General features: G+C 64.0%; 45 protein-coding genes. 22 read left to right on the top strand and 23 right to left on the bottom strand.

Features of this window, described 5'->3' with window-relative positions; genetic code table 11:
* From AC0L3I_RS07605 to AC0L3I_RS07660, 12 genes are all read right to left on the bottom strand, one after another.
* On the bottom strand, positions 1 to 430 hold a 430-nt coding region (locus tag AC0L3I_RS07605; RefSeq protein WP_473526517.1), incomplete at its 3' end, for a helix-turn-helix domain-containing protein.
* Positions 431 to 534: 104 nt separating this feature from the next.
* Entirely contained in the window at positions 535 to 1425 is an 891-nt protein-coding gene (locus AC0L3I_RS07610; protein WP_473485148.1) for an amidohydrolase family protein, read from the bottom strand.
* Positions 1422 to 2558 (bottom strand): vWA domain-containing protein, encoded by a 1137-nt coding sequence (locus AC0L3I_RS07615; protein ID WP_473526671.1) that lies wholly within the window; start codon positions 2556 to 2558, stop codon positions 1422 to 1424. Before AC0L3I_RS07615 ends, AC0L3I_RS07610 begins: the two co-directional genes overlap by 4 nt.
* A gap of 92 nt (positions 2559 to 2650) precedes the next feature.
* Positions 2651 to 3532, bottom strand: a complete 882-nt coding sequence (locus tag AC0L3I_RS07620; protein ID WP_473526518.1) for an AAA family ATPase — start codon at positions 3530 to 3532, stop codon at positions 2651 to 2653.
* Positions 3533 to 3541: 9 nt separating this feature from the next.
* Positions 3542 to 4546, bottom strand: coding sequence for a xanthine dehydrogenase family protein molybdopterin-binding subunit (locus AC0L3I_RS07625; RefSeq protein ID WP_473526519.1), 1005 nt, complete (start codon positions 4544 to 4546; stop codon positions 3542 to 3544).
* A gap of 1 nt (position 4547) precedes the next feature.
* The gene (locus AC0L3I_RS07630; RefSeq protein ID WP_473526520.1) at positions 4548 to 5915 is read right to left on the bottom strand and encodes a xanthine dehydrogenase family protein molybdopterin-binding subunit; all 1368 of its coding nucleotides are present in this window, start codon (positions 5913 to 5915) and stop codon (positions 4548 to 4550) included.
* 14 nt (positions 5916 to 5929) lie between these two features.
* On the bottom strand, positions 5930 to 6412 hold the full coding sequence (locus AC0L3I_RS07635) for a (2Fe-2S)-binding protein (RefSeq protein ID WP_192359772.1): 483 nt from the start codon (positions 6410 to 6412) through the stop codon (positions 5930 to 5932).
* Positions 6413 to 6462: 50 nt separating this feature from the next.
* On the bottom strand, positions 6463 to 7257 hold the full coding sequence (locus AC0L3I_RS07640; protein WP_473526521.1) for an FAD binding domain-containing protein: 795 nt from the start codon (positions 7255 to 7257) through the stop codon (positions 6463 to 6465).
* A gap of 31 nt (positions 7258 to 7288) precedes the next feature.
* The gene (locus AC0L3I_RS07645; protein ID WP_473526522.1) at positions 7289 to 7732 is read right to left on the bottom strand and encodes an SRPBCC family protein; all 444 of its coding nucleotides are present in this window, start codon (positions 7730 to 7732) and stop codon (positions 7289 to 7291) included.
* Positions 7733 to 7853: 121 nt separating this feature from the next.
* Positions 7854 to 8681: an AraC family transcriptional regulator gene (locus AC0L3I_RS07650; RefSeq protein WP_473485154.1), complete on the bottom strand. Its 828-nt coding sequence runs from the start codon at positions 8679 to 8681 to the stop codon at positions 7854 to 7856.
* Positions 8682 to 8856: 175 nt separating this feature from the next.
* Entirely contained in the window at positions 8857 to 9855 is a 999-nt protein-coding gene (locus AC0L3I_RS07655; RefSeq protein ID WP_473485155.1) for an ABC transporter permease, read from the bottom strand.
* A gap of 40 nt (positions 9856 to 9895) precedes the next feature.
* Entirely contained in the window at positions 9896 to 10636 is a 741-nt protein-coding gene (locus tag AC0L3I_RS07660) for an ATP-binding cassette domain-containing protein (protein WP_029351636.1), read from the bottom strand.
* 426 nt (positions 10637 to 11062) lie between these two features.
* On the opposite strand from AC0L3I_RS07660, the gene AC0L3I_RS07665 reads away from it, so the two are divergent.
* The 4 genes from AC0L3I_RS07665 to AC0L3I_RS07680 all read left to right on the top strand — a co-directional run bounded on the left by AC0L3I_RS07665 (position 11063) and on the right by AC0L3I_RS07680 (position 16995).
* The gene (locus tag AC0L3I_RS07665) at positions 11063 to 12052 is read left to right on the top strand and encodes a sugar-binding protein (protein WP_473485156.1); all 990 of its coding nucleotides are present in this window, start codon (positions 11063 to 11065) and stop codon (positions 12050 to 12052) included.
* A gap of 134 nt (positions 12053 to 12186) precedes the next feature.
* The gene (locus AC0L3I_RS07670; RefSeq protein WP_473485157.1) at positions 12187 to 12984 is read left to right on the top strand and encodes a FadR/GntR family transcriptional regulator; all 798 of its coding nucleotides are present in this window, start codon (positions 12187 to 12189) and stop codon (positions 12982 to 12984) included.
* 366 nt (positions 12985 to 13350) lie between these two features.
* Positions 13351 to 14448 carry a branched-chain amino acid ABC transporter substrate-binding protein gene (locus tag AC0L3I_RS07675; protein WP_473485158.1) on the top strand — a complete coding sequence of 366 codons (1098 nt, stop codon included), beginning with the start codon at positions 13351 to 13353 and terminating at the stop codon, positions 14446 to 14448.
* Positions 14449 to 14529: 81 nt separating this feature from the next.
* A complete protein-coding gene (locus AC0L3I_RS07680) occupies positions 14530 to 16995 on the top strand; it encodes a PAS-domain containing protein (protein ID WP_473526523.1) in 2466 nt (821 codons plus the stop codon).
* Between the two features lie 357 nt (positions 16996 to 17352).
* On the opposite strand, the gene AC0L3I_RS07685 is transcribed toward AC0L3I_RS07680, so the two are convergent.
* On the bottom strand, positions 17353 to 18285 hold the full coding sequence (locus tag AC0L3I_RS07685) for an NAD(P)-dependent oxidoreductase (RefSeq protein ID WP_473526524.1): 933 nt from the start codon (positions 18283 to 18285) through the stop codon (positions 17353 to 17355).
* 155 nt (positions 18286 to 18440) lie between these two features.
* Between AC0L3I_RS07685 and AC0L3I_RS07690 the strand changes: the two genes are divergently transcribed.
* A complete protein-coding gene (locus AC0L3I_RS07690) occupies positions 18441 to 19337 on the top strand; it encodes an NAD-dependent epimerase/dehydratase family protein (protein WP_473485161.1) in 897 nt (298 codons plus the stop codon).
* Positions 19338 to 19439: 102 nt separating this feature from the next.
* The gene (locus tag AC0L3I_RS07695) at positions 19440 to 20216 is read left to right on the top strand and encodes a FadR/GntR family transcriptional regulator (protein WP_473485162.1); all 777 of its coding nucleotides are present in this window, start codon (positions 19440 to 19442) and stop codon (positions 20214 to 20216) included.
* A gap of 10 nt (positions 20217 to 20226) precedes the next feature.
* On the opposite strand, the gene AC0L3I_RS07700 is transcribed toward AC0L3I_RS07695, so the two are convergent.
* The gene (locus AC0L3I_RS07700) at positions 20227 to 20514 is read right to left on the bottom strand and encodes a DUF3175 domain-containing protein (RefSeq protein ID WP_473485385.1); all 288 of its coding nucleotides are present in this window, start codon (positions 20512 to 20514) and stop codon (positions 20227 to 20229) included.
* Between the two features lie 235 nt (positions 20515 to 20749).
* Here AC0L3I_RS07700 and AC0L3I_RS07705 point away from each other — a divergent pair, with 235 nt between their 5' ends.
* The 10 genes from AC0L3I_RS07705 to AC0L3I_RS07750 all read left to right on the top strand — a co-directional run bounded on the left by AC0L3I_RS07705 (position 20750) and on the right by AC0L3I_RS07750 (position 30028).
* Positions 20750 to 21922, top strand: a complete 1173-nt coding sequence (locus AC0L3I_RS07705) for an MFS transporter (RefSeq protein ID WP_473526672.1) — start codon at positions 20750 to 20752, stop codon at positions 21920 to 21922.
* Between the two features lie 193 nt (positions 21923 to 22115).
* The gene (locus AC0L3I_RS07710; protein WP_473485163.1) at positions 22116 to 22439 is read left to right on the top strand and encodes an ArsR/SmtB family transcription factor; all 324 of its coding nucleotides are present in this window, start codon (positions 22116 to 22118) and stop codon (positions 22437 to 22439) included.
* A complete protein-coding gene (locus tag AC0L3I_RS07715) occupies positions 22436 to 22846 on the top strand; it encodes an SRPBCC family protein (protein WP_473485164.1) in 411 nt (136 codons plus the stop codon). Before AC0L3I_RS07710 ends, AC0L3I_RS07715 begins: the two co-directional genes overlap by 4 nt.
* A 121-nt stretch (positions 22847 to 22967) precedes the next feature.
* Positions 22968 to 23189: a hypothetical protein gene (locus tag AC0L3I_RS07720; protein WP_027154326.1), complete on the top strand. Its 222-nt coding sequence runs from the start codon at positions 22968 to 22970 to the stop codon at positions 23187 to 23189.
* Between the two features lie 235 nt (positions 23190 to 23424).
* On the top strand, positions 23425 to 24453 hold the full coding sequence (gene gntR / locus AC0L3I_RS07725; protein WP_473485165.1) for an HTH-type transcriptional regulator GntR: 1029 nt from the start codon (positions 23425 to 23427) through the stop codon (positions 24451 to 24453).
* Positions 24454 to 24751: 298 nt separating this feature from the next.
* The gene (locus AC0L3I_RS07730; RefSeq protein WP_123152034.1) at positions 24752 to 25876 is read left to right on the top strand and encodes a sugar ABC transporter substrate-binding protein; all 1125 of its coding nucleotides are present in this window, start codon (positions 24752 to 24754) and stop codon (positions 25874 to 25876) included.
* Positions 25877 to 25945: 69 nt separating this feature from the next.
* Positions 25946 to 27514 (top strand): sugar ABC transporter ATP-binding protein, encoded by a 1569-nt coding sequence (locus AC0L3I_RS07735; protein WP_473485166.1) that lies wholly within the window; start codon positions 25946 to 25948, stop codon positions 27512 to 27514.
* Positions 27511 to 28491 (top strand): ABC transporter permease, encoded by a 981-nt coding sequence (locus AC0L3I_RS07740; RefSeq protein ID WP_352960493.1) that lies wholly within the window; start codon positions 27511 to 27513, stop codon positions 28489 to 28491. Before AC0L3I_RS07735 ends, AC0L3I_RS07740 begins: the two co-directional genes overlap by 4 nt.
* Positions 28488 to 29474, top strand: coding sequence for an ABC transporter permease (locus tag AC0L3I_RS07745; RefSeq protein WP_095493095.1), 987 nt, complete (start codon positions 28488 to 28490; stop codon positions 29472 to 29474). Before AC0L3I_RS07740 ends, AC0L3I_RS07745 begins: the two co-directional genes overlap by 4 nt.
* 26 nt (positions 29475 to 29500) lie before the next feature.
* Positions 29501 to 30028 (top strand): gluconokinase, encoded by a 528-nt coding sequence (locus tag AC0L3I_RS07750; RefSeq protein WP_473485167.1) that lies wholly within the window; start codon positions 29501 to 29503, stop codon positions 30026 to 30028.
* Positions 30029 to 30069: 41 nt separating this feature from the next.
* On the opposite strand, the gene AC0L3I_RS07755 is transcribed toward AC0L3I_RS07750, so the two are convergent.
* Positions 30070 to 30519, bottom strand: coding sequence for an RrF2 family transcriptional regulator (locus AC0L3I_RS07755; RefSeq protein ID WP_029351604.1), 450 nt, complete (start codon positions 30517 to 30519; stop codon positions 30070 to 30072).
* Positions 30520 to 30774: 255 nt separating this feature from the next.
* Entirely contained in the window at positions 30775 to 31761 is a 987-nt protein-coding gene (locus AC0L3I_RS07760) for a sulfate ABC transporter substrate-binding protein (RefSeq protein WP_473485168.1), read from the bottom strand.
* Positions 31762 to 32036: 275 nt separating this feature from the next.
* Between AC0L3I_RS07760 and AC0L3I_RS07765 the strand changes: the two genes are divergently transcribed.
* Genes AC0L3I_RS07765 through AC0L3I_RS07775 form a run of 3 tightly spaced genes read left to right on the top strand, consistent with a single transcriptional unit; the run spans position 32037 to position 32751 of the window.
* Positions 32037 to 32198, top strand: a complete 162-nt coding sequence (locus AC0L3I_RS07765; protein ID WP_473526673.1) for a hypothetical protein — start codon at positions 32037 to 32039, stop codon at positions 32196 to 32198.
* Positions 32126 to 32353, top strand: coding sequence for an antitoxin (locus tag AC0L3I_RS07770; RefSeq protein WP_473526674.1), 228 nt, complete (start codon positions 32126 to 32128; stop codon positions 32351 to 32353). Before AC0L3I_RS07765 ends, AC0L3I_RS07770 begins: the two co-directional genes overlap by 73 nt.
* Complete coding sequence (locus AC0L3I_RS07775; RefSeq protein ID WP_473526525.1) at positions 32353 to 32751, top strand: PIN domain-containing protein; 399 nt, start codon at positions 32353 to 32355, stop codon at positions 32749 to 32751. Before AC0L3I_RS07770 ends, AC0L3I_RS07775 begins: the two co-directional genes overlap by 1 nt.
* Before the next feature lie 2 nt (positions 32752 to 32753).
* Here the strand turns inward: AC0L3I_RS07775 and AC0L3I_RS07780 are convergent, their stop codons facing one another.
* The 7 genes from AC0L3I_RS07780 to AC0L3I_RS07810 form a co-directional block, all read right to left on the bottom strand.
* Positions 32754 to 33794, bottom strand: a complete 1041-nt coding sequence (locus AC0L3I_RS07780) for a sulfate/molybdate ABC transporter ATP-binding protein (RefSeq protein ID WP_473526526.1) — start codon at positions 33792 to 33794, stop codon at positions 32754 to 32756.
* A 69-nt stretch (positions 33795 to 33863) separates the two neighbouring features.
* Positions 33864 to 34748 (bottom strand): sulfate ABC transporter permease subunit CysW, encoded by an 885-nt coding sequence (gene cysW, locus AC0L3I_RS07785; RefSeq protein ID WP_095493089.1) that lies wholly within the window; start codon positions 34746 to 34748, stop codon positions 33864 to 33866.
* The gene (cysT, locus tag AC0L3I_RS07790; protein ID WP_123152024.1) at positions 34741 to 35592 is read right to left on the bottom strand and encodes a sulfate ABC transporter permease subunit CysT; all 852 of its coding nucleotides are present in this window, start codon (positions 35590 to 35592) and stop codon (positions 34741 to 34743) included. The genes cysW and cysT overlap by 8 nt, the downstream gene beginning before the upstream one ends.
* 32 nt (positions 35593 to 35624) lie before the next feature.
* Positions 35625 to 36653 (bottom strand): sulfate ABC transporter substrate-binding protein, encoded by a 1029-nt coding sequence (locus tag AC0L3I_RS07795; protein WP_473526527.1) that lies wholly within the window; start codon positions 36651 to 36653, stop codon positions 35625 to 35627.
* Positions 36654 to 36895: 242 nt separating this feature from the next.
* Positions 36896 to 37552 carry a M15 family metallopeptidase gene (locus AC0L3I_RS07800; RefSeq protein WP_473526528.1) on the bottom strand — a complete coding sequence of 219 codons (657 nt, stop codon included), beginning with the start codon at positions 37550 to 37552 and terminating at the stop codon, positions 36896 to 36898.
* A gap of 67 nt (positions 37553 to 37619) precedes the next feature.
* On the bottom strand, positions 37620 to 39725 hold the full coding sequence (pbpC, locus tag AC0L3I_RS07805) for a penicillin-binding protein 1C (protein WP_473526529.1): 2106 nt from the start codon (positions 39723 to 39725) through the stop codon (positions 37620 to 37622).
* A gap of 198 nt (positions 39726 to 39923) precedes the next feature.
* Entirely contained in the window at positions 39924 to 45404 is a 5481-nt protein-coding gene (locus tag AC0L3I_RS07810; protein ID WP_473526530.1) for an alpha-2-macroglobulin family protein, read from the bottom strand.
* Between the two features lie 287 nt (positions 45405 to 45691).
* Here AC0L3I_RS07810 and AC0L3I_RS07815 point away from each other — a divergent pair, with 287 nt between their 5' ends.
* The 3 genes from AC0L3I_RS07815 (at position 45692) to AC0L3I_RS07825 (ending at position 57589) form a co-directional block, all read left to right on the top strand.
* Positions 45692 to 47620, top strand: a complete 1929-nt coding sequence (locus tag AC0L3I_RS07815) for an autotransporter assembly complex protein TamA (protein ID WP_473526531.1) — start codon at positions 45692 to 45694, stop codon at positions 47618 to 47620.
* Positions 47620 to 55536 carry a translocation/assembly module TamB domain-containing protein gene (locus AC0L3I_RS07820; protein ID WP_473526532.1) on the top strand — a complete coding sequence of 2639 codons (7917 nt, stop codon included), beginning with the start codon at positions 47620 to 47622 and terminating at the stop codon, positions 55534 to 55536. The genes AC0L3I_RS07815 and AC0L3I_RS07820 overlap by 1 nt, the downstream gene beginning before the upstream one ends.
* A gap of 397 nt (positions 55537 to 55933) precedes the next feature.
* Positions 55934 to 57589 carry an ABC transporter substrate-binding protein gene (locus AC0L3I_RS07825; protein ID WP_473526533.1) on the top strand — a complete coding sequence of 552 codons (1656 nt, stop codon included), beginning with the start codon at positions 55934 to 55936 and terminating at the stop codon, positions 57587 to 57589.
* Positions 57590 to 57671 lie beyond the last annotated feature (82 nt).

Raw genomic sequence — 57671 nt, forward strand, 5'->3', positions numbered from 1 at the left:
TGAAATCCATCTGCCACAGATCGTTGGGAGCTTCGTGCTCGAAGCGGATGAAGGGCTGCGCCCCGCCGCCCAGCGCGATGCCGTTGCGGCGCAGGATGCCGGTCACCGTCGAGGCCGCGGGCGTGCCGATGCCATCGCGGGCGATGACGCGCGCGATCTTGCGTCCACCCCAAGCCGGATGCGCTGCGCGCACCGAAAGCGCAGCCGTTTCCACCTCCGGCGCGCACTGCGCCGGGCTCGATCGCGGCCGCCGCGACTGCTCGGCCAGTCCTGCCTCGCCCTCGCTCCGGTAGCGCGAAAGCAGCTTGTGGCCGCACGTCCGTCCGATGCCGAAGCGCCGACACAACGCGCTCACATTCGACCCCTCCGCCGAGGCCAGCCTCACGAACTCCAACTTCTGCTTCATCGCGCTTCTGTCCTTGAACGGCATCCCGAACCCCCTCGCGCACAATGCGCAAAACTGTTCGCGATGTCCTCGCACACCTGTTCGCGATCTCCCCAGTCCAAACAAAGGGGAGAAGGGAGGTCAGCGCGTCACACCGGCCGATACACGCGCTCCGCCGTGTTCCAAAAAATGCCCGCCTCGGCGGCCGCGCCATGCTTCGCCACCGCGTCGCGGTGCGCCTTGATCAGCTCGGCGTGGCTGGTCCACAGTTTCTCGATCGGGAAGTTCGAGCCGAATATCAGACGGTCGCTGCCGAGGATGTCGATGGCGTTGTCGACGATGTAGGCGATCAGCGCCGGGTCGTTGCGGTGGGTGAAGGTGCCGAGGCCGGACAGCTTGGCATAGAGGTTGGGCGCCTCCGAAAGCGTGCGCAGGCCGGCTTTCCAGGCTTGCGTAGTTTCCTCCGACATGTCGGTCAGCATGCCGGCATGCGTGAGGATGAAATTGGTCTCAGGATTCTCGCCGACAAGCGTCAGCCCGTCCTTCATCTGAGCCGGGAAAAGCTGCAGGTCGAAAGACAGGCCGTAGTCCTTCAGCCGCGCCACATTAGCCCGCACCTTCGAGTCGATGACCTGATCGGGCGCGGCGGCGAAGCGAAACGCCGGCGTTTCGTGCCAGTGGAGCTGCATGCGCACGCCGCGCAGCAGCTTGTATTTTACCAGCCGGTCGATCTGCGGCCTGATATCGTCCACCGTCATGTCGGCATAGCCGACGATGGCATGCGGCCAGCCGGTTTCGTTAGCCGTCTTCTGCAGGAAGGCGACCTCGGTCTCGAAATCCTCCTTCGCCCAGTTGGTCTGCACATAGACCGCCTTCTCGACGCCAGAGCCTTGCTGGTCGGCGAGGAATTCCTCGATCGGATAGTCGCGGCGGATCGGCTCGTAGGGTCCGAAGATGCGCGGCACCATCGGCCCGCGCAACCAGGGTTGATCTTCTCGGCGCCAGATGTGGAAATGCGCGTCGATCGCCTTTTGGGTCATGAAACCCTCTTCCAGATTGCTGCAGCCGCGGGGGCGGGGCGGGCGAGCGACAGGATGAAATCGGTGAGGCCCGAGATCGACGAGCCATCGACGAGATCGTCGAGCACCGGCAGGATGGCGCGAAGAGCTGCCGTCGCCGGCAGAAAGCGCGGGTCGCCGGCCAGAGGCGTCGCCAGCGAAAGCCGGAAGGCGCGTGCGCTCAGCCGGCGCATCGCCATTTCCAGCTCGGCATGGTCGCCGCGCTCCAACGCATCCGACAGGATGACGACCGCAGCGCCGCGCGCGAAAGCGGAGAAGCGCGGCACTGACAGGAGGGCGAGCAGCGTCGGTCCCATGCGGGTGCCGCCGTCCCAGTCGTCGACCAGTGCTGCCACGCGGGCCAGCGCCTGGTCGCGGTCGCGAATGCGCAGCGCCGCGGTGATGCGGGTCAGCCGCGTGCCGAAGGTGAAAATTTCGGCCCGGTCCGCGCCTTGCACCGCCGCATGCGCCAGTTTGAGGTAGTCCGACGTGTGCAGCTTCATCGAGCCTGACACATCGATCAGGATCAGCAGCTTGCGCGGCACGGTCTGCCTGCGGCGCAGCAGCGGCGACGGCACATCGCCATCGGCGCTGACGATTTCGCGCAGCGAACGGCGCAGATCGAGCTTGCCGCGCGCGTGCGTTCGCACGGTGCGGAAGGAGCGGCGGATGGGCAAGGCGGCAGCGAGCTTGCGGCGGAAGGCGGCAAGCCGGTCGCCGTCGCGCTGAAAGTCGCGGGCGCTCAACCATTCGGCGCCGGACGATAGCTCGCCGCCTTCCTCCTGGCGCGTCACCTCGATTTCTTCTTGGCTGGTGCCGCCATCGTCCTTGATGCGGGTTTCCTCGTCGGCCTCGCCCTCGACGAGGGCAGCCGTGTTGCCGCAGAAATGGCTTTGGAAATGCGCCTCGAACTCGTCGCGGCGGTCGGGCGGCGGCGCCAGCGTGGCAAGCGCTGCCTCGTGGATGTCAATCATCGAGCGCGGTCCAAGTAGCGTCACCGCCTGCATGAAGCCCGATACCTGCTCGGGCGCCACCGGGAAGCCATAGCGGCGCAGCAGCCGGCCAAAGCCGAGCAAGGGCGCAGCCGCCCGGGGCAAGCTTTCTCCCCGCATCATTCCTTCGCGGGTGCCGTCCCGCCAGCGGTGAGGTCGATCCGTATTCGGCCGCCCCGCTGTGAACGGGGCGAAGGGGTCGTTGACGTCGCGTGTCACACCAATGCCTCCTCGACGATCCGACCAAGCTCGGGGGCGATATAGGACAGGTCCTCTTCGTCCTTGATCAGCACGCCGATGGCGCGGCGAAAAGCTTCCGGCCACGGGCTGCCGCCCTTTTCGAGGATCGTCGCGGCATTGGCCCATTCGACCGCCTCGGCAATGCCGGGCGGCTTCGCCAGCGGCCGGGCGCGGATGTCGCGCACGGCAGATGCCACGGCGCGTGCGGTCGCCTCGGCGACGTCACCGGCGCGCAGCATGATGATGGCGGCCTCGCGCTCGGCGTCGGGGTAGGTAATCCAGTGGTAGACGCAGCGGCGCCGCAGCGCCTCGGCCAGTTCGCGGGTGCGGTTCGAGGTCAGGATGACGATCGGCTGCGATTTGGTGCGAATAGTGCCGCGCTCGGGAATGCTGATCTGGAAATCGGACAGGAATTCTAGGAGCAGCGCTTCGAACTCATGATCCGAACGGTCGATCTCGTCGACCAGCAGCACGCGCTTTTCCGGCGCCTTCAGCACCTGCAGCAGCGGCCGCGCGATCAGGAAACGGTCGTCATAGATGTCGACCACATGCTCGCCGGCATGGCGGATGGCGAGCAACTGGCGCTGGTAGTTCCATTCGTAGAGCGCATGCGCGGCGTCGATGCCCTCATAGCATTGCAGCCGCACCAGGTCGCGCCCGAGCACTTCGGCGATTGCTTTTGCGGCCTCCGTCTTGCCGACGCCGGGCGCGCCTTCGAGCAGCAGCGGCTTGCCCAGCCGGATCGCCAGGAAGATGGCGGTGGCGAGGCTCTCATCGGCCAGATAGCGCGAAGCGGCGAGGCGGGACGCCACCGCCTCGGGCGAGATCGCGACAGTGCCGGCGCTTCTCTTGGGCATTTCCAGCACTCAGTTCGAGGCTTGCGCCTTCAGCGCGCGCAGGATGCGTTCCGGCGTGATCGGCAGCGTGTCGATGCGCACGCCGACGGCGTCGAAGACGGCATTGGCGACCGCAGGGATTTGCGGGTTGGCGCACATTTCGCCCGGCCCCTTGGCGCCATAGGGTCCGTCGGCAGAGGGCCTCTCCAGTACGATGATCTCGGTTTCGGGCAGATCGCCAGGACCCGGCATCAGATACTGGTTGAAGTCGGTGCCGCCATGGTCGCGATTGGGGTAATAGGGTTCCGTCGTCTCGTAGAGCGCATGGCTGATGCCCATCCACGAGCCGCCGACGAGCTGCTGCTCGACCATTTTCGGGTTCAGCGCGCGGCCGATCTCGAAGACGTTCTTCACCGTCAGCACGGTGACCTCGCCGGTCTCGTCGTCGACCTCGACCTCGGCCACGGTGCAGGCGTGCGCATAGCAGGTCGACGGTTTCATCGCGCCGGTTTCTTTCTCGGGATATGAGCGCGGGATCAAAAACATGCCGCGGCCGGAAATCGAGCGGCCGCGCTTGAAATGCGCCGACAGCGCGACATCGAAGATCGAGATCGATTTTTGCGGGGCGCCCTTGACCAGGATGTTGCCCTGGCCGTCGGTCTCGAGGTCCGAGGCATTCACCTCCAGCTCCTCGGCCGCCACTTCCAGCATCACCTGGCGGGCTTCCCTGGCCGCCTGGATGACCGCGTTGCCGGCGCGGTGCGTGCCGCGCGAGGCGAAGGTGCCCATGCAGTGCGGGCCAGTGTCGGTGTCGGCGGTGTCGACGACGACGCGGTCGGTCGGCACGCCGATCGTCTCGGCGCAGATCTGCGCCATGATCTGCTTCATGCCCTGGCCGAGATCGACGCTCGACAGCGTCACCATGAAATTGCCGGTCGGCGTCGAATGGACCAACGCCTGGGTCGGGTCGCCGCCGAGATTCATGCCGGTCGGATAATTGATCGCGGCGACGCCGCGTCCGCGCCTGATCGCCATCTCAAGCTCCCTTCGCGTAGGACGACATCGCCATGAACTTCTCCGCCACCGGCCAGTTGGCGGCGCGCGAAGCTTCCTGCATGCACTCGATCAGCGCGGCTCCTTCGGTCGGCTGGCGGTGCGCCTTCATGTCGCCGTCGCGGTAGGCGTTGATGAAGCGGAATTCGAGCGGGTCCATGCCGATCAGCCGGGCGAGCTTGTCCATCTGCACTTCCAGCGCGAAATCGCCGATGGTGACACCGAAGCCGCGCATGGCGGAGGAGGGGGTGCGGTTGGTGTAGACGCAGTAGGTGTCGATCCAGACATTCGGGATCGTGTAGGGGCCGGGATAGTGGCCGGCGCCCTTCTGCGCGCCGTAGGGCGAGTGGCGCGAATAGGCGCCGGCATCGGTGTAGCCGGTGACTTTTCTGGCGACGATGCGGCCGTCCTTCATGACGCCGTCCTTGATGACGACCTTTTCCGCCGCGCGCGGCGAGGAGATCTGCATCTCCTCCGCGCGGCTGTAGATGAAGGAGACAGGACGACCGGTCAGCTTGGCGCCGAGGATCGCAATCGGCTCGACAATGACGTCGACCTTGCCGCCAAAACCGCCGCCGACGGTACCGCCGACGAAATGCAGTCTGTTGCCGGGCATCTGCAGGATGATCGAGGCATTATCGAGCGTGAAGAACATCGCCTGCGTGTTGGTGTAGCAGGTGAAGCGATCGTTGCCCTCGGGGGCGACGATGCAGCCGGTCGTCTCGGTCGGCGCATGCTCGATCGGCGACGATTGGTAGGTCTGTTCGAGCACGTGATCGGCGCTGGCGAAGCCGGCCTCGACATCGCCGAAGCGCACCTTGCGGCATTCACCGCTGTCATAGAGATAGTAGTTCCGGCCGTGATATTCGTTGACTATCGGCGCGCCGGGCTTCAGCGCTTCCTCCATGTCGAAGACCGCCGGCAGCACCTCGTAATCGACCTTGACCTTGGCCGCCGCCTCCTGCGCGGCACGCTCGGTCTCGGCCAGCACCGCCACCACCGCCTCGCCCTTCCAGCGCACCTTGCCGTCGGCCAGCACCGTCTCGTCCTCCGGCCCGATCTGGATCAGGATCAGGATGGTGTAGACATTGTGCGGCACGTCCTTGGCGGTCAGGATTTTCACCACGCCCGGATGCTTCTCGGCCTCTGAAATGTCGATGCCGCGGATGCGGGCGTGATGATGCGGGCTGCGCACCATCTTCAGATGCAGCATGCCGGGGAAATTGCGGTCGGCGAAATAAGCGGTCTTGCCGGTGACGTGACCGGGTGAATCCGAACGCGGCCGCGGTTGGCCGATCTCGTGCAGATCGTCCTTGCGCTGGTCGGCGAAATAGCTCTTGCGGAGTTCCATCTTTTTGACTCCCGTCAGGCCGCATTCTGCGAATTGGACCGCGCGGCGGTCAGCACCGCCTGGATGATCGGCTCGTAGCCGGTGCAGCGGCAGATATTGCCCGACAGCGCCTCGACCACCTCGTCGCGGCTGGGGTTCGGCGTGTGGTCGAGCAGCACCTTGGCGGCCATGATCATGCCCGGCGTGCAGAAGCCGCATTGGGTGGCGAAGGCGTCGAGGAAGGCGCGCTGCAAAGGGTGCAGCACGCCGCCTTCCGAGAGACCTGACGTCGTGGTGATGGCGGCGCCGCTGCAGGTCTCGGCCAGCGTCAGGCAGGAAAGCCGCAGCTCGCCGTCGATGATGACCGAGCAGGCGCCGCATGTGCCCTGATGGCAGCCGCCCTTCGGCGAGGTGTCGCCGATCTTGTCGCGCAGCGCATGAAGCAGCGTCGTGCCGCTGTCGATGAATTCGGCCTTCTCCGCGCCGTTGAGCGTGAACTGAACCGGGACCTTTGCCATCTTTTCTACTCCTTGCGCCGCAGCCAGGCGGACTTACCCGCCATTGGCTTTCAGGCGAGCAAAAGCCGGCCGAGATGGACCGGCAGGACTTCGTTGCGATACCAGGCACTGGCGATCGGATCGGTGATCGGCGCGGTGCCGTCGCTCGCAACGGCCAGCGCCGGCGCGATGCCGTCGCTGCTGAGTATTCTGCCGAGCAGCGCCTTCTCCGCCGCCGTCGCGCGCATCGGACGGTCGGCCATGCAGCCAAGCGCGATCCGCGCCGAAGACACGGTGCCGTCCGGCGCCTGTTCCAGCACGGCGGCGATGCTCAGCACCGAGACGCCCTTCGGCTTGATCCGCGACACTTTCAGGAAGCGAAAGCCGCCTTCCACTGGCAAGCTGAAGCCGACCGAAGTGACGATGGCGTGATTGCTTTCGCGCTTTGCCAGGAAGGTTTCGATCGGCATCTCGCCGCCATCGATGCTGACTGTTGCGTCCAGCGCCAGCAGCGCCACGGTGAAATCGCCATAGGGCGCCGGGGCGAAGAGATTGCCGCCGATCGTCGCCATGTTGCGGATCGCCGGGCCGCCGACGGCGCGCGCGGCGCCGGCAAGCGGAGCGAGATCCAGGTGACGGGTGATCGCCGCCATGGTCACCGAGGCGCCGATGCGAACCTCACTGCCGGAAACAGTGATGGCCGACAGCGCCGGTTCGGTCGACCTGATAAGACTGGAGACCGAGACATCGCCTTCATTGGCGGCGCGCACGGCCAGCGTGCCGCCGCCGAGATAGCGGGTGCCGGCGGCTTTCAGCGCCGCGGTCGCGTCCTTCACCGTCGAGAAAGTCTGCAATGCAAGCGCCATGGAACGCTCCTGTTTGTCAGCCCCATTCAGTTCAACCTTGGTCGGCGAAATGACTTTTCAAAGCGTTGAAGCCGCCCTGGAAGACGTTGGCGCCCATGCCTTCGGCCAGCTTGTCGGCTTCCTCGGGAGCAGCGTCGAAGCTGGCGGTCCATTCGGCATAGGTGCGGTCGCCATCGGTCACCCGCCGCAGCTGCAGCGTCGCCTTGTGGTTGGTGAGCGGTTGCGGCGTCTCCAGGATGGAGTAGCTGACGAGGAAATTGTCGTCGGAGAAGTCGAGCAGCTTTTCGCGGATGCGGGCGCCGCTGGCGAGCTCGAAATTGCGCACGCAGCCGATCGTGCCGGCATCCTTGCCGTCCTCGATATGGCTTTCGACCATGCGCGGGTGCCAGCTCGGCAGACCGTTGAAGTCGCGTATGCGCGCCCAGACCTTTTCGATCGGTGCGTCGATGACGCTGGAGATGGTGACTTTCGCCATATGATCGTTCCCTTGCAAATATCTGTGTCGCGAGGGTAGGGCGGCGAGCCCGACGGCGCTTATCAATGCGTCTTGAATGCCTATCAATAAGTCTGAAAAAACGGGCAGTCTGAAAATGGCTTCAGGAGATGGCCCGCGCCGCCTCGCGATAGAGTGTCGGCGGAACGCCGACATGGTCGCGGAAGAAGCGCGAGAAATTGCCCTGCGTGGTGAAGCCGAGATTGCAGGCGACCGAGATCAGCGGCTCCTGTGACCATTGCAACTGCCGCACTGCTTCCTCCATGCGCAGCGTGTTCCAGTAGACGTTGGGCGTCAGATTGGTCTGCTCCTTGAACAGCGCGAAGAAATGCGGCCGCGACAGGCCGACGCTGCGCGCCACATCATCGAAGCAGATGCGTTCGCAGACATTAGCCTTCATCAGCTGGATCGCCTTGCGGACACGGAAGTCCTGCATGGTGTGGACGCGGGCGCGTGCCACTTGCGGTGCCGAGGCGTCGGCGGCGTCGAGCACGCTGTCGATGAAGCGCTCGATCTCGTAATTGGCGATGTCGTCGATGCTCTCATTGTCGCTGAGATGATCGAGAAGGTTGGCCGCCGCCTTGTGCAGCCACGGCTCCAGCACGATCGCTGGTGTCGAGAACAGTGGTGCAGCGGACGGCAGATCTCGGCGCCGTCGCGCCCAGTCCGGATCGATGTAGAAGGCGAGGAACAGGCCGGGGCGGCCGTCGCGGGACAAAGCGTGGCTGTGCGGCTGGAAGGAATTGATGCCGGCGGCGGTGCCGGGTCCAAGCCGCACCGTCTCGCGGCCGATGGTCATCTCGCCGGCCGTGCCTTCCAGCCAGATGATGATATGCGCCTCGACATGGGCATGGGTGACGAAGTCGCTGGCGACGTTCAGGACAGAAACATGTCCGAACCGGCCCCAGTAGAGCCTGATCGCTTCCGTCATGGGTATATCCTCCCGCAGGCGACTGGCCTCCCTTCGCCTGCAATGGGGATAGTGCGGCTCGTTCCGGGCCTGCGTCAAGGTACATGCGCACGCCTGGCGCCCGCTATGGACCGTGCCGACCGATTTTCAGACTGAGCGATTGCAAGGGAAACGAATAGCGCTTGTGACCTGCGGTCTATTCGTTGCGCCTGAAATTGCGGAGCCGATCGAACAGAACGGCCAGCAGAATGGCGCCGCCGATGAACACTCCCTGCCAGAAGGCGTTGATGCCGAGCAGGCCGAGGCTGTTGCGGATCACTTCGATCAGCGCCGCGCCGACGACGGCGCCAAAGGCTGTGCCCATGCCGCCGGCGAGGTTGGCGCCGCCGATGACGGTGGCGGCGATGACCTGGAGCTCCATGCCGTTGCCGAGATTGGTGGTGACGGCGCCCAGCCAGCCGGTCTGGATGATGCCGGCAAGGCCCGCCGCCAGCGCCGAGATCATGTAGACAACGACCTTGATCTGGCGCACCGGAACGCCGGTCAGCGTCGCCGCATGCTCGTTGCCGCCGATGGCGAAGATGTGCCGGCCGAATTTCGTCCAGCGCAGGACGAAGCCGGTGATCAGCGCCAGCACGATCATGTAGAGCACCGGATTGGCGATGCCGAACACAAAGGCGCCGCCACCCAGCGCCAGAAGCTTGTCGTGGTCGGGCCCGAACTGGAAGACGACGGTGTTGTTGGAGGCGACCATGGCCAGGCTGCGCGCGATCGATAGCATGCCGAGCGTCACCACGAACGGCGGAAAGCCGAGATAGGCGATCAGGATGCCGTTGAAGGCGCCGATGATCAGCGCCGTCGCGATCGCAGCGGCAATGCCGACCTCGATGCCGTAGCCGGCATGCATGGTCACGGCCAGCACCATCGAACACAGGCAAAGCACCGAGCCGACCGAAAGGTCGATGCCGCCGGTGATGATGACGAAGGTCATGCCGAGCGCGACGATCGCGACGAAGGTGACATTGCGCGTGATGTTATAGAGGTTCTTCGACGTGGCGAAGGAATCGGTTGCCACGGACAAGAACAGGCAGGCGAGGATGACGGCGATCACCACCCAGAAGGTCTGGCTGGCAAACACCCTGGTCAGCAAAGTGTGCTGTTTCTGCGCGATCGTCTGGTCAAGAGTTACTGCCATCGTCGACCTTTATCTGCTTGCGTGGTGAAACCGGCTGGCATCAAACCTGTTCGATGGCGCCAGTGATAAGCCCGGTGACTTCCTCGGGCGAACTCGACGCGATCGTCTTATCGGCGACCTTGCGGCCGCGTCGCATGACGATGACGCGGTCGGCAACGTCAAAAACGTCGGGCATGCGGTGACTGATCAGCACGACCGCTATGCCCTGGTCGCGCAGATGGCGGATCAGGTTCAGCACCTCGGCGACCTGCCGGACCGAGATCGCCGCCGTCGGCTCGTCCATCAGCACGATCTTGGCTTGCGAAAGCATGGTGCGGGCGATCGCCACCGCCTGCCGCTGGCCGCCCGACATCTGCTTGACCAGATCGCGCGGGCGGGTTTCGGATTTCAGCACGGCAAAAATCTGGCCGGCGCGCTTGTACATCGCGGCGTAGTCGAGGATGCGAAACGGCCCGACGCCGCGGCGCAGCTCGCGGCCGAGATAGACATTGGCGGCAGCCGTCAGATTGTTGCAAAGCGCCAGATCCTGATGGACGATCTCGATGCCGTGCTGGCGCGCCTCCACCGGCTTGTGCAGGATCAGCTCCTTGCCGTCCATTTGCATCGTGCCATGGCTCGGGCGGAAATTGCCGGCGATCATCTTGACCAGCGTCGACTTGCCGGCGCCGTTGTCGCCCATCAGCCCGACCACCTGTCCGGCCTCGATCGACAGCGAAACGTCGTTGACGGCCTGGATGGCGCCGAAATGTTTTGAGATGTTGGCGAGTTCGAGAACCGACACCAGACTGCTTCCTCCGTGCTTTCGGCCTGTGGTCCTGCCGCGGCCTCGCTCTTCCCAGCTCCTCCCGGGAACCGCGCTTTCGCCCATTTACGCATATGCCCCCTTGCCGTCAACAGCGGCTTCTTTCGAAAAATCCGTTTTGTAGGACAAATAGCAATTGACGTCCGTAGCAAGCCGATATTAGCTAAGCGTCGGAGGAGATTATGCCGATCTCCTGCCCCGGCGCGCCGGGGCGAAGTAGGCGGAGGTTTATCGGTCGAGGATCTGGCAGCGTCCATATCGCGCTGGTCTGTGATCGCATCTGGAAATACTTATCGGCCCGGCTTGGCGACACGAGCGCTCGCGAAACGAACCTCTGTCATCGCGCATCCGGGCTGGTCTGTGTGGCGGGCACGCCGTGTCCGTCTGTTTCAAGGGAGGACTGAAATGAGGAAATCACTATTGCTCGCTGCCGTCGCCATGCTGGCGTTGGGCGCCGGGCCGGCTATGGCCAAGAAACAGCTCGTCATCGTGGTGAAGGGGCTCGACAATCCGTTCTTCGAGGCCATTAACCAGGGTTGCCAGAAATGGAACTCGGAAAACGCCAACTCGGAATATGAATGCTTCTACACCGGTCCGGCGTCGACTTCGGACGAGGCCGGCGAAGCCCAGATCGTTCAGGACATGCTGAGCAAGCCAGACACGGTGGCGATGGCCATTTCGCCGTCCAACGCGCCGCTGATCGCGCAGACGATCAAAAGCGCCAATCCGTCGATCCCGATCATGACGCTCGACGCCGACCTCAGCAAGGAAGATGCGGCGCTGCGCAAGACCTATCTCGGCACCGACAACTATCTGATGGGCTACAAGATCGGCGAGTATATCAAGAAGGCCAAGCCGGACGGCGGCAAGATCTGCACCATCGAAGGCAATCCGGCGGCCGACAACATCCTGCGCCGCGCTCAGGGCATGCGCGACGCGCTTACAGGCCAGAAGGATCTCCCGGCGCTCGCCGGCGAGGGCGGCTGGACCGAGGTCGCCGGCTGCCCGGTGTTCACCAACGACGACGGCGCCAAGGGCGTGCAGGCGATGACCGATATCCTCGCCGCCAATCCCGATCTCGACGCCTTCGGCATCATGGGCGGCTGGCCGCTGTTCGGTGCGCCGCAGCCCTATCGCGACCTGTTCAAGCCGATGGCCGAGAAGATCGCCAGCAACGAGTTCGTCATCGGCGCGGCCGATACGATCGGTGACGAGGTGGCCATTGCCAAGGAGGGTCTGGTGACCGCACTGGTCGGCCAGCGGCCGTTCGAGATGGGCTACAAGGCACCCTCGGTGATGATCGACCTGATCGAAGGCAAGCCGGTCGCCGATCCGGTCTTCACCGGTCTCGACGAGTGCACCAAGGATACGGTCGATACCTGCATCCAGAAGTAGGTTCGCAGGTTTCGGGGCGTCCGCTGGCCGGGCGCCCCGTCACACCGGTTCACGAAACGTGCGAGGTGACAGTGCTGGGGCGAACCGCTCCTGCTTTGCCGCGCCTTGAGTTCAGCCTGTGCCGGGGAACATGGATGTCGGACGCAAGATTGAAAAAGCGACCTACAACGGTCAAGGCACGGGCCAAGGTCAAGGCACAGGCTGCCCGTCCGCCCGGCGCGCGCCGTACCGACGCGGCGCTGATCCCCGGATCGAGCGTGCATGCGTCGCTGGCCAACGAAATCGGCCTCAGGATCGTGCGCGGCGACTATCCGCCGGGAACCATCCTGCCCAACGAGGCCAAATGGTCCGAGACTTTCAACGTCAGCCGCTCGGCGGTTCGCGAAGCGATCAAAATGCTTATGGCCAAGAGCCTGCTGGCATCACGCCCCAAAATCGGCAGCTGGGTCGAGCCGAAGGAGCGCTGGAACCTGCTCGATCGCGACGTGCTCGCCTGGTACGCGACGGCGCCCGATCGCGAAATGTTCCTGCGCACCGTCCAGGAATTCCGCCACATCATCGAGCCGGAAGCCAGCGCCTTTGCCGCGATGCGGCGCACAGACGAGCAGATGGCCGAGATCAGCCAGGCCTGCCGGGAGATGGGCGAGGCGGCGACGCTGCCCGAGCGCACCCGCGCCGATACGCGATTTCATCTCGCCATCCTGCGGGCGTCGGGCAACGACCTCCTGGTGCCGCTCGGCGTGCTGATCGAATCCGCGCTCGACCACCTGTTCGTCTTCGTCACCCGCGAGACCAGCGATCAGCGGCGGGCACAGTCACTGCACGAGGCGATCGAGAAGAACATCCGGCTCCAGCGGCCGGCTGCAGCCCGCACCGCGGTGCACAGACTGCTCGCCAACACCGACGACGTTATCGGGCGGTCGCGGCGGTAAGGTCAAACCCAATCGCTCTGAACGGAAAGTTCGGCTCTAAGCGGAAACTCGTTCGCGCTCGGCCGAACTCCCGCCCATGACCCGAAGGCGACGTTCGTAGGTCGGGCCGGAATGTCTGCAAAGGGGGCAATCCACTTCGTAGCACGCGATGGCAACAACCGCTTAGGCCCGATTTTGTTGAGAACCTCGGCAAGCGCGAGCGCTTTAGCCGTCAACTAACCCGCGCAGGGATATGGCAAATCCAGGTAGAAGCCTAATCAACGACGAGACGAGTGCGCTGCAGGAACAGCCAAGATATCCACGTTCGCGGAAAGGACTGTCGGCGTTGACGAGATTGGCGTAAACTACACGCTTGGGGTGTCATCCATGCACCGTATCATCACAGTGGCTTTTGTGGCGCTCGCGGCGTTGTTCATCTGCCCCGCGCGGGCGGAGGTATTGGTCGGGGTTTCGGCCGCGATGACGGGGCGGCTCGCCTGGATTGGCGAGCAGGGGCAGCGTGGGGCAGAGATGGCTGTTGCCGACTTCAATGCGGCGGGCGGCGTTCTCGGCCAGCAGGTGGGGTTAATCGCGGTCGACGATTTCTGCGATCCCGAACAGGCGGTGGTGGCAGCCCGGAAGCTGGTCGCTGATGGCGTGGTGCTCGTCATCGGTCACTACTGCTCCGGAGCCTCGATCCCGGCATCGAAGGTGTACGAGGCGGCGGGAGTTCTGCAGATTTCGCCGGGATCGACCAATCCGCAGCTGACCGAACAGGGTCGGGCCAACGTCTTCCGCGTCATTGGTCGCGACGATACGCAAGGAATCGTGGCCGGCAACCACCTAGCCGATCACTGGAGCGACAAGAAGGTCGCGATCCTTCACGACAGCACGACATATGGGAAAGGTCTCGCCGATGAGACCAGAAAGCAGCTGAACAAGCGGGGCGTGACCGAAGCTGTCTACGACGCGTACACCCCAGGCAAGGACGACTATTCGGCCGAGGTCGCTGCACTACAGGCCGCTGGCATCGCCGTGCTGTATGTCGGTGGGTATCATGCCGAGGTTGCGCTGATTGTTCGCGCCGCACGCGACCGCGGCTACGCGGTTCAGATCATCTCCGGCGATGCCCTGGCGACCGAGGAATTTGCCCTGATCGCCGGCCCCGCGGCCGAGGGGACCCTCTTCACGTTCTCCGCGGACCCACGGCGAAACCCCGAAGCGGCTCCGGTAGTGGAGCGATTCCGTGCCGAAAACTTCGAGCCCGCAGGCTACACGCTGCTGAGCTACGCTGCCGTCCAGGTCTGGGCGCAGGCGGTCGAGAAGGCAGGTTCGCTGGAGCTGGCGACGGTCATCGCGACCCTGCGCGGGCAGGAGTTCGACACTGTCCTGGGCTCGATCGATTTCGACGACAAGGGCGATCTCTCGACCCAGAACTGGGTATGGTACGTCTGGCGAAGTGGAGAGTACGTGCCGGTCGAGTAAGGGCCAATTCGACGGTGCGCCGCTTGAGATATCTGATGCAGACCACGTTAGCGGGTTCATTCGGATCAAAGCGTTGCCGCGATGCTTGAACGCCTCGGCATACGCGGCCGCCTGCTGCTGGCTTTTTTCGGGATCAGCGCCTTCGCAGTGCTGGCAACAGCGGCTGCCCTGTATGCCTTTCTCCAGGTCGGCGACGTCGTCGACCGCATCACCAGGGATCGGGTGCCGTCGGCGCTTGCCTCCCTCCAGCTGTCGCGCCAGGCCGAGCGGGTCGCGGCCATTGCGCCGGCCGTGCTGACGTCGACTAGCAAAGCCCGGCACAACGAAGTCTCGGCCGCGATCGGGGTCGAGATGACGCGACTCGAGGAGCTGCTGGCCGCGCTCAAGGGTGCCGCGCTTGGAACGCCAGCGGTGGCTGAGATCGAGGCTGCGGTGCTCGGTCTCAGGCGCAACCTCGACGCTCTCGACGACCTTGTTGCCACGCGCCTCGCCGTGGTCGCGCGCAAGGAAGAGCTGCTGCGCCGCTTGTCGGCGACGACAATTGCAGGCCAGCGTCTCGTGGCCCCCGGCATCCTGGTGATGAATTCCAGGCTCGCGCAGTGGCGGGCGGCCGCGGCCGACGCATCGCTCGCGCCGGATCGAAGCGCGGCGGTCATGGCCGATCTCGTCCAGGCGATTGCAGCCTACGTCCCCCAACAGAGGGCGCACCAGGAGATGTCGGCGGTCAACGACGCTCTGATCAGGACGGCGGACGCGTCGACTCTGGGCGATCTGGCGTTGATCCTGTTTCCGCTGCGCCGGTCCCTTGCCGCTCTGGAAACGATCTCAGCCGAGATCGACGAGAAGCTGCAGGTCCGCTTCCGACAACGGGTGGACGAGTTTAAGGCGCTGATCGATGGCGAAAAGAGCATCCCCAAGGCCCGCCAGGACGAGCTCGCCGTCCTGGCGCAGGGCGAAAAGCTTCTCGGCGAAAACAATCGGCTGTCGCGCAGCCTCACCGCTGCCGTTGATCGGCTGGTCGTCGCGGCGGACCGCGAGATCACCGCGTCCGGTCTCGAAGCCGCGGTCGTCCAGCGCTACGGCACCGGAGTTGTCCTTGGCTCCGCCTTCCTCAGCCTTCTGAGTTCGGTTCTGGTGGTCTGGCTCTATGTTGACCGAAGCCTTCTCGCCCGGCTGGGGGCGGTGAGCCAAGGCATGTTCGCGATCGCTGGCGGCAATCTTCGAGCGCACCTACCTGCCGCCGGCCGAGACGAAATCGGCCGCATGGCCGAGGCGCTCAGGCTGTTCCGGGACACCGCGGTCGAGGTCGAGGAAAAGAACCTGCGCGAGGTCGCCGAGGCGCGCCAGCGGCTCGTCGACGCCATCGAGAGCATCTCTGAGGGTTTCGCGCTGTATGACCGGGAGGACCGGCTCGTCCTCAGCAACAGCCGCTATCGCGAACTGCTCTACGCCGGCCTGGAGGAAATGACGCCCGGCACGATATTCGAGCAGATCATCCGCCGGTCCGCTGAGCGCGGCTACATCAAGGATGCCGAGGGGCGGGTCGAGGAATGGGTCGCCGAGCGGCTCTCCCGGCACCGCAACCCTGGCGACCCCTGGGTGCAACGGCGCGGCGATGGACGATGGATCATGATAGGCGAGCGGCGGATCACCGGCGGCGGAACGGTCGCCGTCTACTCGGACATCACGGAGCTGAAGCAACGGGAGGAAAACCTCGCCGAGAAGTCCGCGGCTCTCGAGGCGCTTTCCAACAAGCTGGCCAAGTATCTCGCGCCGCAGGTGTACAAATCGATATTTTCCGGCCGTCAGGACGTCAGGATCGCCAGCCAGCGCAAGAAGCTGACCATATGCTTCTCAGACATCGCTGGCTTTACCGAGACCACTGACAAGATGGAGTCCGAGGATCTCACCCAGCTCCTCAACCACTATCTGACGGAAATGTCGAAAATTGCTTCGGATCACGGCGCGACGATCGATAAGTATGTCGGTGACGCGATTTTGATGTTTTTCGGCGATCCGGAGACTCGCGGTGTCAAGGAGGACGCGCTCGCCTGCGTCGAGATGGCCCTCGCCATGCAGAAGCGGATGACCGACCTTGCCGAAATCTGGCGTGACATCGGCATCGAAACGCCGCTGCGCTGCCGCATCGGCATCCATACCGACTACTGCACCGTCGGCAACTTCGGCAGCGAAGACCGGATGGACTACACGATCATCGGCGGCGCCGTGAATCTCGCCTCACGCCTCGAGCAGGAGGCGCCGCCGGGCGCCGTGCTCATTTCCTATGAGACATTTGCGCAAGTGAAGGACACTATCGCCTGCGTGGAACTGGGACACATCCAGGTCAGGGGCATCGCCTATCCCGTCGCCACCTATCGCGTCCTCGATCTGAAGGCCAATATGGTCGCCGCCCGCAGCGCCGTTCGAACCGTGCTGCCGCATCTCAGCCTGGAGGCTGAACCCGAGCTGATGTCTGCTGACGAGCGTGAGCAAGCCGCTAATGCGCTTCGAGACGTGCTCAATCGACTTTGTCACAAGCTTGGGTAGTGGGGCTCGCGCCCGCACCCGGTTCGTCGCCTTCCACAGCGCTCACCTTGTCGACCAACGCAGGGATGGTTCCTTCGCCAGCGCCTCCTTGGGGCCGAGACTTTACCTTCCCGGCGTCGCTGGCAAGGTCGGCAATTGGCGCCACTTGCTCGTTCTCATCGTCGAGATGAATGGCAACATTCTACCCATCTTGGCCATTTGCGCTGGCTGATCGGGTTTGCCCATAGATGATAGTCCTAAAGGTTCGGTTCGGAAGATGATGATCAAACAGGAGCATAGCGCCTGGTTCTATTGCAATGAATCAGGCTTTGGGCTCATGAAAATTCCATGTCGGCTCTGCAGCCTTCATTGCGCGTCTTATCGTCCGCGTGGCGCTGTAGGCGGCGTCAGGTCGACGCCGTTGATCTTGCCGATATGCGTGGCGAGCATCGGCACATATTGATCGGCCGGCCCGGCGGCGAATGCGCCGGCGAAGGCGTTCTTGGTGGCATTACCGAGCGGGTTGGCGATGCCTGCGGCACCCGCCATCGATTCGAGATAAGTGAGATCCTTAAAGGCGTTGGCGATGGTGAATTTGTGCGCATCGCGGTCGCCTTCCAGCGTCCAGCGCATAAAGGTCTGGTAGAAGCCGCAATCCATGCGGCCGTTGCGGATGACGCTGTCGAAGCGCGGCGGCGAGATGCCGACCTTCTGCGCCAGCGCCAGCGCCTCGGAATAGATCGCCGCATAGCCCAGCGAGATGAAATTGTTGAGCAGCTTCATACGGTGGCCGTCGCCGGTGTCGCCGATATGGACGATACGTCCGGCCCAGGTGTCGAGCACCGGCTTCAGCCGGGCAAAGACCGCGTCCGACGCGCCGACCATGGCGTCGAGCGTGCCTTCCCACGCCTCCTTCGGCGTGCGGCTCAGCGGGGCATCGACATAGTCGACGCCGAGCGCCTTGAGTTCGGCGGCAAGCGTTACCGTCGAGGTCGGATCCGAGGTCGAGCAATCGACGATCACCGAACCCTTCTTCAGGCCTTCCTTGAGGCCGCCGGGCCCGCGTATGATAGCTTCGACCTCGCGCGAGCCGGTGACGCAGATGAAGACGATATCAGATGCCACTGCCACGTCGCGCGAGGTCGCGGCTTCCTCCGCACCCCGGCCAAGCAGGTCTTCCGCCGGCGCGCGGTTCTTGCGGCCGAGAAACGTCAGGGAATAGCCCTTATCGACGATGTTCTTCGCGATCCCGTGGCCCATCAAGCCAAGTCCGATGAAGCCGATCTTTTCGCTCGCGGCAGTCGTATTCATGTCGTGTCGTCCTGTGTTGCTGATATCGATGACGGCGCTGCACTTTGGCAGGCGAATTGTTGAAGCCGGTTTTCGCCGCAGGCGGTTGGCAGGCGATTGCGGAATGCCATATTGTCTGACAATACACATGTATTCCAGGGAATGTGGAGAGCAAAATGACGAAGCGGATCATGTTCACCGGCGGCAGCGGCAAGGCTGGGCGTCATGTCGTGCAGTATCTGGTCGAGCAGGGCTGTCAGGTGCTCAACATCGACACCAAGCCGCTCGACAATCCCAAGGTGCGCACGCTGGTCACCGACATCACCGACAGCGGGCAGGTGTTCAATGCACTGTCGAGCTATATGGGCCTGCATGAATTCGACCCGTCGTTGCGGGCGCAGCCGGTCGATGCCGTGGTGCACTTCGCGGCGATCCCGCGCATCATGATCACGCCCGACAACGAGGTGTTCCGCATCAACGCGCTCGGCACCTACAATGTCATCGAGGCGGCGGTGAAGCTCGGCATCCGCAAGGTGGTGATCGCTTCCAGCGAGACGACCTATGGGCTGGTCTTCGCCAACGAGCCGCGCGACCCGACACATTTCCCGCTCGACGAGGAGTACGATGTCGATCCGATGGATAGCTACGCGCTGTCGAAGATCGTCAACGAGAAGACGGCGCGCGCCTTCGCGCTGCGCAGCGGCATCGACATCTACGCTTTGCGCATCGGCAACGTCATCGAGCCGCATGAATATTCGCTGTTTCCGAAATGGTTCGCCGATCCGGGTTTCCGCAAGCGGATCGCCTGGAGTTATGTCGACGCGCGCGACCTCGGCCAGATCACGTTGCGCGCCATCGAAAAGGACGGGCTCGGCTATCAGGTGTTCAATGCCGCCAATGACGACACCTCGTCCGACCTGCCGACGGCCGAATTGCTGAAGCGGTTTTATCCCGGTGTGCCGGTCAAGGGCGAACTTGGTGAATACGAAACGCTGCTCTCCAACCGCAAGGCGCGGGATATGCTCGGATTCCGCCCGGAACACAGCTGGCGGAAATACGTCAAGACGACATGACGAGGTCGATGCATCCGGGCTGATCTGTGCACAGAAGCAGGCATTGCAGCCCGAGGCTTTCCCCGTGCTTGACAGCTTTCGGAATCCGGACTTTGTGAACGCATGCGGGACGGCAAGCCGAATAAGAGAAAAACACCGGCCAAGGCGGCGTCCGCCGAGCGCCCGGCAGTCGTGCGTCGCGCCGACGCGGCGCGTATGCCTGGGTCGAGCGTGCATGCGTCGCTGGCCAACGAAATCGGTCTCAGGATCGTGCGCGGCGACTATCCGCCGGGAACCATCCTGCCCAACGAAGCCAAATGGTCCGAGACCTTCGACGTCAGCCGCTCGGCGGTGCGCGAAGCGATCAAGATGCTGATGGCCAAGAGCCTGCTGGCCTCGCGCCCGAAGATCGGCAGCTGGGTCGAGCCGAAAGAGCGCTGGAACCTGCTCGATCGCGATGTGCTCGCCTGGTACGCGACATCGCCCGACCGCGAGGTGTTCCTGAAAACGGTGCAGGAGTTCCGCCACATCATCGAGCCGGAAGCGACCGCCTTTGCCGCCATGCGGCGCACAGACGAGCAGATGGCCGAGATCAGCCAGGCCTGCCGGGAGATGGGGGAGGCGACGACGCTGCAGGAGCGCACGCGCGCCGATACGCGTTTTCATCTGGCCATCCTGCGTGCATCCGGCAACGATCTTCTGGTGCCGCTCGGCGTGCTGATCGAATCGGCGTTCGATCATCTGTTCGCCTATACGACGCGGGAACTGGACGATTTGCAGCACGCGCAGAAGCTGCACGAAGCGATCGAAAAGAACATCCGCCTGCAGCGGCCGGATGCGGCGCGCAACGCGGTACGCAAGCTCCTGGCCAACACCGACGGCGTCATCAAGTCGAGGTAAAGTCGATCCTCTAATCTTGTTTCGGGCGCCCGAACGCGGCGCGCAGCTCGTCCTTGGCGTCCTCCAGCACTCTCTTCTGCTCGGCCGGCAGGTTTTTGCCGGCACGGTTGATGTAGAAATTCAGCATTGACATGGCGGACTGGAACGGCTCGGCCTTGCGCCGCTCGCTGTGTTCGGCCGATCGCTTCAGCGAGGCTGCGATCTTCTTGGGATCGTGGGATTCGAAGATATGTTCCTCGAGGTCCAGCGCGTCGCTGTGCTCGGTGACCTCGGCCGACCATTTCCTTTTCGCGGTCATGACAAACTCCTTCCATTGGTGCGTTGATAAAACTCCGGGACGGCAGCCACTGTTCCACCGCAGCTCGAATCCCTGGAGCCACGGATTTGCCTGTCGTGGCGCTGCACGGCGCCGCCAATGCACCGATAGTGGTGTCGAACCGGTCGATTTTGCAGAATCGCGGACAGGAAACGCCTTGACCACAACCGTCTCCAGCCAGGCAAGCAGCCGCGGCATCGACAGCGCCTATGCCTGGATGCGGCTCGGCATTTCCGTGCTGCTGGCGACGATCGGCGGCGTCGGCATGTGGGCGGTGGTCGTGGTGCTGCCCGCCGTGCAGGCGGAATTCGGCGTCGATCGCGCCGCCGCGTCGATGCCCTATACCGCGACCATGGTCGGTTTCGCCGCCGGCAATGTGCTGGTCGGCCGCGCCATCGACCGCATGGGCTACTGGATCCCGGCGCTCATTGCCTCGGTGGCGCTCGGTACCGGTTTCCTGCTGGCGTCGCTGACCACTTCGATCCTGCAGTTCACTCTTGTCCAGGGACTTTTGATCGGCGTCGGCACCTCGGCGATTTTCGGGCCGCTGATCGCCGACATCTCGCACTGGTTCAACCGCCGCCGCGGCGTCGCGGTGACGGCTGCCGCCGCCGGCAACTATCTCGCCGGGGCGATCTGGCCGTTGGCGATGCCCTTTGTCATGCAGGCCGAAGGCTGGCGTTTCACCTATGCCGGGATCGGCGTCGTCTGCCTCGCGACCATGGTGCCGCTGATCCTGCTGCTCAGGCGCGGCGCACCACTTGCCGCCGCTCCCGGTTCTCCCGGCAGCCGGCCCGTCCAGCCGATCTCACTGTCACCGGCAGCCCTGCAGGTGCTGCTCGTCGTCGCCGGCCTTGGCTGCTGCGTGGCGATGTCGATGCCGCAGGTCCATATCGTCGCCTATTGCATGGACCTCGGCTACGGCGTGGCGCGTGGCGCCGACATGCTGTCGATCATGCTGGCGGCGGGCGTCGTCAGCCGGCTGGCGTCCGGCTTCCTTGCCGATCGCATCGGCGGCGTGAAAACCCTGTTGATCGGCTCGGTGCTGCAAGCCCTGTCGCTGTTGTTCTACATCCGCTTCGACGGGCTAGCGTCGCTTTACGTCGTCTCGCTGGTCTTCGGCCTGTCGCAGGGTGGCATCGTGCCTTGCTATGCCATCATCGTGCGCGAATACATGCCCGCCAAGGAGGCCGGCCAGCGCGTCGGCATGGTCATGATGGCAACCATCTTCGGCATGGCGATCGGTGGCTGGATGTCGGGCTGGATCTACGATCTGACCGGCTCCTACGCCGCCGCGTTCCTCAACGGCATCGCCTGGAACCTGCTGAACATAGCGGCCATGGTGCTGTTGCTGTGGAAAGCGCGGCGCAGCGCCGCGGCGATGGCCTGAGCACTGACCCTTTGAATTTCGGCTCACGACCCCGAGCGGAAATTCGCTGACTAGTCGATGACAGTCCGCAATCGGTGGTAGCAAGACATGGGCGGTGGCTCCTGAGACGCGGATTCCGGTCCACGTTCCTGCTTGACTTACACATATCTCGGTGGTTATTGGTTTATAAATAGCCAGCGAGTTATCGATCACGATGCCACAGCCCCACGAGATCCTCTTTAAAACGCTTGCCGATCCGACGCGACGGGCCATCTTCGAGCGGCTGTGTCGCGACGGAGACCAGACCGTCGCGGCCCTGACCGCTCGGGCCGGCGTCTCGCAACCGGCCGTGTCAAAGCATCTTGGGGTGCTGAAGCAGGCCGGGTTGGTGCGCGACCGTCATGAAGGCCGCAACACGCATTATAGCGCGGAGCTCGGCGCCTTGGCGCCGCTGATAGACTGGACGAACCAAATGGCTGGGTTCTGGCGAAGCCGGTTCGACAACCTCGAAGATTTGCTCAAAAGGATGGACCAATGACCAATACTGAGACCAAAACGCGCGCCGTCGTCGTCGAACGGGAGGTCGCTTTTCCGCCGGAAAAGATCTGGCGCGCGCTCACGCAATCACACCTGATCGAGGAGTGGCTGATGAAGAACGATTTCAAGCCAGACGAGGGGCACCGTTTCAATCTTAGCGCGGACTGGGGCGCGGTCGACTGTCAGGTCCAGGCAGTCGAGCCCAACAAGACGCTGTCTTACACGTGGGATACCAAGGATCTCAAAAGTGTCGTCACGTGGACGCTCACCCCTACGAGCACGGGGACCCATCTGCGCATGGAGCAGTTGGGCTTCCGGCCGGATCAGCAGCAGTACTACCAGGGTGCCCAATACGGATGGCAGCGGTTCCTAGCGAACCTGGAGCAGGTCCTGGCGCGGATAGAGTAAGGCGTGCCGGCGCCAACGGGCATGGCCAACGAGACGTCATCAAATCAAACAAGCTTGCAAAGAAGGCTGGCGCCAAGCGGGTCACCCGATCCGCTTCAGCTCGTCTTCAGAGGAGGTGCTCATGAACTGGAACACGTGGATTCGGCAATTCCACCGCTGGCTGTCGATCATTTTTACGGCGGTCGTCGCTGCCATCTTCATCACCTTGGGCGTAGGTGTCGAGCCCGCCTACTGGGTGTACCTCATGCCGCTGATCCCGCTCGGCTTGCTCATGCTCAGCGGTCTCTACTTGTTCGCGTTGCCCTATGCCACGAGGTGGCGCAGCGGACGACGCACGGCGTAGAAGCCTGAGCACGGTGGACGACAAGACGCCCGCGAACCCACCCACAGCCGAAATTCCAACTGTGGCGCTACCCGAGTTCGGGTAGCTGTCCTGGCCGGTTCGCTTGACAATGGGGTAAGGCTGCGCGACGCCAGACGGGTGCGGCAAGTCGGGTTGGCATGGCGACAGTGGCAAAGACGCTGAACAGCATTTCGCGGCCGCGCTTCGGCGAAGGCGCCGCGTTCGGGACAAGGCTATGACCAAACCGCGCTCGCGCCGCGGCGGCGGCCGTCCGACGATTGCCGATGTCGCGCGTATGGCCGGCGTCGGCGCCATCACGGTTTCCCGCGCCTTGCGCGAGCCGGGGCGTGTTTCGGAGGATCTGCGCCGCCAGATCCAGGCGGCCGTCGATGAACTCGGCTATCTGCCCGACCCGAATGCGCGAGCATTGGCTTCGGCGCGCGCCGAGGTCTTTGGCGTGCTGGTGCCGTCGCTCACCAACAGCGTCTTTGCCGAAGTGCTGCGCGGCATCTATGACAGCCTGTCCGACAGTTCCTACCGCATCCAGCTCGGCAATACCCATTATTCCGGCCTCGAGGAGGAACGGCTGCTGCAGGTGTTCGGCCCGCAGCGCCCGGCGGCGCTGATCGTGGCGGGCATCGACCAGACGCCAACGTCGCGAAGACTGCTCGAGACGGCCGGCTGTCCGGTGGTGCAGGTCATGGAGACCGGGCCCGATCCGGTCGACATGATGGTCGGCTTCTCGCATTTCGACGGCGGCAAGGCGGCGACGGAGCACATGATCGAAACGGGCTATCGCCGCATCGGCTTCATCGGCGCGCGCATGGACCCACGCTCGCAGCGTCGACTGGCCGGCTATCGCGCGGCGATGGAGGCGGCCGGTCTGTTCGACGCGCGGCTGATCACCACCACGCCGGTGCCGTCCAGCGTGACGCTCGGGCGCGAACTGTTTCGTGACGCGCTGGCCAAGGTGCCGACGCTGGACGGAGTTTTCTGCAACAATGACGACATTGCGCTCGGCGTACTGTTTGAGTGCCACCGCGCCTCGATCGCCGTGCCGAAGACGATCGGCATCACAGGCTTCAACGATCTCGACATGATGGAAGTGGCTTTTCCATCCATCACCAGCGTCCGGACGCCTCGCTACGAGATCGGCCGGCTGTCGGTCGCGATGGCGCTCGCGGCGATTGCAGGCAAGCGGCCGCAAGAGCCGGTCGTCGACCTCGGCTTCGAGCTCAGGTGCCGCGAGAGCACTGCCCGCTGAAAGCACTTCCAGGCATCGCGAAATGACGCTTTACACGGCGTCATGGGTAGCGCTACCATCTGCTTTTGGGAGGAAGCACGCGGCAAAGACCGAAGTCTGTTTATTATATATAAGCGACAGCTCATGCTTGTTTATTATGTATAATATGATAGTTTTTACTTCGGTTAGCCGAGCGACAAGGGAGGAGATCGGGTCGGCATTCGGCCGCCTGAAAGGCGCGAGGGGCAAGGCGGAGGTGCCGGGCCGGACGCGCGACATGCGTAAGAGCAATCAAAAACTGCAACTGGGAGGAATATCGATGTTCAAGTCACTTGTTGGTGGCATCGTTGCCGCCACTGCATTCGTCATGCTGAGCTCGTCGGCGCTCGCCGAAGCCGAAATCGTCAAAGGCCCGTCCGCCGAGCCGGACTGCTTCGCGCCGTGGGCGGCCGACACGCAGTTCTTCAAGTTCCCCAAGAAGGAAGGCCCGTACCGCATCGCGCTCGCCAATGGCTACATCGCCAACACCTGGCGCATCCAGATGGTGCAGACGGCGAAGGCCTATGCGGCGCAGCCGGAGGTCGCGGCGAAACTGAAGGAATTCAAGGTCGTGTCGACCGGCGAAGATGTGCCGGCGCAGATTTCGGCGATCAACAACTTCATCGATTCCGGTTATGACGCGATCGTCGTCAACGCGCAGAATCCGACAGCGTTCGGACCGGTCATCAAGCGCGCCAAGGAAGCCGGCGTCGTGCTGGTCGCCTTCGACAACATTCTCGACACCAAGGACGCCATCAACGTCAATGTCGACCAGAAAGGCCTTGGCGAGTTGTGGGCCAACTGGCTGGTCAAGCATGTGCCCAATGGTGGCAAGATCCTTGAGGTGCGCGGCGTTGCCGGCACGTCGGTCGACACCGACCGCCATAACGGCATCCACGAGGTTTTCAACGCTTCCGGCAAGAAGTGGGAGGTCACCGAAGTCATCGGCAAATGGGACGATGGCGTGGCGCAAAAGGCTACGGCCGACGCGATCGCCACCAACGGTCCCTTCGACGGCATCACCGGGCAGGGCGGCGACACCGGCATCGTTCAGGCGATGATCGATGCCAAGCATCCGTTCGTGCCGTTCGGCGGCGAAACGGAGAATGGCTTTCGCAAATTCTGCGCGAAGTTTGCCGCAGAGGGGCTGAAATGCTCGTCGGCCGGAACCGGCCCGGCCCAGGTAGCGGTCGCCATCAAGACGGCGATTGCCGCGCTCGAAGGCCAGGTCGTCCCGCAAGCGGTGAAGCTGCCGCTGGCGATCGTCGAGGATCCGAACTTCAAGGAAGGCGAGGACTATTTCCCCGACCAATCCGACAATTTCTTCGTCGGCAACTCCTTCCCGACCTGCGGCATCAACTTCACCGCGCAGGAAATCATGGGCCAGAGCAAGGAAAACCAGTAGACTGTCGCTCGGCGTCGCGGGATATCCCGCGGCGCCGGTCCTAACGAACAAGCGCCTTGGGAGGGGCCGATGGACGGTGCGGTTCCGCTCTTCCGCATGGAGGGCATATCCAAGCGCTATGGCGGTGTGCGGGCGCTGGAAAAGGCCGAGCTTTCGGTTACACCAGGCAGCATTCACGCCATTCTCGGCGAAAACGGCGCCGGCAAATCGACGCTGATCAAGGTCATGGCCGGCGTCGTCGCGCCTGACGAGGGCCGCATGATGCTGGACGGAAGCGAAGTGACCTTCGCGTCGCCGGCCGCGGCCAACCAGGCCGGCATCGTCTGCATCTTCCAGGAACTGTCGCTCGTCCCCGAACTCAGCGTCGCCGACAACATCGTCATTTCCGATCCCCCCAGGCGTTTCGGCATGATCGACCGCAAGGCGCAGCGCCGCATAGCAGAAGAGGCCCTCGCTCGCGCCGGCGCTGCCGACATCCATCCGCTGGCGCTGGTCAAGGATCTTCCTCTTTCAAGAAGGCAGATGGTCGAGATCGCCAAGGCGCTGGCACGCAAGCCGCGCATCCTGATCCTCGACGAGGCGACCTCGGCGCTCACCGCGGCCGACGTCGCGAAGATTTTCGGCGTCTTGAAGCGGCTGCGCTCGGAAGGGCTGGCGCTGCTCTACATCTCGCATCGGATGAACGAGATCGCCGAGCTAGCCGACCAGTGCACGGTGTTCCGCAACGGCCGCAACGTCGCCAGCTACGCGGCAGGCACGAAGAGCGACAATGAAGTCGTCGAGCTGATGATCGGCCGCGAATACAGCCATATTTTCCCAACGAAGCCGGTGCGCGCGCCGGCTATCACCGCTCCGGTACTGGAGGCGCGAAAACTGTCCTGGACCGACAGGCTGGACAATATCTCGCTCACGGTCGACGCAGGCGAGGTCGTCGGCCTCGGCGGCCTCGATGGCCAGGGCCAACGTGAATTGCTGCTGGCCTTCTTCGGCGTGCTGCGCGGCCTCAGCGGCCAGATATTGATCGACGGCAAGCCGATGGCGATCGCCAGCCCGGCCAAGGCGCGGGATGACCGGGTCGGCATGGCGCTGATCCCGGAGGATCGCAAGACGGAAGGTCTGATGCTGCCTATGACGGTGCGCGAAAACCTCTCCTTCGCCGCGCTCGACCGGCTGTCCAGGGCCGGCATCATCGACCGTGCCGCCGAGCAGCGGCTGATCGACGACATGGTGGGTCTGCTGGCGATCAAGACGGCAGGCCTCGACATTCCGGTCGGCGCACTGTCCGGCGGCAACCAGCAGAAGGTCGTCATCGCCAAATGGCTGATGCGGCAGCCGCGCATCATCCTGCTCAACGACCCGACGCGGGGCATCGATGTGGGCACCAAGCAGGAACTGTATCAGCTGATGCGCAAGCTTGCCGACCAAGGCGCGGCGATCCTGTTTTACTCGACCGACTATGACGAACTGATCGGCTGCTGCGACCGGGTGCTGGTGCTCTATGACGGGGCAGTCAAGCGCGAACTGGTCGGCGCCGAGATCACCGAGCGGGCGCTGATTGCCAGTGCGCTCAACATCCATGGCGAAGAGATGCCTGTTAGAGGCATGGCGAAGACGCCAGCCCGAGGAGCGGACGCGTGAAGGATTGGCGCTATTGGCTTGCCGAACAACGCGGAACGCTGCTGGCGTTCGGCATCTTCATCGTGATGTTTACGATCTACACCTCGAACCATCCGGCCGGCTTTACCGCCAATGTCGTTCAGACGGCTTCGAACAAGGGCGTGCTGCTTGCCTTCGTCGCCATGGCGCAGACGCTGGTGGTGATCACCGCCGGCATCGACCTTTCCGTCGGCATGATCTTCCTGCTGACCAACTGCCTGGCCTCATGGCTGGTCATCGGCACCGGCATCGAGACCGCGCTCGGCGTCGTCGCGGTGCTCGGCACCGGGCTGCTGTGCGGGGCGATCAACGGCGCCATCGTCATCTACGGACGGCTGCAGCCGATCGTCACAACGATCGCCACCGGCGCGGTCTATTTCGGCATTGCGCTGCTTTTGAGACCCTTCCCGGGCGGCTCGGTCAACGAGGATCTCGCCGACGCGATGACCGGGCGGCTGTTCGGCGTGGTGCCGGCGAGCCTGGTGGTGCTGCTGGCCGTCGTGCTCGTCGTCTGGGTGCCGTTCAGCCGGTCGGTGCTCGGCCGCGCGGCCTATGCTGCGGGATCGTCGGAGATGGCGGCCTACATGTCCGGCGTGCCGATCCGCCGCGGCAAGTTTGCCGCCTATGCGCTGGCCGGCCTGCTGGCCGCGATCGGCGGGCTGTTCCTGACCTTCTTCACCTATACGGGCGAGGCGGCCTATGCCAGTGGCAATGCCTATACGCTGTTCTCGATCGCCGCCGTGGTGCTTGGCGGCGTCTCACTGTTCGGCGGCAAGGGCAGCGCCATCGGCGCGATTTTCGGGGCGCTCGCCTTCCGCACCATCGGCGACCTGCTCTTCGTTTTCGATTTCGATCCGCTCTGGCAGCCGCTGTTCCAGGGCGTCATCCTGCTGATCGCGGTCAGCCTCGGCGCCTTCGCCCTGTTCAGGGTCCGCAACCGGCTGGAGTGGTTCCTGTGAGCGAAACGACCGTTGGTGGCATCGCTGGCCGCATGCCGAAATTCATCCGCCGCGCCGACCCCGCGGTGCTGACCGCCTTTGCCTGCATCGTGCTGCTGCTGTTTGTGGGCAGCCTCTATTCGCGCAGCTTCCTGTCGCCGGAATATCTGCTGCAGCAGCTCAAGGTGGCCTCGTTTCTCGGCGTCATCGCCACCGGCATGATGCTGGTCATCCTGCTCGGCCAGATCGACCTGTCGGTGCCGTGGTCGGTGGCGGCGGGCGCGATGATGGCCTGTGCGGCGGCCGCCTACGGCCCGGTTGGCGTGGCGCTGGCGATCCCGTTCGGCATTTTCTGCGGTGTCGCGATCGGCATCGTCAACGGCATCGGCGTCGCTTACCTGCGCATTCCCTCGATGATCATCACGCTCGCCACCAATGCCGTCGCGCAAGGGCTGATGGTGGTCTATACGGGCGGTTTCTCGCCGCAGGATTCGGCAACCCCGGCGATGCGCTATCTGGCGACCGGCTTTGCCATTCCGGGCGTGCCCAACGCGGTCGTCATCTGGGCGCTGATCGGTGCTGCGATGGTTTTCGTGCTGACCCGCACCGGCTTCGGCCGCACGGTCTACGGCATCGGCAACCGCGAGCGCGCCGCCTACCTCTCCGGCATCGACACGCGGCGCGTGGTGCTGATCGCCTTCGCCGTGTCCGGCGGGCTCTCCGCCTTCGGCGGCGTGCTTCTGGCCGGCTATGCCTCCAAGGCGGCGCAGTCGATGGGCGACGCCTATCTCCTGCCGTCGATCGCAGCGGTCGTGCTTGGCGGCACCTCGATCCTCGGCGGCCGCGGCTCCTATCTCGGCACGGTCGCTGGCGTCATCCTGATCACGCTTTTGCAATCCATTCTTTCGGTCATGCAGATGCCGGAGGCGGGCCGGCAGATCATCTACGGCGTCGTCATCGTCGCCATGCTCCTGCTTTACGGCCGCGCGCCGGCCAGCCGCTGACCCGCATCGTGGACGAAAAGGCACAAATGCAGAGGGATGCCGTCCGGTCCGCACCGGCCGTCGTGGTGATGGGCGTCGCCGGTTGTGGCAAGTCGGCCGTCGGCGAAGCGCTGGCCGCAGCGTTGGGTGCCATCTTCGTCGAGGGCGACCGGCTGCATCCGCCGGAAAACGTCGCGCGTATGGCAAGAGGCGAGCCGCTGACCGACGCATTGCGCGAAGGCTGGCTCGACGCGATCGGCCGGCGCATTGCGGGATCGATCGGCGAAGGGCAAGGCGTGGTCGCCGCCTGTTCGGCGCTGAAGCGCAGCTACCGCGAACGTCTGCGCGGTTTTTGCCAAGACATCGTTTTCCTCTATCTGGAAATCGATCCCGCGACCGCAAAGCAGCGTGTCGGCTCCCGCCAGGGCCATTTCATGCCGGCAAGCCTGGTCGACAGCCAGTTCGCCACGCTCGAAGCGCCGGCAGCCGACGAGAACGCATTGACGCTCGATGCGACGCGCCCGGTCGCCGACATCGTCGGCGATGTCTTGAGCCTGTTTGAGGCGAATTCATGAGCCGGCTTCGCCGGCGCGGATCCCGCTTTAGCGGCGGCTGATCAGATCTGCGACGTCAGTTCGACTGGAAAATCGTCATTGTCGGCGTCGCGCATCGCGGCGAGGCTGCGATTGTCCAGCACCTCGGCGATCGCCTGGCGCACCTCCAGCATCATGTTCCGGACCTGGCATGTCGCTTCGTCGCAATCCTCGCAGCGCTGATATTGGGTGCGGCTGGCGCAAGGGATTGGCGCCAGCGGCCCGTCGAGGACACGCACGACATGGCCGATCTTGATCTCGGAGGCCGGCCGGGCGAGGCGATAGCCGCCTTCCTTGCCCTTGCGGCTCTGGACGAAGCCGGCATTGCGCAATTCGCCCAGAATGGCATCCAGGAATTTCTTCGGGATGTTGTTGGCGACGGCAATGTCGTTGACGAATGCGAGCTGGCCGACCGGCAAGCCTGACAGATGCACGAGGGCCTTGAGGCCGTATTTGCCTTTTTTGGTAAGCATGCCCGATTCAGTTCATGAAAACCCCAACCGCCCCGCATCTGGCGGTTGTTTGTGTGTAAATCATGACGTTTTGGTCGCGCGATGCAGTTTCGCGAAAACAAGCCGTCTGATGGAACGGTAGGCACAAACACGTTGATTCTTCGTGACGTTTTGGATGGTCCGCCCCGAAAATGCGCGAAATCACCTTTCCGGACCGCGAAAACGAAGAAAGCCGACAAAAGCCGGCTTTCTTGTCGCGTTCGATGATCGCTCGCGTTAGCGGCTGCCATAGGTCTGGTCGAGCAGTCCGCCGGCTGCGAAATGCTCGACCTTGACCTTGGCCCAGCCGCCGAAGACGTCCTCCACCGTCAGCAGGCGGACATCGGGAAACTCGGCCTTGTATTTGGCGGCGACCGCCGCGTCGCGAGTCCGCAGGCCGTTGCGGGCGGCGATGTCCTGCCCCTGCGGCGTGTAGAGGAAGTCGAGATAGGTCTTGGCGAGGTCACGCGTGCCATGCTCGTCGGCGACCGTATCGACGATCGCCACCGGAAACTCCGCCAGCAGGCTGACCGAGGGTGTCACCTGCTCGAACTTGTCATCGCCATACTCCCTGCGGACGCCGCGCGTTTCCGACTCGAAGGTGATCAGCACGTCGCCGATCTCGCGCTGCACGAAGGTGGTGGTCGCGGCGCGCCCGCCGCTGTCGAAGATCGGAACGTTGTTGAACAGCTTGGTGACGAATTCCTTCACCTTGGCGTCGTCATCCTTGAAGGCCTCCTTGGCGTAGGCGGTGGCCGCCAGATAGGTGTAGCGCGCATTGCCGGATGTTTTCGGGTTGGGGAAGATCACCTGGACGTCGTCGCGCACGAGATCGTTCCAATCCTTGATGTTTTTCGGATTGCCGGCGCGCACCAAAAAGGACGGCAGCGAATAGAAAGGCGAGGCGTTGTCGGGGAAGTCCTTCTGCCAGTCGGCGGAGATAAGACCCTTCGAGACCAGGAAGTCGATGTCGATGACCTGGTTGAAGGTGACGACATCGGCGCCGAGGCCCTCGGCAATGGCGCGCGCTTGCGCCGACGTCCCGGCATGCGACTGATCGATGGCCACGCCGGGGTGCTCTGATATGAAGGCCTTGTTGACCTGCGCAAACAATTCGCGGCCTACATCATAGGACGCATTCAGCAGTCTGTCGGCCGACCAGGCTTGGGAGGATGCCAGGAACAGGCCGGCCAATGTGGCGACGCCAAGCAAAAATCGCTTCATGAAAACAGGTCTCCAATGCAACGCTTGTTGCCCAACCATAGCGGCAAGGCATGATGGGCGACGAGACACATAGAACGGCTTCGCCACGTCATCGCTAGAAAAATGTTCCCATTCCGGGCATTCGTTAGGATTTTCTTTCAAGCAGAGTCTTTCGAGATACCTGGCCAGCCGCGCTGATCTCGTCCGCATGCACGATGCTTTCCCGGCCGGCCTAAGTGTTGGCAGACGATGCGTTGGCAGGAGGATTGCGTCACGGCGCAATCTGGCATATACAAGTGGTATATACAAAGGAGCCGTCGCCATGCCGCAGCGCCGCCATTCAACAACGCCACCGAAAAAGGCAACGCCACCGAAAGAGGCGAAGCTGTTTCGCAACAATCGCAGCCAAGCGGTGCGCATTCCTGTTGAGTTCGAGCTCCCCGGCGAAAAGGTCTTGATCAGCCGTGAAGGCGACCGCTTGGTCATCGAGCCGGTCCGCAAACCTGGCCTCTCGGGGCTGCTTGCGCAATGGGCGAAAGAGCCGCCGCTCGGTCCCGAGGAAGACTTCCCCAAAATCGACGATATGCCTGTCAAATCCGAGGAATTTTTTTAATGCGGTTCATGCTAGACACGAACATTGTCAGCGACATGATCCGAAACCCGGCAGGCAGAGCCGCCAGCGCCATCCTGCGCGTGGGAGAGGACGCCGTTTGTACGAGCATAGTGGTCGCCTCGGAACTGCGATATGGCTGCGTCAGGAAGGGATCGGCCAGGCTGCTCAAGAGGGTCGACGAATTGCTGGCTGAGATTCCTGTCTTGCCGCTCGATGTGCCGGTGGATGCCGAGTACGGCGCGATTCGCGCCGAGCTTGAAAGCATGGGCCAGACCATTGGCCAAAACGACCTTTTTATTGCTGCCCACGCCTACGCACTAGGCACTACCCTGGTGACGGCCAACACGGGAGAGTTCAATCGGATCAAGCGCCTGAAGGTCGAGAACTGGTTGGCATAGGATCAAGCAGTCGGAAAAAGCTTCCAGCGCCGCGGCCTGAACGCCACCCGGCTTTTCTGCGCCGCCGGATGGTCGACGGGCAGCTCGATCTCGACCCGTTGGCGCTCGCCGCCGATTTCGAGCTCCACGCGTCTGGTGCCGGCGACGCGGCGGCTGGCGGCGACCGTGCCGGCGATGCAGCCATTGCATTCCTCCACCAGTTCGACATCGTGCGGACGGAAGAACAGCGTCGCTTCGCCTTGCCGTGCATGCGGCGCGGACAGCCCGATCGGGCGGTCGGCTATCCAGACCTGACCGTCCTCGACCTTGACGGGAAGCGCGCTCGATTCACCGATGAAGCCGTAGACGAACGGCGAGTTCGGCGTGTCGTAGATTTCATCTGCGGTGCCGACCTGCTCGATGCTGCCCTGGCTCATCACCACGACGCGGTCGGCAAGCTCGAGCGCCTCTTCCTGGTCATGGGTGACGAAGACCGTGGTGTGGCCGGTGGCGTCGTGGATTTCGCGCAGCCAGCGGCGCAACTCGCGGCGGACCTGGGCATCGAGCGCGCCGAACGGCTCGTCGAGCAAAAGCACGGCCGGTTCGATCGCCATGGCGCGGGCAAGCGCCACACGCTGGCGCTGGCCGCCCGAAAGCTGCGCCGGATAGCGCTTCTCCAAGCCGGAAAGCTGGACAAGGTCGAGAAGCTCGGAGGCACGGCGGCGGATTTCCTGCGCCGACGGCCGCGACGGCCCGTGCCGAACTTTTAAGCCGAAGCCGATATTGTCGGCCACCGTCATATGGCGAAACAGGGCATAATGCTGGAAAACGAAGCCGACATTGCGCTCCTGGATCGACTTTTGCGACGCATCCTCCTCACCGAAGAAGATCCTTCCTTTCGTCGGCCGCTCCAGCCCGGCTATCAGCCTGAGCAGCGTCGTCTTGCCGGAGCCGGAAGGCCCGAGCAGCGCGATCAGCTCGCCGGACTTGATGTCGAGCGAAACGTCGTGGAGGGCCGGAAACCGTTCAAACTCCTTGCGCACGTTGGCAACGCGAACTTCCATCAACCGTCCCTTTTTTGTCGATGCATGTCGTTGTCCCAAAAACCGGTTACCACTTTTGGGCGACATGCATTAGTGTCCGCGCGTCGCGGCGATCTCGGCGCCGTAGCGCATTTCGAGAAGTGTTTTCAAGACCAGCGTGACGAGCGCCAGGCCCGCCAGCAGCGAGGCAACGGCAAAGGCGGCGGCGGCATTATACTCGTTATAGAGGATTTCGACATGCAACGGCATGGTGTTGGTCAGCCCGCGTATGTGGCCCGACACGACGGAGACCGCGCCGAACTCGCCCATGGCGCGGGCATTGCACAACAGAACGCCGTAGAGCAGCCCCCATTTGACGTTGGGCAGCGTCACGTACCAGAACGCTTGCCAACCATTGGCCCCGAGCGACAGCGCCGCCTCCTCGTCGCCATTGCCCTGTTCCTGCATCAGGGGGATCAGTTCGCGGGCGACGAAGGGGAAGGTGACGAAGATGGTGGCCAGCACGATGCCCGGCACGGCAAAGAGGATGACGATGCCATGCGCCTTCAGCCAGGCGCCGAGCAGACCCTGTGCGCCGAACAACAGCACATAGACCAGCCCGGAAATGACCGGCGAGACCGAAAACGGCAGGTCGATGAGCGTGGTTAGGAAGGCCTTGCCCTTGAACTCGAACTTGGCGATCGCCCAGGCAGCGGAGATGCCGAAGACGATGTTGAGCGGCACCGAGATCGCCGCCACCAGCAGCGTCAGGTGGATCGCCGAGCGCGTGTCGAGATTGGTCAGCGCCTCCGTATAAGCACTGAGGCCCTTTGCGAAGGCTTCGTTGAAGACGACGATCAGCGGCAACAGCAGGAAAATGCCGAGGAAGGCAAAGCTCACGATCATCAGCACGGCTTTCGCCGGGCGGCTTTCGGTCACTGCCGCCGATAGGCTTTCGTGGTGCGGTGCGTAGGATTTGATCTCCGGATCAGCCATAGCGCTTGCGGCTCCACGTCTGCACCAGATTGATGACCAGAAGCATCACGAACGACAAAGCGAGCATGATCGCCGCGATCGCGGTCGCCGCCGCATAATTGTATTCCTCCAGCCGGATGACGATCAAAAGCGGCGCGATCTCGGATTTGTAGGGCAGATTGCCGGCGATGAAGATGACGGAGCCATACTCGCCGACGCCGCGCGCGAAAGCCAGCGCAAAACCGGTGACGATGGCCGGCGCCAGCCCCGGAAGCAGAACCCGGGCGATGGTCTGGAAGCGATTGGCGCCGAGCGTGGCAGCCACTTCCTCCACCTCCTTGTCGATCTCCTCCATAATCGGCTGGACGGTGCGCACGACGAAGGGCAGGCCGATGAAGATCAGCGCGATGACGATGCCGAGCGGCGTGTAGGCGACCTTGATGCCGAGCGGCGCCAGCAGGCTGCCGAGCCAGCCATTCGGCGCGTAGAGCGTGGTCAGTGCGATGCCGGCAACCGCCGTCGGCAGCGCGAAGGGCAGGTCGACCATGGCATCGACGATTCGGCGGCCAGGAAAGCTGTAGCGCACCAGCACCCAGGCGACGATCGTGCCGAAGACGACATTGACCGCGGCGGCAAAGAAGGCGGTGCCGAAGCTGATTTCAAGCGCATTGATGGTGCGGCGGTCGGTGGCGATCGCCCAGAAATCGGCCCAGCCAAGCGCGGCCGATCGCCAGATCAGCCCCGACAGGGGAATGAGGATGATGAGCGTGAGGTAGGCAAGCGAGAAGCCGAGCGTCAATCCGAAACCCGGAATGACGCTCGGCTGTCTGAACCGCCACCCCGCCTTGGCGGGTGCTGTGGTCATGTCGTCCTGATCTAGAATCTAGCTTACTGGGTCTACTGGGCCGGCTTGTAGATCTGGTCGAATATACCACCGTCGCCGAAATGGTAAGGCTGTGCTTTCTTCCAACCGCCAAAAAGCGGATCGTCGATGGTAATCAGCTTGATCTCAGGCAGTTTGGCGAGGTCCTCCGCCGGTACCAAATCGGGCTTCGACGGGCGATAGTGGTTCTTGGCGATCAGCGTCTGGCCTTCCTTGGAGTAGAGATAGCCTAGATAGGCTTCAGCGACTTTTCGCGTGCCCTTGGCATCGACATTAGCGTCGACCACGGCGACCGGCGGCTCGGCCAGGATCGAGGTCGGCGGGTAGACGATATCGAAATTGTCGGCACCGAATTCGTCGAGCGCCAGATAGGCCTCGTTTTCCCAGGCCAGCAACACGTCGCCCAGGCCTTTTTGCGCGAAAGTCACGGTCGCACCGCGCGCACCGGTGTCGAGCACCGGAACATGGGCGTACAGGTTGCCGACGAATTCCTTGGTCTTGGCCTCGTCACCGCCATCCTTGGCGTTGGCGTAGGCCCAGGCGGCGAGATAGTTCCAGCGCGCGCCGCCCGAGGTCTTGGGGTTCGGCGTGATCACCTGGACGTCGTCCTTGACCAGATCGCCCCAGTCCTGGATGCCCTTCGGGTTGCCTTTGCGGACGAGGAAGATGATGGTCGAGGTGTAAGGCGCCGAGTTGTTCTCGAACTTGGTCCGCCAGTCGGGATTGATCGTCTTCGATTTCTCCACGATGGCGTTGATGTCGCCTTCGAGCGCCAGTGTCACCACGTCGGCTTCGAGGCCGTCGATCACGGCGCGGGCCTGCGCGCCCGACCCGCCGTGCGACTGCTGGACGGTTACCGTCTCACCGGTCTCGGCCTTCCAGTGGGCGGCGAAGGCCTCGTCGAATTGCTTGTACAGCTCACGCGTCGGGTCATAGGACACGTTGAGGATGGTGGTATCGGCAAACGCGAAACCGAGCGTGCCGAACTGGACAGATGTGGCAACCAGTGCGCCGAGCAGTTTCCTGAAACGAGGATTGGTCATTTCCGCCTCCGTTGAGATCACCTCAATCTACTGAATTGGTAGAAATTAGATGCAATCAATGTTGCTTTTTTTGGCCTTGTGAAGCAATTTTTCGCCGACCTTTGGCCTCATGAGGAAATTCTTTCCTCGCAACGCTGCGGTGCGGATTCGGGCTCATGAAGCGATCTATCTAGAGACATGTCGCGTCTCGACAATGGCTGGATGTGGTGCGAGCGCGAATTGCCCTTCGCAGCGGCCAGCGTTTAGTCGGCGGTCACGGGAAAATCGAAGCGCTGCTTTGGAAATGGCTCGTTTTCCAGCGTGAAGTGCCACCATTCGCGCGCATAATTCCTGAAGCCGCCGGCGCGCATGGCCTCGACAAGCCTCTTGCGATTTGCGGTTGCTTCCCCGGCGAGCGGACGGTGCGCCGTTTCGCTCATCGGGTCGAAACAGTCGAAGCCGGTGCCGAAATCGAGCGTATCGGCATTGGGCGCGCCGCAGGCCTGTTTTGGAGCGGTGTTGCGGTCGGCTCGCGCGATGGCGACATCGACGGTCGAGCCGCGCGAATGCGTCGACAGTTCGCCGACATAGCCTTTGGCGATGAGGTCCTTGCGCTTGACCGTCGGATACCATTGCGGGTCGGGTGGTCCGCCTTCCCCAGTCCATTCGCCCATGTCGGAGACGGCGCGCGCCGGGCGGTAGCAGTCGAACACGACCAGCGTCAGCCCCTCGGCGGCAATCGCTTTCTGGACTCCGGAAAGCGCTTCCGCCGCTCGCCCGGTGAGGATGCATACCGGCGCGTCGTAGCCGGCTGCCTTGCGGTGCAGGAAATTATCTGTGCGGGCGTAGCGGATGTCCTGCCGGATGGTGCGATCGATGTCGGCCAGCCGAACGAAGCCGGCGGGGAGGTCTGCGGACAAGACAGGGGCGGTACCGGCAGCCGACAGCAGGGCGCAAAACGCAATGCGCTGAATCGCTTGGCGCATTCTATTCAACGAACACTTTCACGCTGGCCGCGCGCCCGGCCGCGTCGATCACGGTCAGGGTTGAATAGCCGGCGCCGTCCGGCTGCCAGGTCGCCGTGCGCCGCCGGTCGATGCCGACCAGCGGCTTGCCATTGGCCAGCCAGCGGAACGGGGCGCGGCCGCCTTGCAGCTTCAACACAAGCGGCGTGGCGTCGGCGGCAGTGGTGCCGAGATCGACGCGGGCGCCGTCGGGCGGAAAAATGATCGTCGGCGCGGGCTCGGTCGACGTCGCCTGGACCAACCCGTCGGCGCCAGAACCGAAGCGCGCCAATGTCACCGGCAGTTCGTCGCGCCTGGGTCTGACGACGCCGGCCGGCTGGCTTGGCAGCGGCACGGCAGCCAGGCCGGAGCGGACAAAGCCCTCGAACAGGATCGGTGCGGCCGAGACATAGCCGGACAGGCCAGGCACCGCGCCGGCATCAGGACGGCCGACCCAGACGCCCAGCACGTAGCGCCCGTCGAAGCCGACCGACCAGGCATCACGGTAGCCGTAGGAGGTGCCAGTCTTGTAGGCGATGCCGCGCCGGGCGGCACCCTCGGGCGGCTTGACGCCCGACAATATGTCGGTGATCTGCCAGTTCGCCTGATTGTCGAGGATGGAAGCGGTGGAGCGTTCGGCATTCGCCGGCTCGGTGCCGTCATGCAGCGTGTGCGCCTTGCCGCCATTGGCAAGCCCGGCATAGAGCTGGACGAGGTCGCGCAGCGTCACGCCGACGCCGCCAAGGCCGATGGCGAGACCCGGCGCCTTGTTGATGGGCAATATCGGCGCGACGCCGACTTGGCGGAAGCGCGCGAGCAGCCGCGCCGGCCCGACCGCGTCGAGCACACTGATCGCCGGCACGTTGAGCGACAGTTGCAGCGCCTGCCGAATGCTGACGTCGCCCTGGTAGTCCATGTCGAAATTCTTCGGCCGGTAGCCGGAAAAATCGGTCGGCCTGTCGTCGATCAGTGTTTCCTGCGCGACCAATCCCTGTTCGAAGGCGAGCCCGTAGATGAACGGTTTCAGCGTCGAACCGGGCGAGCGGACGATCCTGGTCATGTCGATCCAGCCGGAGCGGCTGGCGTCGAAATAGTTGGCAGAGCCGACTTCGCCGAGGATCTCACCGGTGCGGGCGTCGGCCAGCACCATGGCGACGGAGAGGCGGGGGCCAAGCCTGATTGCGGCATCCCTGGCCACCTGTTCCAGCCCTTCCTGGACGCTCTTGCGGATCGTCAGTCGCAGCTTCTGGCCAGGAACGGCCCTGGGCAGCATCGCATTGGAGGCATGGGCGGCGAGCGCCGGCAACGTGCGGCGGATGGCGGAAACGTCGTCGAGCGCGGCGCGTGCGGCCTCGCGCTCGCCGAGCAGGCCTGACGAAACCATCCGCATCAGCACCCGGTCGCGGGCGGCGTGGGCGATTGAAAGGTTGCGGTCGGGCCGGCGCTTTTCCGGCAATTGCGGCAATGCGACGAGCAGGGCCGCCTCCGAGACCGTCAGCCGCTTCGGCTCCTTGCCGAAATAGGCGAGCGAGGCGGCGCGCACACCTTCGAGATTGCCGCCATAGGGGGCCAGCGTCAAATAGCGTTCGAGGATCTCGCGCTTGGTGAGCCGCCGCTCGACCTGTAGGGCGCGCAGCATCTGCTTGACCTTCGAGCCAAGGCTGCGGCTGTCGCGCGGTTCGGTCAGCCTGGCGAGTTGCATCGACAGTGTCGAGCCGCCGGAGACGATACGGCCATTGGCCACGAACTGGCCGGCGGCGCGGGCCAGCGCCAGCACGTCGACGCCTTGATGGCCCCAGAAGCGCTTGTCCTCATAAGTGACCAGCATGTCGACGAACTGCCTGTCGACCTGATCGAGGCGGGTCGAGAGCCGCCAATAGCCGTCCGGCGTGGCGAAGGCCCGCAACAGCTGGCCGTCGCGGTCCTGCACTTCGGTCGACACCGTGAGTTCGGCCGGCAGCGGCGGCGGAAAGGCGCGGTCGAGCTGCCAAAGGGTGGCGGCGGACAGGACGAGGAAGCCGGCGAGGGAGGCGGCGGCGATGGCTGCTCGGCGCAGGAATTTTTTGGAGAGCACGGCGCTGCCCCTCATCCGCCTGCCGGCACCTTCTCCCCGTATAGTGACGGGGAGAAGGGGGCTGTCGCGACCCTTGGCGGCTTTTCTGCGACGTTCGAGGCTGGCGAAAACTTCGGCGCAAGCTTCTTTCTCCCCGTCTCCTTACGGGGAGAAATGCCCGGCAGGGCAATGGGGGGCAGCGCCATCGCCATGTTCCTGTTCGCCATCTTTGCCTTACGGCGCCTTGACCTCCATCATGCCGGTCGCGGTGCGTGCCGAATATTGCGGCCGGTACATGTCGTCGACAGTTGCCGCCGGATGGGCAAAGGTGCCCGGCGTCACCGCGCGCACGACATAGGCGAGCGTGATGTTGCGGTCGCCGTCGCCATCGTTCGGATTGAAGGCCGCGACGAAACGATCGTCGCGGAATTCGAGATGGGCGGCGTCGGTCTGGGCCAGCCAGGAGAAGTTCGATAACTGGGCGCTGGAAACCAGGCCCGGATTGTCGATCTCGAAGCCGGCCGGCAGCAGATCGGTGATTACCAGCCGCGACGGCCATTTGTTCTGCTCGTAGACCTTGAGCACGACGACATAGCGTTCGTTCTGGGTCGCCTCCGTGACATTGGCTTCGGTGCCGTCGAGCTTGTAGTAGGTGCGGCCGATGGTGAAGCCGTTGCCGCTGGCCGGCAGCGGCTGGATCGGCGAGGCCACCGTGGTGACGACTGCCTGCAGCGGGTTGCTGCCGGTGTTGGCGACGGTCAGTGGACTGTCGGCAAGGTCGCTGCCGGCGATCTGGTCCGAATAGGCGCCGGCATGCGGCGCGCCGTTGATGGTCAGCGCGATCGAATCGTTGCCGGCCTTCAGTGCGCGGGCCGCCAGCAGCATCCAGGACTCGTCCTGCGTGCTGGTCCATCTGACGGCGGCGCGTTCCTGCGTCACCCGCTTGATCAGCGCCGGCACGATCGTCGGTACCGGCTTCGATTCGGCGGCGAGCGCCAGCATCGCCGCGCCGTCACGCAGCGGCGAGCCATAGTCGGGCCTGTAGTAGTCGTATGCGGAGGTCGACTGGGCCAGTTGCAGGGCGGCCTGGAAGGCGGCTTCCGAGCGCTGCGTGTCGCCGTAGAGCGCCAGGCCCGCCGCCAATTGGGCGACGGCCATCGGGCTGGAAAAGGCTTCGAGCTGTGTGTCGGCATAGTAGCGCAGATCGCCGATCGAGGCCTTCTTGTTGCGGGCCAGCACATAGAGCGCATAGGCGATCTCACTACCGCGATCCTTGACGTCCTGGTCGTAGCCGATCGCGTTTTGCAGATTGCTCAGCGCCTGGTTCATTGCCTGGGCCGGCACGTCGTATTTCTGCTCGCGCGCCCGGGTCAGGAAGTCGGTGACATAGGCGTCGAGCCACAGGTCGCCGGAGCCTGGACCCCACAGGCCGAAGCTGCCGGCCGAGGCCTGGTAGCTCAGCACCTTGTAGATGGCGTCCTGGATGCGGCCATGCAGGTCGGCGTCGCTGGCCATGCCGACGCCCGAGGCCATCTCGTTGACATACAGAAGCGGCATGGCGCGGCTGGTGGTCTGCTCGGCGCAGCCGTAGGGATAGCGGTCGAGCGTCATCAGGAGCGACGGCACGTCGAAGGCCGCCGCCTGCGAAACGCCGACGCTGACCGAAGCGCCGTCGAGCAGGCTTGCCGCCAGCAGCTCCTTGTCGACGCGCAGCGACCCGCCATTGCCCTTGAGGTCGACCACCATGCGGGTGGTCACCGGCAATTGCGCCGGGCGAACCGGCACATAGAGCGTCTGCTCGACAGCGGTGCCGTCGGCATAGGCGAGCTTGATGGTGATCGAGGCGTCACCCGGCGTTTCAGCGATCAGCGGCACGGTCAGCGTCTGCCGCTTGCCCTTGGCGAGCGTCAGCTTTTCGGGCAGGGCGGCACTGCCGGTCGAAAGATTGCCGGTGGTGTTTATCGACAGTGCATAGTCGCCCTCCGGACCGTCGGTGTCGGTGACATCGAGCCGCATGACGGCCGAATCGTCGGGCGCCAGGAAGCGCGGCAAGCCGGCGGTGATCACCACCGGATCGCGCACGATCACGTCGGACTGGGCATGGCCGACCCCGTCCTCGGTCCAGGCGACGACCATGACGCGCACGGTGCCGTTGAACTGCGGGATGTCGAAGTCGATCCGCGCCTTGCCGTCGGCATCGAGCTGAACCGGACCGGAGAAGAAGGCGACCAGCTTTTCGGTCGGCGGGTTGCCTTGCGACTGTATGTTGGCGCCGTCGCCGCCGGTGCGCAGCTTGCCTGACGTGCCCAGCGAGCCGTCGATCAGGCGGCCGTAGAGGTCGCGTATTTCAAGGCCGAGCATGCGCTGGCCGAAGAACCAGGTCTCCGGATCCGGCACCTTGTAATTGGTCAGATTGAGAATGCCGACATCGACGGCCGCGACCATGACATAGGCGTTGGCGCCCGGCTGCACGCCGGCCACAGAGACCGGGATCGACAGCTGCTGGCGTGGCATGGTCTTGTCCGGCGGCGTCAAGGTGACGGCGAGCTTCTTCGAGCCCGGATCGACCTTTAGCCATTTGACGCCTATGGCGCGCGCCGGCATGCGGGTTTCCTGCGCATCTCCCGGCCTGAACAGCGTTGCCGTGACATAGGCGCCGGCGCCCCAGTCGTCGCCGACCGGGATGTCGATGGTGCTACCGCCGGCCGGCACGCTGGCTGTGACGGTCTTCAAGAGTTTGTCGGCGCCGATGCTGACGAGCAGCTCGCCGGCAAAATGCGGCGACACTTTGAGCTTGGCCACTTCGCCCGCCGCGTAGTTGTCCTTGTCGAGGGCGATTTCCAGGCCGTCAGGCGTTTCGGTTGTGGTGGAGCTGACATACCAGCCGGCGTCGAATTCGTAGCTGGTCGCCGGGCCTTCCGGGTCCGAGGTCTCGATTTCGAGCCGATAGCGGCCCCAGTCGACCGGCAGCGAGACGGTGGCCTCGCCGTTAGCGGTCAGGTCGACCTGGCCATTGGCCACCGACTTGGTGAAAGTGACCGGCTCATAGTTCCAGGAATTGCTCGAGCGGTACCATTGGTAATTGCGTTCGACCTTGACCAGCGACCATTGCGCGCCCTGCAACGCCTCGCGCTTGCCGTCGGGGTCAACGGCTATCAGGCTGAACTTTGCCGTGCCGCCTTGCGGCACCTCGTCACCGTCGAAATCCGGGCGGATGCCGATCATGTGGCCTTGCGGCCGGATGCCGATGTTGAGCGAGCGCTCGACGGCGCGGCCGCCGGTTTCGCGCATCCTGACCGTAACCTTGGCATCGACCAGTTTGGTGGTCGAGGGCAACTGGTCGACGGAAACCGGGAAGGTTGCCTTGCCGTCTTCACCGACCACCGGCAGGCCGGTGAACGGCGTGACTGACGGTTCCGCCGACTGCTCGTCGGCGAGGCCGAAGGAATAGCCCTTGAAGCGGTCCCAGTCGCGGATGGTCGACAGCGTCAGTTCGCCTTCGAGCGCCAGCCCCGCGGCCGGCGCGCCATAAAGGAAGCGGCCGTCGACGGTGACGATGGCAGTTTCGCCCTGCGCGATCTCCGGCTTGTCGGAGGACAGGTCGAACTCGATGCGATCCGGCACGAAATCCTCGACCAGGAACATCTGGCTAGCGACCGCCGCCTGCTTGGGGTCGGTGTGGATCGCCACCGTCCAGGTGCCGCGCATGGCATTGGGTTCGAGCGGCAGGTCCACGGCATGGCCGCCGGCCGACACGCCATCGCTGACGATGCGGCGGTTCTCGACGCCGTCGGGACGGGTGAAGATGAAGGTCAGCGGCAGGTTCTCGACCGCCTTGGCCGCGCCATCACGGGCAAGCGCCGCGACATGGACGTCCTCGCCGGCGCGGTAGATGCCGCGTTCGGTCCAGGCATAGACGTCGAGCGCGCCCGGCGCCGGACGCCCGGTGACGCCACGATCGGAAAGATCGAAGCCGGCGCGGCCCATGTCGAGGAAGACGAAGTCGCTGTCACCCTGCTTGGCTGTCAGCACGGCTGGGACCATGCCGCCGTCGCCGCGCGTCAGTCCAGGGTTGAAGACGGCGCGGCCTTCCGCGTCCGTGGTTGCGGTGCCAAGGATTTCATTGTTCCTTGCCAGCAGCGTCAGTTCAGCACCTGATATCGGCTTGGCGGTTCCGAGCGAACGGGCAAAGACGTTCAGCCCATCCTGCCCGGTATAGGTCGACAGGCCGATATCGGAGACGACGAACCATTGCGTGGCGCGCGAATCATAGTCGTTGTCATTCTCATCGACCGGCTGCGCGGTCAGCACATAGACGCCGGGCTTGCGCTGCGGCAGCGCTTCGTTGACCGGGAAGGAGGTGGTGACTTCCTTGTTCAGGTCGTTGGCGATGTCGAGCTGGCCTTGCCAGACCGGCTCGCCCATCTGATCGGAAATGTTGGAGATGTCGTAGCCGTCAAGCTGGCGCAGGAACTGATAGCCGGACAGAAGCTGGGTCAGCGAGCGGTCGCCGATGCGGTAGAGCTTCATTTCGGCGACGTTCATGTTGACGGTGACGACCGGGATGCCGCGGCGCGCGCCGGCAGGCAGCACGAAGCTGTCGCCGGTGAAACGGGCGGACGGAGCGCGGTCCTGCACATAGATCGACAGCACCACCGGGGTGGTGATCACCTCGCCGATGGCGGCCGGCAGGCCGGGGCGGAAGGTCACGTCGTAATGCTGGCCGTGCTCGAGCCCCTCGACGCAGATCTGCTTGTCCTTGGCCTCGACACCCTTGGGGGCGGCGTTGTCGACGGTGACGAATTGCGAATAGTCGACGCCGGTCTTGATCAGGTCCTCGGAAAACTGGGCGCAGATGCGCGGCGCGCTGGTGTCGGCGTCAACCGTGTGATCGACGACGCGGAAGCCCTTGCGGGCCTTGAGGTCCTGATAGGCGGCCGTGACCCAAGGCGAACTTACCAGCGCGAGGCTCGCTTCGTAGGCCTGCAGGGCCGGCCGGGGGAGGTCGCGGCGGTCGAGCCCGTCGCCAAGCAGTGCCAGCGCTTCGGCCCGCGTTTTTGTGGTGCGCAGCAATTTGTAGGCGTTGAAGCCGGCGGAGGTGGCGTTCGCCGGCAGGGTGGACGCCTCCGCGCTGTTGGCGGTCGGCTGCACGGCGAGCGTTTCCCGCGCCAGTTCGAGCCAAAGCTGGCCATCTTCGGGCAATACCGAAACCAAAGCCTCGTATTTTTGGATGGCCAAGCGGTGATCGCCGGTCTGCGACGCTTGTTTTGCCGCCTCCCGCAGCGCCGTCAGCCCTTCGGTGGGCTTGGTGTAGGCCGGGCCCGTGAGCCTGTTGCGGTATTGCTGGGCCTGGTCGGCCATCCAGGCGGGGAAGAAGGCGAGGTCCGGCGGCGCGCCGATATCGGGGTCGCCATCGACGTTGACGACCTTGCCGGCGACGGCGCCGTTGAAGGGCTTCAGCGTGTTATAGTCGGATTTGAAAAAGCACCATTTGACTTTGGGGTTATAGGTGAAGGCGCGGCAGGCGGGATCGCCGAGACATGTCGTCTTGCACTGGTCGAGGCTGACATTCTGGTCGGATCTGAGATCGAAACCGAAATAATCGGAATTGCCCGATGTCACCACCCGGCGCGCTTCGGCCGCTTGCGCGACACTGCTCCAGGCGAAAAAGAGAAGAAAAAAGATCGACAGACCACGAGCCGCGCGCATTGCCATAACACCCTCCAGACACTGCTTACGTTACGTCTACGTTTCGTCCAGACATGTTCAAGCTCAGTCACGCTTGTCAACACGAGGACGCGGCAGGTTCCGCCTGCCAACGGTTTCCTTTCCGGCCGATGACCGGTAGTACCTCCATAGGACAGGGATCACGCATTCTTGCGGCGACGCAGAAGGTGTGAATTCCAAGCCCTGTCCATTTCAGACAATTGGATTGTGGCTCCTTTACGAGCAATTCAGAACTTCATTCCAATTTTAGCTTTGGCAGCTAGTGTAGAGTTGTAATGTCGGCGTATGAAAGGCAGATGTCGGGAGGAACCGCGCCACGGCGTGTGCTTTCGCACGCCCTGCTTTTCGCCTTGCTGTGCTCGACTGCATTGGTTGCCGCGAGCGGAAATGCGGCCGCTTTCGAGATCTTCGGCATCAAGCTGTGGGGATCGTCAGAGGACGAAGACGCCGACATCGTCGATCCGCTGCGCTATGCGGTGACCATCGAGGCGCCCGACGCCGACGAGGACCTCGCCGAGAAGCTCGAAAACGCCTCGGCGCTGAAGGACGACGAAGAACGTCCAGTCTCTGGTTCGCTCGGCCTGCTGGCCAAGGCGCGTGGCGACCGCGATCAGCTTGTCGCCGCACTTTACGCGGACGCCCGCTATGAGGGCGTCGTCACCATCACCATCGAAGGCAAGCCGCTCGACGATTTGCCGCCCGACGCCGAATTTTCGGGTCCGCAGCCGATCCCGGTGGTGATCAACATTGCGACCGGGCCGAAATTCACGCTTGGCGACATCAGGCTGGAGGGCGATGCGGCGGGGCTGGCGGACGCCGATTTCGGCCTGATCGCCGGCGGCGATGCCGGTTCCGGTGCCGTGCTCAAGGCCGAGGCGTCGATCGTGCGGGCGCTCAAAGAGGAAGGCAGGCCGCTGGCCAAGGTGACGGACCGCGAGATTGTCGCCGACCACGCCACCTCGACGCTCGACGTAACGCTGACCGTGGCGGCCGGGCCGGTTGCCGGCTACGGCGACACCACGGTCGAGGGCACCGAAAAGGTCGACCGCGATTTCACCGAATATATGACCGGCCTGAAGCGAGGCCGCCAATATTCGCCGGAAGAGATCGACGAAGCGCGCGACCGTCTGCTCGGGCTGGAAGTCTTCAACAGCGTGACGCTGAAGGAGGCCGACGGTCTCGACGCCGACGGCAACATCCCGATCGGCGTCGAAGTGAGTGAGCGCAAGCCGCGCTATTTCGGCCTTGGCGGCACCTTCTCCAACACCGAAGGGCTCGGCCTCGAAGGCTATTGGGGCCACCGCAACCTGTTCGGCCGTGCCGAAAAGCTGCGCATCGAGGGCGCAATCAGCGGTATCGGCAGCAATGAGTTTACCGAGCTCAACTACAATGCCGGCATCATGTTCGAAAAGCCAGGAGTCGTCGGTCCGGCGTCGAAATTCTTCGCCGGCGTCAGCACCGTATTAGAGCATCCCGACGCCTACGACAATTTCTCGGTCAAGGGCAACACCGGCCTGTCTTATGAACTCGACAAGCAGCAGACGGTTTCCGCGGAAGTCGCGCTCGACTATTCGAAGATCACCGATTCTTTCGGCAAGCACACCTATCTGATTGCCAGCGTTCCGCTGCGATATGTCTATGACAACCGCGACAACCGGCTGAACCCGACGACGGGATTCAGGGCGCTGGCCTATGCCGAGCCGAGCTACGAGATTTTGAACGGTGCGGCCTTCGTCAAGCTGAGGGGCGAAGGATCGACCTATCAGTCGCTCGACACGGCTTCGAAATTCATCCTGGCCGAACGCGTCGCCATCGGCTCGATCATCGGTGCCGGCCTTCAGGAAGTTCCGGCCGACCAGCGCTTCTATTCAGGCGGCGGCGGCTCGGTGCGCGGTTATGCCTATCAGGGCATCGGTCCGAAGGACGCCGACGGACAGCCGATCGGCGGGCTTTCGTTGTTCGAGACCTCGGTCGAGATGCGCATCGCCATCACCGACACGATCGGCTTCGTGCCGTTCGTCGATGCCGGCACCGTCTCGACCAGGCAATTCCCAGATTTTTCTGGCATGAAGGTCGGCGCCGGCGTCGGCTTGCGCTATATTACGCCGTTCGGACCGCTGCGCATCGATGCGGCGGTGCCGCTCAACCGGGGTCCCGATGACCCGCATTTCGGCATCTATGCCGGCATCGGCCAGGCGTTCTGATGACAATGGTCAAGCGCATCCTCCGCATTGTCCTTTACACGCTGCTCATCGTGGTGGCGGCGGTGGTCGGTGCGCTCGTCGTGCTGACCAAGACCGAGCGCGGCCGCGACAATCTCGCCGGCATCATCTCGACCATGGCGTCGACCGATGACCAGAAGGTCAGGGTCAGCGGCATCGACGGCATCTGGTCCGGTGCGCTGACTGTCGATCATGTGGTGCTGGAGGATCGCCAGGGCGCCTGGCTGGTGGCGCGCAAGGTGGCCGTCGACTGGTCGCCGCTGGCGCTTCTGTCGAAAAACTTCAGCGCCGGCCGCATCGCCGCCGATCGCATCGAAATGGCGCGGCTGCCGGTGGCCGGCACCCAGCCGAGCCAAGGTGGCGCCACCACGCTGCCGGTGTCGCTCGACATCAAGCAGGTCGACCTGCCGGAAATCGCGGTCGGGCAGGCGCTGGCCGGCAGCGATATCGCAGAGCTCGCGGCCAAGGGTTCGTTCAAGGCCGACGCGGCGCCATTGGCGCTAGAAACCAGCCTCAACATCACCCGCCACGACGGCAAGCAAGGCAAGGTCGACGCCAACATCCATTTCGCGCCCGCCGACAATAAGCTCGACCTCGATCTGAAGGCATCCGAGCCGGCCGGCGGCATCATCGCCAATCTGCTCAATTTGCCGGATGCGCCGCCGGTCAACATCGTCGTCACCGGCACGGGGCCGGTCGCCAACTGGAGCGGCATCGGTACCTTCGTCGTCGACGGCCAGATCGTCACCCAGCTGACCGGTCGCCACCAGCTCACCGACAAGGGCAACTATGTCGAGGCCAAGGGCGACGGCGACTTCCAGCGCTTCATGCCCGACAATCTGAAGTCCTTGTTTGCCGGCAAGACCAGCTTCGACCTTGCCGGAACCGCGATCATGACGGGCGGCGTCGAGGTCGAGCGCGCCAGCATCGACAGCGATGCCGTGCATGGCACGGCGGCGGGCATCATCGACCCCAACGGCGCCAGCGACCTTTCGGTGGAGCTCGCCGCCAAGGGTCCACCAATCGTGCTCAGTCTCGGCACCACGGCGCAGCCGGTGACCGTCGCGATCACCGGCGCCACGGCGCGCGCGTTCGGCGGCGGCAAGGCGCCGATAGTCGACATCGGCGCGTCGCTGGTCTCGGTGGTTGCGGGCGGCACGCGGGTGGACGATCTGGCGGCTGAAATCCATTCCGACGGCTTCGACATCGAGGACCGCAGCGGACCGCTCACTATCAAGCTTGCGGCCGGTGGCCTCAACACCGACGTGGCGACGCTGGCGCCGCTGGTGACCGGCAGGGTGACCGCCGACCTCGCCGGGTCGGTCAGCAAGGACGAGATCGTCGTCGATCAAGGCACGCTGCGCAGCGATGCGCTCAATGCCTCGGTGACGTCCAAGGTGACGCTGGCCGATTTGGCGATGACGCTCAAGATGAATGCCGATGCCGTCTCGACAGCGCTGCCGCCGCAGATCCGCCCGGTTCTCGGCGAGCGTGTGACATTCTCGGCGACCGCGACCCGCGACCCGCAAGGCTTGTTTGCCGCCAATGCACTGCAATTCACTTCGGGCTCGCTCAGCGCCAGCGGCACCGCCAGCGCGACGGGCACCGACATCCAGGCCGACATCAGGGGTACGCTCGGTGACGTTTCGGTGCTGTCGCCGATGGTTGGCGTACCGGTCGGCGGGGCCGTCGATTTCGCGCTGACGGCGAGCGGCGCGCGCACGGCGCCGGATTTCTCAGTCTCGGCCGACAGCGACAGCCTGACCGCGTCGGGCCGCACGGTCAAGACGATCAAGCTGACTGCGACGGGGAAGGCCGACATCGCCAATCCCGCTGCCGATGTCGCACTGACAGGGTCCGTCGACGACCAGCCGCTCGATCTTAGGGCATCGTTGGTGACGAGCGACGGCAAGCGTTCCATCAACGGGCTTAGCCTGTCGCTGGCCGACAACAAGGTCTCGGGCGATCTCGCTCTCGACGACAGCTTGCTGCCACTCGGCACGCTGACACTCGAAGCGCCCGATATTGGGCCGCTGGCCGCACTTGCCGGGCAGACGGCGGCAGGCGACGTGCAGGGCAGCATCCGCCTCTCGAGTGATGGTGGCGCGCCGACGGTCGCGATCGATCTGACGAGCGGGTCTATTTCGCGCGGCGATCTGGCGGCAAAGACCATCGCCGTCAAGGCGCTGGTTGCCAACTATCTCAAGGCACCGGCGATCTCCGGCACGATCAAGGCTGAAACGGTCACTTCGGGGGCCACCGTGATCAGCGACATCGGTGTCGATCTCAAGCGTGACGGCGACTGGACCGGGTTTTCCGGCGGCGCCACCGTCAAGGACATTCCGGCCACGGCCGAGGGCAGGGTGAAGATCGCCGACGGCACGACAAGCGTCGAGATCGCTTCCGGCGAAGCGACCATTCGCGGCATCAAGGCGGCGATCGCGCGGCCGTCGACCCTGAGCATCGCCAATGGCACGGCCAGCATCGAAAAGCTGCTGCTCGATGTCGGCGGCGGATCGGTGACCATGTCCGGCACCGCCGGCCCGACGCTCGACCTCGCGGCGGAGTTTTCCGCACTGCCGGCCGCCCTTGCCAATGATTTTTCACCCGGCCTCATCGCTGCGGGTACGCTCGGTGGAACGGCGCAAGTGACGGGACCGTCGGCAGCCCCCGACATTCGTTTCAATGCGCAGCTCAGCGGCGCCGAGACCAGCCAGACCCGCCAGGCGGGGCTCGGGCCGCTCACCTTCGATGCGGCAGGCAGTTTCTCGTCCGCCGGCGGCATTGCCATCGACCACGCGACGCTTGCCGGTGACAAAATTTCCGGCAAGGCCGCCGGCACCATCAACCCGAACGGCGCCAGCGATTTTGCGCTCGACCTGGCCTCGACCGGCCCGAGCCTGCCGCTGGCGCTTGGCAGCACCGAGAGCCCGATCAATCTCGAGTTGCAGGCGCTGTCGGTGGAGGTCGCGGGGCAGGGCATGCAATCGACGCTGAATATCTCCGCGACACTGCCGTCGGTCGCCACCAACCTCGCCAAGGCCGAAGGCATCGCGCTTGCGCTCCATTCCGACGCCTTCGATCTGAAGGGCCGGACAGGGCCGATTTCCGGCACGGTGACGGCGGACAAGATCGGCCTGAACAATCCAACCATCGCGCCGCTGCTCGCCGGAAAGATCACTGCCAAGGTCGCCGGCGATCTCGCTACCGATACCATCGTCATCGACAGCGGCTCGGTGACGAGCGAGGCACTGGACAGCGGCTTTAACGGAAGGGTCTCGCTGGCCGACGGCGCCATCGATCTCAACCTCAGGGCGGATGCGGCTTCCGCAGCACTGCCGGCGGCAGCGCGCGGCGTGCTCGCCGAGCGGACGCAGCTCAGCGCGGTACTGAAGCGCGACGCCAACGGCAATGTCACCGCCAACGCCATCAGGCTGGTATCAGGTGCATTCAGCGCCGACGGGCAGGCCAGCCTCGCCGACAACAAGGTCAGCGCCGACGTCAAGGGCGCGCTGTCCGACATCTCGCTTCTGTCCGGGGATGCCAAGGGCGCCATAACGTTCGCGCTGAAGGCGCAGGGCGCCGGTACAGCGCCGGACCTGTCGCTGACGGTCGATAGCGACCGGCTTTCGGTGGCGGCGCGAGAAATCACCGGGTTGAGGCTCACCGCGACGGGGAAGGGCGACATCGCCAGCCCTGCGGCCGATATCTCGCTCACCGGATCCGTCAATGACGAGCCACTCGATTTCAAGGCGTCGCTGGTAACGCGCCAGGGAAAGCGGTCCATAGACGGACTAAGCCTGTCGCTGGGCGACAACAAAGTTTCGGGCGACCTTGCTCTCGACGATAGATTCCTGCCGCTCGGCACGGTGGCGCTGGATCTACCCGATATCAGTCCGCTCGCAGCCCTGGCGCTGGAAAAAGCTAACGGCGACGTGCGTGGCACGATCGCCTTCTCGAAGACCGGCAATGCGCCTGAGGTCACCATCAAGGCTTCGACGGCTTCGATTTCACGCGGCGATGTTTCGGCAAAGACGGTCACCATCGATGCACTGATTGCTAACTATCTCGCCGCACCGGTGATCTCCGGAAAAATCCGTGCCGACAGCGTCACCTCCGGCGGCACCGTCATTCGCGGCATCGATGTCGATCTCAAGCGTGACGGCGACTGGACAGGCTTTTCCGGCGGCGCCACCGTCAAGGACATCCCGGCCAGGGCCGAAGGCAGGGTGAAGATCGCCGACGGCACGACAAGCGTCGAGATCGCCTCGGGCGAAGCGACAATTCGCGGCATCAAGGCGGCGATCGCGCAGTCATCGAGCTTAAACATCGCCAATGGCACGGCCAGCATTGAGAAGCTGATGCTCGATGTCGGCGGCGGATCGGTGACCGTGTCCGGCACCGCCGGCCAGACACTCGACATCGCGGCAGAGTTTTCCGCGCTGCCGGCCGCGCTTGCCAATGATTTTTCACCGGGCCTCGACGCTGCGGGCACGCTCGGCGGAACGGCGCAAGTGATGGGACCGTCGGCAGCCCCCGACATTCGTTTCAGTGCGCAGCTCAGCGGCGCCGAGACCAGCCAGACCCGCCAGGCGGGGCTCGGCCCGCTCAACCTCGATGCGGCAGGCAGCTTCTCCTCCGCCGGCGGCGTCGCCATCGACCACGCGACGCTTGCCGGTGACAAAATTTCCGGCAAGGCCGCCGGCACCATCAACCCGAACGGCGCCAGCGATTTTGCGCTCGACCTGGCTTCGACCGGCCCGAGCCTGCCGCTGGCGCTTGGCAGTACCGAGAGCCCGATCAATCTCGAGTTGCAGGCGCTTTCGGTAAAGGCTGCAGGGCAGGGCACCCAGCCGAAGCTCGATATCTCCGCTGTTCTGCCTTCGGCCGCCACCAATCTAGCTAAGGTCGAGGTGCTCACCCTGGCATTGCACTCGGACGCCTTCGATGTGAAAAGTCGGACAGGGCCGATTTCCGGCACGGTGACGGCGGACAAGGTCGGCCTGAACAATCCAACCATCGCGCCGCTGCTCGCCGGCAAGATCACTGCCAAGGTCGCCGGCGATCTCGCTACCGATACCATCGTCATCGACAGCGGCTCGGTGACGAGCGAGGCACTGGACAGCGGCTTTAACGGAAGGGTCTCGCTGGCCGACGGCGCCATCGATCTCAACCTCAGGGCGGATGCGGCTTCCGCAGCACTGCCGGCGGCAGCGCGCGGCGTGCTCGCCGAGCGGACGCAGCTCAGCGCGGTACTGAAGCGCGACGCCAACGGCAATGTCACCGCCAACGCCATCAGGCTGGTATCAGGTGCATTCAGCGCCGACGGGCAGGCCAGCCTCGCCGACAACAAGGTCAGCGCCGACGTCAAGGGCGCGCTGTCCGACATCTCGCTTCTGTCCGGGGATGCCAAGGGCGCCATCGCTTTCGCGCTGAACGTGCAAGGCGCCGGCACCGCGCCCGACCTGTCGCTGACGGTCAACAGCGACCGGCTCTCGGTGGCCGAACGCGAGATCACCGGGCTGAGGCTCACCGCCACCGGCAAGGCCGATGCCGCCAACCCGGCGGCCAATGTCCAACTGACCGGAAATGTCGCGGGCCAGCCCCTGCAAGGCAGTGCCGTGCTGGCGACCTCCGACGGCAAGCGCGCCATCAACGGGCTTTTGCTGTCACTCGGCAAGAACCGGATATCGGGCGACCTGGCACTTGATGAGGCCTTCGTGCCCGAAGGCACCGTGGCGCTCGACCTGCCTGACATCGGACCGCTCGCAGCCCTTGCGCTGGAAAAGGCGGAAGGCGACGTGCGCGGCACGATCGATTTCTCGAAGACCGGCAATGTGCCTGAGGTCACCATCAAGGCTTCGACGGCTTCGATTTCACGCGACGATGTTTCGGCAAAGACGGTCACCATCGATGCATCGATCGCCAACTATCTCGCGGCACCGGTGATCTCCGGAAAGATCCGTGCCGACAGCGTCACCTCCGGTGGCACCGTCATTCGCGGCATCGATGTCGATCTCAAGCGTGACGGCGACTGGACAGGCTTTTCCGGCGGCGCCACCGTCAAGGACATTCCGGCCAGGGCCGCCGGCCGCGTCAGGATCGCCGACGGCACGACGACGGTCGAGCTCACCTCCGGCCAGGCGACCATGCGCGGCATCAAAGCAGCGATCGCGCAGGCCTCGACCATCACCATCGCCAACGGCACCACCAGCCTGGATCGGCTCGCGCTCAACCTCGGCGGCGGCACGGCGACGGTTTCGGGTAAGGTCGGGGAGGCGCTCAATCTCAACGCGACGCTGGCGCGGGTGCCGATGTCGCTCGCCAACAGTTTCTCGCCGGGCCTCGATGCCGCCGGCTCGATCTCGGGCACGGTGAAGGTGACGGGCGCGCCGACCAATCCGGCCGTCGCCTTCAAGATCGACGCCGCAGGCGTCCAGACGTCGCAGACCCGCGGTGCCGGTTTCGGCGGCATGGGCGTTTCGTCCTCCGGCACGTATTCGGGCAACAGACTGACCTTCGACGCCAACATGAGCGATGCCGCCGGTCTCGGCCTCAAGGGCGGCGGCACGATGACGACATCAGGCACGCCCACCCTTGATCTCGACTTTTCCGGCAAGGTGCCGTTCGCCTTCCTCACCCGGACACTCGCCGCGCAAGGCCTGTCGTTGAGCGGCACGGCCGACGTCGATTTGAAGGTGCGCGGCCCGGCGACGTCGCCGGTGATCACAGGCACGGTCCGCACGTCGGGTGCCCGCCTGATCGATGCACGCTCGGGACTTGCGATCAACGATATCACCGCCGATGTGGCGATCGGCGGTGGCGTCGCCAGGATCAACCGCCTGACCGGCAATTTGTCGACGCGCGGCAGCCTGTCGGCCAGCGGCACGGTCGGCATCAATCCGGCGCAAGGCTTTCCGGCCGACCTGTCGGTCAAGCTCGTCGACGGCCGCTATACCGACGGCAGGGTGGTCACCGCCAATCTCGGCGGCGACCTCACCATCAAGGGACCGCTCGCGTCGGCGCCGGTGATTTCGGGCACGATCAACCTGGCCAAGACCGTGATCACCGTTCCCGAAAAGCTGCCGGGTTCGCTAGCGGCGCTCGACGTCAAGCACAGGAACGCACCGGCCGCCGTGCGCGCGCAGGACAAGGCGTTGCGCCCGGCGACTGCGAGCGGTAGCGGCGGTGGCGGCGGCCTCAATCTCGATGTCACGGTCAACGCGCCGAGCCAGATTTTCATCCAGGGCAGGGGTGTCGATGCCGAGCTTGGCGGTTCGCTGCGGCTGACCGGCCCGGCATCGTCGCCGCAAGCGGTCGGCACCTTTGACTTGCAGCGCGGGCGGCTGACGATCCTCGCCAAGCGGCTGACCTTCACCGAAGGCACGGTCGGCTTTTCAGGCTCGCTGGTACCTTATCTCAACCTCACGGCGACATCGACGACGAGCAGCGCCACCGTCACGATCGTGGTATCGGGCGAGGCGACCAATCCGAAATTCAACTTCTCGTCGGTGCCGGCGCTGCCGGAAGACGAGGTTCTGGCGCAACTGATTTTCGGCCGCTCGATGTCGAACCTGTCGCCGCTGCAGATCGCCCAGCTTGCCGAAGCCGCCGCGCAGCTGGCCGGTGTCGGCGGCTCGACCTCGCTGCTCCAGAACCTGCGCAGTGCGATCGGCGTCGACGATCTCGACGTCATCACCGACGAGGAGGGCGGCACCGCGGTCTCGGCGGGCAAATATCTCAACGACCGCACCTATGTGACGATCCAGAAGGGCGACAAGCCGGGTTCGGGCAAGGCGGCGATCGATCTCGACGTCGGGCGCGGCGTCAAATTGCGCGGCGAGGCCACCGATGCCGGCGAAGCCAAGGGCGGCGTTTTCTACGAACGCGAATACTGAAGCCGGCCGACCCCGAAAGGTTCTGGCGACCGAGAGTCGTTGACGTTTGGCACCCTGTCCGGGATCGCTGGCGCTGTGCAAGCTTGGCGCATGACGCCGAAAATCCGAATCGATTTTCGGTCAGGGATCATGCGCAAAATCAAAGTGATACAGCGTCCATTGCGCGCCCCGCAGGACGCGCGGCGCTGTCGTGAATGTCTCAGTTTAATCGATGCCGGAGATTCGAACGAAATCTGCCGGGCAATAGCAATTTTGCGCCAAGACTGTCGTTATCACGCGAACTGCTTCCCTTCCAAAGTTGCACATTCCTTGGCATGTTCCCAATCCGTGCCGTTTTTGACATCATGGCCCGGATGCGGAATGGTAAAAGGCAGAAAGCCAACAATGGGAGTTCGTGATGACAATCTACAAGAGTAATGGCGATCGCGTTCCGGATCACATCCATGCAATGGCCGAAGAAGCCAGGGCCGGACGTGTCGATCGCCGCGAGTTTCTCGCTTTGGCCAGCGTCTTCGGCGCGTCCACGGCGATGGCCTATGGTATGCTTGGCCTCGCCGACCCGACCCCAGCGAGAGCGCAGGACGTACAGGGCAAGAAGGGCGGCATATTGAAGGTCGCTATGTGGATCAAGGATGCGAAGGATCCGCGCAAGGCCGACTGGTCGGAAATCGCCAATGCCGAGCGCCAGGCTCTCGAGCCGTTGGTCAAGTACACAACCGAATACACGTTCCGCCCCTACCTGCTTGAGAGCTGGGACGTCAACGATGATGCCACCGAGTACACACTACATGTGCGCAAGGGCGTCACCTGGAACAACGGCGATCCGTTCACCGCGGACGACGTCATCTTCAACTTCAAGCGTTGGGCCGACAAGAAGGCCGAAGGCAATTCCATGCCCGGCCGTCTCGGCTCGCTGGTCAAGGACGACAAGCTGGATGAGAGCGCAGTCACCAAGGTCGACGATTTGACGGTCAAGCTGAAGCTCAGCACGCCGGATATCGCGCTCATCCCCAATGTGTGCGACTATCCCGGTCTCATCGTCCACAAGACCTTCGACGAAAAGGGTGGTGATTTCAAAGCCTGCCCGATCGGCACCGGCCCGTTCGAACTCGTCTCCTACGATGTCGGCCAAAAAGTCGTCTACAAGCGCCGCGAAGACAACAAGTGGTGGGACGGCGAGGTCTTTCTCGACGGCATCGAGTTCATCGACTACGGCACTGATCCCGCAGCCACGGTCAGCGCCTTCGAATCGGGAGAGGTCCATACCAATTTCGAGACGTCGGCCGATTATGTGTCGATCCTCGACGGTGTCGACCTGGTCAAGTACGAGGTGGTCACCGCAGCGACCATCGTCTGCCGCACCAACGTGACCAACAAGCCTTATGACGACCAGAAGGTTCGCAATGCGCTGCAGCTCGCGGTCGACAACGCTGTCGTGCTCCAGCTCGGCAACGGCAATGCCGGCACTGTCGCCGAAAACCACCATGTCAGCCCGGTCCATCCGGAATATTACGAGCTGCCAAAGATTGCCCGCGATCCGGCCAAGGCGAAGGCGCTGATGGAGGAAGCCGGTCAGGCCGATTTCGAGCACGAGCTGATCACGGTCGACGAAGACTGGCACAAGAATACCGGCGATGCGATCGCCGCGCAGATGCGCGACGCCGGCATCAAGGTGAAGCGCACGGTGCTGCCGGGTTCGACGTTCTGGAACGACTGGACGAAGTATCCGCTGTCGATGACCAACTGGAACATGCGGCCGCTCGGCGTCCAGGTTCTGGCGATCGGCTACCGCACCGGAGAAGCCTGGAACGAAACCGCCTGGTCGAATCCCGAATGGGATGCCAAGCTCAACGCCGCGCTTTCGGTCGCCGACGCCGCCAAGCGCAAGGAGATGATGAAGGACATCGAGCAGATCCTGCAGGATTCCGGCATCATCATCCAGCCCTACTGGCGCAAGCTCTACAGTCACTCGGTGGCTGGTGTTAAGAACTACGCCATGCACCCGACCTTCGAGCGCGACTACGGCAAGGTCTGGCTCGACGAGGAGGCCTGATCGGATCGATCGTGGAAGGGGCGGTTCGCCCCTTCCACCCACGCCATGCATGATTCCAGACCGAAAGTAGGCGCAGCAAGAA

Source organism: Mesorhizobium sp. WSM4840, assembly GCF_055811755.1.

Excerpts from the sequence above, each read along its gene's own strand:
- AC0L3I_RS07610 (WP_473485148.1), bottom strand. The coding sequence starts at position 1,425 with ATGACCCAAAAGGCGATCGACGCGCATTTCCACATCTGGCGCCGAGAA.
- AC0L3I_RS07615 (WP_473526671.1), bottom strand. The coding sequence starts at position 2,558 with ATGATGCGGGGAGAAAGCTTGCCCCGGGCGGCTGCGCCCTTGCTCGGC.
- AC0L3I_RS07620 (WP_473526518.1), bottom strand. The coding sequence starts at position 3,532 with ATGCCCAAGAGAAGCGCCGGCACTGTCGCGATCTCGCCCGAGGCGGTG.
- AC0L3I_RS07625 (WP_473526519.1), bottom strand. The coding sequence starts at position 4,546 with ATGGCGATCAGGCGCGGACGCGGCGTCGCCGCGATCAATTATCCGACC.
- AC0L3I_RS07630 (WP_473526520.1), bottom strand. The coding sequence starts at position 5,915 with ATGGAACTCCGCAAGAGCTATTTCGCCGACCAGCGCAAGGACGATCTG.
- AC0L3I_RS07635 (WP_192359772.1), bottom strand. The coding sequence starts at position 6,412 with ATGGCAAAGGTCCCGGTTCAGTTCACGCTCAACGGCGCGGAGAAGGCC.
- AC0L3I_RS07640 (WP_473526521.1), bottom strand. The coding sequence starts at position 7,257 with ATGGCGCTTGCATTGCAGACTTTCTCGACGGTGAAGGACGCGACCGCG.
- AC0L3I_RS07645 (WP_473526522.1), bottom strand. The coding sequence starts at position 7,732 with ATGGCGAAAGTCACCATCTCCAGCGTCATCGACGCACCGATCGAAAAG.
- AC0L3I_RS07650 (WP_473485154.1), bottom strand. The coding sequence starts at position 8,681 with ATGACGGAAGCGATCAGGCTCTACTGGGGCCGGTTCGGACATGTTTCT.
- AC0L3I_RS07655 (WP_473485155.1), bottom strand. The coding sequence starts at position 9,855 with ATGGCAGTAACTCTTGACCAGACGATCGCGCAGAAACAGCACACTTTG.
- AC0L3I_RS07665 (WP_473485156.1), top strand. The coding sequence starts at position 11,063 with ATGAGGAAATCACTATTGCTCGCTGCCGTCGCCATGCTGGCGTTGGGC.
- AC0L3I_RS07670 (WP_473485157.1), top strand. The coding sequence starts at position 12,187 with ATGTCGGACGCAAGATTGAAAAAGCGACCTACAACGGTCAAGGCACGG.
- AC0L3I_RS07675 (WP_473485158.1), top strand. The coding sequence starts at position 13,351 with ATGCACCGTATCATCACAGTGGCTTTTGTGGCGCTCGCGGCGTTGTTC.
- AC0L3I_RS07680 (WP_473526523.1), top strand. The coding sequence starts at position 14,530 with ATGCTTGAACGCCTCGGCATACGCGGCCGCCTGCTGCTGGCTTTTTTC.
- AC0L3I_RS07685 (WP_473526524.1), bottom strand. The coding sequence starts at position 18,285 with ATGAATACGACTGCCGCGAGCGAAAAGATCGGCTTCATCGGACTTGGC.
- AC0L3I_RS07690 (WP_473485161.1), top strand. The coding sequence starts at position 18,441 with ATGACGAAGCGGATCATGTTCACCGGCGGCAGCGGCAAGGCTGGGCGT.
- AC0L3I_RS07695 (WP_473485162.1), top strand. The coding sequence starts at position 19,440 with ATGCGGGACGGCAAGCCGAATAAGAGAAAAACACCGGCCAAGGCGGCG.
- AC0L3I_RS07700 (WP_473485385.1), bottom strand. The coding sequence starts at position 20,514 with ATGACCGCGAAAAGGAAATGGTCGGCCGAGGTCACCGAGCACAGCGAC.
- AC0L3I_RS07705 (WP_473526672.1), top strand. The coding sequence starts at position 20,750 with ATGCGGCTCGGCATTTCCGTGCTGCTGGCGACGATCGGCGGCGTCGGC.
- AC0L3I_RS07710 (WP_473485163.1), top strand. The coding sequence starts at position 22,116 with ATGCCACAGCCCCACGAGATCCTCTTTAAAACGCTTGCCGATCCGACG.
- AC0L3I_RS07715 (WP_473485164.1), top strand. The coding sequence starts at position 22,436 with ATGACCAATACTGAGACCAAAACGCGCGCCGTCGTCGTCGAACGGGAG.
- AC0L3I_RS07720 (WP_027154326.1), top strand. The coding sequence starts at position 22,968 with ATGAACTGGAACACGTGGATTCGGCAATTCCACCGCTGGCTGTCGATC.
- gntR (WP_473485165.1), top strand. The coding sequence starts at position 23,425 with ATGACCAAACCGCGCTCGCGCCGCGGCGGCGGCCGTCCGACGATTGCC.
- AC0L3I_RS07730 (WP_123152034.1), top strand. The coding sequence starts at position 24,752 with ATGTTCAAGTCACTTGTTGGTGGCATCGTTGCCGCCACTGCATTCGTC.
- AC0L3I_RS07735 (WP_473485166.1), top strand. The coding sequence starts at position 25,946 with ATGGACGGTGCGGTTCCGCTCTTCCGCATGGAGGGCATATCCAAGCGC.
- AC0L3I_RS07750 (WP_473485167.1), top strand. The coding sequence starts at position 29,501 with ATGCAGAGGGATGCCGTCCGGTCCGCACCGGCCGTCGTGGTGATGGGC.
- AC0L3I_RS07755 (WP_029351604.1), bottom strand. The coding sequence starts at position 30,519 with ATGCTTACCAAAAAAGGCAAATACGGCCTCAAGGCCCTCGTGCATCTG.
- AC0L3I_RS07760 (WP_473485168.1), bottom strand. The coding sequence starts at position 31,761 with ATGAAGCGATTTTTGCTTGGCGTCGCCACATTGGCCGGCCTGTTCCTG.
- AC0L3I_RS07775 (WP_473526525.1), top strand. The coding sequence starts at position 32,353 with ATGCGGTTCATGCTAGACACGAACATTGTCAGCGACATGATCCGAAAC.
- AC0L3I_RS07780 (WP_473526526.1), bottom strand. The coding sequence starts at position 33,794 with ATGGAAGTTCGCGTTGCCAACGTGCGCAAGGAGTTTGAACGGTTTCCG.
- cysW (WP_095493089.1), bottom strand. The coding sequence starts at position 34,748 with ATGGCTGATCCGGAGATCAAATCCTACGCACCGCACCACGAAAGCCTA.
- cysT (WP_123152024.1), bottom strand. The coding sequence starts at position 35,592 with ATGACCACAGCACCCGCCAAGGCGGGGTGGCGGTTCAGACAGCCGAGC.
- AC0L3I_RS07795 (WP_473526527.1), bottom strand. The coding sequence starts at position 36,653 with ATGACCAATCCTCGTTTCAGGAAACTGCTCGGCGCACTGGTTGCCACA.
- pbpC (WP_473526529.1), bottom strand. The coding sequence starts at position 39,725 with ATGAGGGGCAGCGCCGTGCTCTCCAAAAAATTCCTGCGCCGAGCAGCC.
- AC0L3I_RS07810 (WP_473526530.1), bottom strand. The coding sequence starts at position 45,404 with ATGGCAATGCGCGCGGCTCGTGGTCTGTCGATCTTTTTTCTTCTCTTT.
- AC0L3I_RS07815 (WP_473526531.1), top strand. The coding sequence starts at position 45,692 with ATGTCGGCGTATGAAAGGCAGATGTCGGGAGGAACCGCGCCACGGCGT.
- AC0L3I_RS07820 (WP_473526532.1), top strand. The coding sequence starts at position 47,620 with ATGACAATGGTCAAGCGCATCCTCCGCATTGTCCTTTACACGCTGCTC.
- AC0L3I_RS07825 (WP_473526533.1), top strand. The coding sequence starts at position 55,934 with ATGACAATCTACAAGAGTAATGGCGATCGCGTTCCGGATCACATCCAT.